43 protein-coding genes, 2 tRNA genes and 3 pseudogenes are annotated in these 45,761 nt (G+C 67.4%); 24 read left to right on the top strand and 24 right to left on the bottom strand.

The annotated features are described in order from the left end of the window. Positions 1-327: 327 nt before the first annotated feature. The 4 genes from GJ629_RS01670 to GJ629_RS01655 all read left to right on the top strand — a co-directional run bounded on the left by GJ629_RS01670 (position 328) and on the right by GJ629_RS01655 (position 2,785). Positions 328-945, top strand: coding sequence for a DUF4397 domain-containing protein (locus GJ629_RS01670; protein WP_157511453.1), 618 nt, complete (start codon positions 328-330; stop codon positions 943-945). A 216-nt stretch (positions 946-1,161) separates the two neighbouring features. Continuing rightward, positions 1,162-1,731 (top strand): AAA family ATPase, encoded by a 570-nt coding sequence (locus tag GJ629_RS01665; RefSeq protein WP_157511452.1) that lies wholly within the window; start codon positions 1,162-1,164, stop codon positions 1,729-1,731. Then, positions 1,728-2,162 carry an RNA-binding domain-containing protein gene (locus GJ629_RS01660; protein ID WP_157511451.1) on the top strand — a complete coding sequence of 145 codons (435 nt, stop codon included), beginning with the start codon at positions 1,728-1,730 and terminating at the stop codon, positions 2,160-2,162. Before GJ629_RS01665 ends, GJ629_RS01660 begins: the two co-directional genes overlap by 4 nt. Further along, a complete protein-coding gene (locus GJ629_RS01655) occupies positions 2,159-2,785 on the top strand; it encodes an HAD family hydrolase (protein ID WP_157511450.1) in 627 nt (208 codons plus the stop codon). The genes GJ629_RS01660 and GJ629_RS01655 overlap by 4 nt, the downstream gene beginning before the upstream one ends. A gap of 84 nt (positions 2,786-2,869) precedes the next feature. Here GJ629_RS01655 and GJ629_RS01650 read toward each other — a convergent pair whose 3' ends face one another. From GJ629_RS01650 to GJ629_RS01630, 5 genes are all read right to left on the bottom strand, one after another. Continuing rightward, complete coding sequence (locus GJ629_RS01650) at positions 2,870-3,466, bottom strand: YigZ family protein (RefSeq protein ID WP_370515750.1); 597 nt, start codon at positions 3,464-3,466, stop codon at positions 2,870-2,872. Further along, positions 3,463-3,840, bottom strand: a complete 378-nt coding sequence (locus GJ629_RS01645; protein ID WP_370515749.1) for a 2Fe-2S iron-sulfur cluster-binding protein — start codon at positions 3,838-3,840, stop codon at positions 3,463-3,465. Before GJ629_RS01645 ends, GJ629_RS01650 begins: the two co-directional genes overlap by 4 nt. A 37-nt stretch (positions 3,841-3,877) precedes the next feature. Next, entirely contained in the window at positions 3,878-5,878 is a 2,001-nt protein-coding gene (locus GJ629_RS01640) for an extracellular solute-binding protein (protein WP_370515748.1), read from the bottom strand. Positions 5,879-6,610: 732 nt separating this feature from the next. Then, positions 6,611-7,114, bottom strand: coding sequence for an amino acid-binding protein (locus tag GJ629_RS01635; protein WP_157511456.1), 504 nt, complete (start codon positions 7,112-7,114; stop codon positions 6,611-6,613). A gap of 857 nt (positions 7,115-7,971) precedes the next feature. Next, positions 7,972-8,832: a sulfurtransferase gene (locus GJ629_RS01630; RefSeq protein WP_157511448.1), complete on the bottom strand. Its 861-nt coding sequence runs from the start codon at positions 8,830-8,832 to the stop codon at positions 7,972-7,974. Between the two features lie 239 nt (positions 8,833-9,071). Here GJ629_RS01630 and GJ629_RS01625 point away from each other — a divergent pair, with 239 nt between their 5' ends. Beyond that, positions 9,072-9,872, top strand: a complete 801-nt coding sequence (locus GJ629_RS01625) for a sulfurtransferase (protein WP_157511447.1) — start codon at positions 9,072-9,074, stop codon at positions 9,870-9,872. Here the strand turns inward: GJ629_RS01625 and GJ629_RS01620 are convergent. Genes GJ629_RS01620 through GJ629_RS01610 form a run of 3 tightly spaced genes read right to left on the bottom strand, consistent with a single transcriptional unit; the run spans position 9,860 to position 13,700 of the window. After that, complete coding sequence (locus tag GJ629_RS01620; protein WP_157511446.1) at positions 9,860-10,849, bottom strand: AI-2E family transporter; 990 nt, start codon at positions 10,847-10,849, stop codon at positions 9,860-9,862. The two genes, GJ629_RS01625 and GJ629_RS01620, sit on opposite strands and share 13 nt — an antisense overlap. 10 nt (positions 10,850-10,859) lie before the next feature. Next, positions 10,860-12,971: a PAS domain-containing sensor histidine kinase gene (locus GJ629_RS01615; RefSeq protein WP_157511445.1), complete on the bottom strand. Its 2,112-nt coding sequence runs from the start codon at positions 12,969-12,971 to the stop codon at positions 10,860-10,862. A 48-nt stretch (positions 12,972-13,019) separates the two neighbouring features. Beyond that, positions 13,020-13,700, bottom strand: coding sequence for a class I SAM-dependent methyltransferase (locus GJ629_RS01610; RefSeq protein ID WP_157511444.1), 681 nt, complete (start codon positions 13,698-13,700; stop codon positions 13,020-13,022). A gap of 154 nt (positions 13,701-13,854) precedes the next feature. On the opposite strand from GJ629_RS01610, the gene GJ629_RS01605 reads away from it, so the two are divergent. Further along, positions 13,855-14,277 carry a DUF2391 family protein gene (locus tag GJ629_RS01605; RefSeq protein WP_157511443.1) on the top strand — a complete coding sequence of 141 codons (423 nt, stop codon included), beginning with the start codon at positions 13,855-13,857 and terminating at the stop codon, positions 14,275-14,277. A 48-nt stretch (positions 14,278-14,325) separates the two neighbouring features. Beyond that, positions 14,326-14,457, top strand: coding sequence for a hypothetical protein (locus tag GJ629_RS17425; protein ID WP_255475191.1), 132 nt, complete (start codon positions 14,326-14,328; stop codon positions 14,455-14,457). On the opposite strand, the gene GJ629_RS01600 is transcribed toward GJ629_RS17425, so the two are convergent. Then, the gene (locus tag GJ629_RS01600; RefSeq protein ID WP_157511442.1) at positions 14,454-15,113 is read right to left on the bottom strand and encodes a metallophosphoesterase; all 660 of its coding nucleotides are present in this window, start codon (positions 15,111-15,113) and stop codon (positions 14,454-14,456) included. The genes GJ629_RS17425 and GJ629_RS01600 overlap by 4 nt on opposite strands. A gap of 118 nt (positions 15,114-15,231) precedes the next feature. Here GJ629_RS01600 and GJ629_RS01595 point away from each other — a divergent pair, with 118 nt between their 5' ends. From GJ629_RS01595 to cruF, 7 genes and pseudogenes are all read left to right on the top strand, one after another. Next, positions 15,232-15,624: a TrmB family transcriptional regulator gene (locus tag GJ629_RS01595; protein ID WP_157511441.1), complete on the top strand. Its 393-nt coding sequence runs from the start codon at positions 15,232-15,234 to the stop codon at positions 15,622-15,624. Beyond that, the gene (locus GJ629_RS01590) at positions 15,522-15,989 is read left to right on the top strand and encodes a TrmB family transcriptional regulator sugar-binding domain-containing protein (protein WP_157511440.1); all 468 of its coding nucleotides are present in this window, start codon (positions 15,522-15,524) and stop codon (positions 15,987-15,989) included. Before GJ629_RS01595 ends, GJ629_RS01590 begins: the two co-directional genes overlap by 103 nt. A gap of 55 nt (positions 15,990-16,044) precedes the next feature. Beyond that, positions 16,045-16,899: a ZIP family metal transporter gene (locus GJ629_RS01585; RefSeq protein ID WP_157511439.1), complete on the top strand. Its 855-nt coding sequence runs from the start codon at positions 16,045-16,047 to the stop codon at positions 16,897-16,899. A 41-nt stretch (positions 16,900-16,940) separates the two neighbouring features. Continuing rightward, complete coding sequence (locus GJ629_RS01580; protein WP_157511438.1) at positions 16,941-17,363, top strand: hypothetical protein; 423 nt, start codon at positions 16,941-16,943, stop codon at positions 17,361-17,363. A 48-nt stretch (positions 17,364-17,411) separates the two neighbouring features. Then, positions 17,412-18,919 (top strand): annotated as a pseudogene (locus GJ629_RS01575) (phytoene desaturase family protein). A 4-nt stretch (positions 18,920-18,923) separates the two neighbouring features. Next, positions 18,924-19,801, top strand: a pseudogene (locus tag GJ629_RS01570) (prenyltransferase). Next, a complete protein-coding gene (gene cruF, locus GJ629_RS01565) occupies positions 19,794-20,651 on the top strand; it encodes a bisanhydrobacterioruberin hydratase (RefSeq protein WP_157511437.1) in 858 nt (285 codons plus the stop codon). The pseudogene GJ629_RS01570 and the gene cruF overlap by 8 nt, the downstream one beginning before the upstream one ends. Position 20,652: 1 nt before the next feature. On the opposite strand, the gene GJ629_RS01560 is transcribed toward cruF, so the two are convergent. Together GJ629_RS01560 and GJ629_RS01555 are read right to left on the bottom strand one after the other, a co-directional pair. Continuing rightward, on the bottom strand, positions 20,653-22,548 hold the full coding sequence (locus GJ629_RS01560; RefSeq protein ID WP_157511455.1) for an ABC transporter ATP-binding protein: 1,896 nt from the start codon (positions 22,546-22,548) through the stop codon (positions 20,653-20,655). 110 nt (positions 22,549-22,658) lie between these two features. After that, positions 22,659-23,174, bottom strand: a complete 516-nt coding sequence (locus GJ629_RS01555; RefSeq protein ID WP_157511436.1) for a DUF192 domain-containing protein — start codon at positions 23,172-23,174, stop codon at positions 22,659-22,661. Positions 23,175-23,258: 84 nt separating this feature from the next. On the opposite strand from GJ629_RS01555, the gene GJ629_RS01550 reads away from it, so the two are divergent. Beyond that, positions 23,259-23,332 (top strand) — tRNA-Val (locus GJ629_RS01550). Between the two features lie 533 nt (positions 23,333-23,865). Here GJ629_RS01550 and GJ629_RS01545 read toward each other — a convergent pair. From GJ629_RS01545 to GJ629_RS01510, 8 genes are all read right to left on the bottom strand, one after another. After that, a complete protein-coding gene (locus tag GJ629_RS01545; RefSeq protein WP_157511435.1) occupies positions 23,866-24,276 on the bottom strand; it encodes a hypothetical protein in 411 nt (136 codons plus the stop codon). Continuing rightward, the gene (locus GJ629_RS01540; protein ID WP_157511434.1) at positions 24,216-25,991 is read right to left on the bottom strand and encodes a glycosyltransferase family 39 protein; all 1,776 of its coding nucleotides are present in this window, start codon (positions 25,989-25,991) and stop codon (positions 24,216-24,218) included. Before GJ629_RS01540 ends, GJ629_RS01545 begins: the two co-directional genes overlap by 61 nt. A gap of 12 nt (positions 25,992-26,003) precedes the next feature. Beyond that, positions 26,004-27,068, bottom strand: a complete 1,065-nt coding sequence (locus tag GJ629_RS01535; RefSeq protein WP_157511433.1) for a glycosyltransferase family 2 protein — start codon at positions 27,066-27,068, stop codon at positions 26,004-26,006. A gap of 77 nt (positions 27,069-27,145) precedes the next feature. Continuing rightward, positions 27,146-28,180 (bottom strand): lysylphosphatidylglycerol synthase transmembrane domain-containing protein, encoded by a 1,035-nt coding sequence (locus tag GJ629_RS01530; protein ID WP_157511432.1) that lies wholly within the window; start codon positions 28,178-28,180, stop codon positions 27,146-27,148. Continuing rightward, positions 28,177-29,025, bottom strand: coding sequence for a polysaccharide deacetylase family protein (locus GJ629_RS01525; protein WP_157511431.1), 849 nt, complete (start codon positions 29,023-29,025; stop codon positions 28,177-28,179). The genes GJ629_RS01530 and GJ629_RS01525 overlap by 4 nt, the downstream gene beginning before the upstream one ends. 50 nt (positions 29,026-29,075) lie before the next feature. Beyond that, positions 29,076-30,182, bottom strand: a complete 1,107-nt coding sequence (locus GJ629_RS01520; protein ID WP_157511430.1) for a sulfatase-like hydrolase/transferase — start codon at positions 30,180-30,182, stop codon at positions 29,076-29,078. Between the two features lie 27 nt (positions 30,183-30,209). Continuing rightward, positions 30,210-30,470: a hypothetical protein gene (locus GJ629_RS01515; RefSeq protein ID WP_157511429.1), complete on the bottom strand. Its 261-nt coding sequence runs from the start codon at positions 30,468-30,470 to the stop codon at positions 30,210-30,212. Next, positions 30,467-31,408 carry a glycosyltransferase family 39 protein gene (locus tag GJ629_RS01510; protein WP_157511428.1) on the bottom strand — a complete coding sequence of 314 codons (942 nt, stop codon included), beginning with the start codon at positions 31,406-31,408 and terminating at the stop codon, positions 30,467-30,469. The genes GJ629_RS01515 and GJ629_RS01510 overlap by 4 nt, the downstream gene beginning before the upstream one ends. A 92-nt stretch (positions 31,409-31,500) precedes the next feature. Here GJ629_RS01510 and GJ629_RS01505 point away from each other — a divergent pair, with 92 nt between their 5' ends. Beyond that, positions 31,501-33,042: an alkaline phosphatase family protein gene (locus tag GJ629_RS01505; protein ID WP_157511427.1), complete on the top strand. Its 1,542-nt coding sequence runs from the start codon at positions 31,501-31,503 to the stop codon at positions 33,040-33,042. A gap of 3 nt (positions 33,043-33,045) precedes the next feature. Continuing rightward, positions 33,046-34,098, top strand: coding sequence for an LEA type 2 family protein (locus GJ629_RS01500; protein WP_157511426.1), 1,053 nt, complete (start codon positions 33,046-33,048; stop codon positions 34,096-34,098). 310 nt (positions 34,099-34,408) lie between these two features. Here GJ629_RS01500 and GJ629_RS01495 read toward each other — a convergent pair whose 3' ends face one another. Beyond that, positions 34,409-35,113, bottom strand: coding sequence for a 5-formyltetrahydrofolate cyclo-ligase (locus GJ629_RS01495; RefSeq protein ID WP_157511425.1), 705 nt, complete (start codon positions 35,111-35,113; stop codon positions 34,409-34,411). 88 nt (positions 35,114-35,201) lie between these two features. On the opposite strand from GJ629_RS01495, the gene GJ629_RS01490 reads away from it, so the two are divergent. The 4 genes from GJ629_RS01490 to GJ629_RS01470 all read left to right on the top strand — a co-directional run bounded on the left by GJ629_RS01490 (position 35,202) and on the right by GJ629_RS01470 (position 37,986). Next, a tRNA-Ile gene (locus tag GJ629_RS01490) sits at positions 35,202-35,307 on the top strand. A gap of 374 nt (positions 35,308-35,681) precedes the next feature. Beyond that, positions 35,682-36,758, top strand: a complete 1,077-nt coding sequence (locus tag GJ629_RS15950; RefSeq protein WP_231754425.1) for a hypothetical protein — start codon at positions 35,682-35,684, stop codon at positions 36,756-36,758. Between the two features lie 100 nt (positions 36,759-36,858). Then, positions 36,859-37,443 (top strand): helix-turn-helix domain-containing protein, encoded by a 585-nt coding sequence (locus GJ629_RS01475; RefSeq protein ID WP_197428372.1) that lies wholly within the window; start codon positions 36,859-36,861, stop codon positions 37,441-37,443. A gap of 12 nt (positions 37,444-37,455) precedes the next feature. Beyond that, positions 37,456-37,986, top strand: coding sequence for a hypothetical protein (locus GJ629_RS01470; protein WP_157511423.1), 531 nt, complete (start codon positions 37,456-37,458; stop codon positions 37,984-37,986). Positions 37,987-38,230: 244 nt separating this feature from the next. Here GJ629_RS01470 and GJ629_RS01465 read toward each other — a convergent pair whose 3' ends face one another. Together GJ629_RS01465 and GJ629_RS01460 are read right to left on the bottom strand one after the other, a co-directional pair. Then, positions 38,231-39,190, bottom strand: coding sequence for an FAD-dependent oxidoreductase (locus GJ629_RS01465; protein ID WP_157511422.1), 960 nt, complete (start codon positions 39,188-39,190; stop codon positions 38,231-38,233). Between the two features lie 39 nt (positions 39,191-39,229). Continuing rightward, positions 39,230-40,693 carry an MATE family efflux transporter gene (locus GJ629_RS01460; protein WP_157511421.1) on the bottom strand — a complete coding sequence of 488 codons (1,464 nt, stop codon included), beginning with the start codon at positions 40,691-40,693 and terminating at the stop codon, positions 39,230-39,232. 100 nt (positions 40,694-40,793) lie between these two features. Here GJ629_RS01460 and GJ629_RS01455 point away from each other — a divergent pair, with 100 nt between their 5' ends. Then, positions 40,794-42,662 (top strand): PAS domain-containing sensor histidine kinase, encoded by a 1,869-nt coding sequence (locus tag GJ629_RS01455; RefSeq protein WP_157511420.1) that lies wholly within the window; start codon positions 40,794-40,796, stop codon positions 42,660-42,662. On the opposite strand, the gene GJ629_RS01450 is transcribed toward GJ629_RS01455, so the two are convergent. Next, positions 42,655-42,993 carry a hypothetical protein gene (locus GJ629_RS01450; protein WP_370515747.1) on the bottom strand — a complete coding sequence of 113 codons (339 nt, stop codon included), beginning with the start codon at positions 42,991-42,993 and terminating at the stop codon, positions 42,655-42,657. The two genes, GJ629_RS01455 and GJ629_RS01450, sit on opposite strands and share 8 nt — an antisense overlap. A 60-nt stretch (positions 42,994-43,053) precedes the next feature. On the opposite strand from GJ629_RS01450, the pseudogene GJ629_RS17790 reads away from it, so the two are divergent. After that, a pseudogene (locus GJ629_RS17790) lies at positions 43,054-44,243 on the top strand (methyltransferase). Here GJ629_RS17790 and GJ629_RS01440 read toward each other — a convergent pair. Further along, the gene (locus tag GJ629_RS01440) at positions 44,240-44,623 is read right to left on the bottom strand and encodes a hypothetical protein (protein ID WP_157511418.1); all 384 of its coding nucleotides are present in this window, start codon (positions 44,621-44,623) and stop codon (positions 44,240-44,242) included. The pseudogene GJ629_RS17790 and the gene GJ629_RS01440 overlap by 4 nt on opposite strands. Before the next feature lie 87 nt (positions 44,624-44,710). On the opposite strand from GJ629_RS01440, the gene GJ629_RS01435 reads away from it, so the two are divergent. Then, a partial coding sequence (locus GJ629_RS01435) for a YihY/virulence factor BrkB family protein (RefSeq protein ID WP_370515746.1) occupies positions 44,711-45,761 on the top strand: 1,051 nt, incomplete at its 3' end.

Raw genomic sequence — 45,761 nt, 5'->3', positions numbered from 1 at the left:
AGACCCACGAAACGCGATCGTGTGGCGAGCGAGTCCGGCCGGCGCGAGAGACCACGGGCCAAAGGTTGTCGCTCGTGTCCGGAGGGAGCGCCGATCCAGTCGCCTTCTCTACGGGCCCCCGTCCGGCGACGATCCGTGGACGCCTGCCGTCCCGCCGATCATCGGGGGCGTGACCGGCGTCCCTGTCTCGGCCGGGTACGGCCGTGTTACTCGTGATAGGCGCATCGTATCACCATAGCGTGAACAGTAACGAAGCTCGACCGAACAGGACGGACGAATAGCTCCCGTATAACGAACCGCATCCCCGGACAAGCGGAGAGTGCAGCTATGGCAAACCAATCACCGGTACGAATCGGACACTGTGTTCCGGACGCCCCCGACGTGGACGTTCACGTCGACGGCGAGATAGCGTTCGAGCGAATCGCGTTCACGGAGGTCACCGACTACGCGGGCCTGTCATCGGGCAGTCACGAGGTGACCATCACCGCACACGGCGAGAGCGATCCAGTCATCGAGACGACACTCGACCTCGACGACGACACCTCCTACACGGTACTGGCGACCGGGATGCTCGACGAGGACGACATCGCGGCGACCGTGATGATGGACGACCCGGGCACGGTCGCGGACCGGAAGTGTCACGCGCGGTTCATCCACGCCTCGCCGGACGCACCGGCGATAGACATCCGCGTCGCGGGCGGTGGGCCGACACTCTTCGAGAACGTCAGCTTCAGAGAGGCCTCGGAGTACACGCCCGTCGACGCCGACACGTACGACATCGAGGTCTGCCCGGCCGGTTCCGACGACATCGCCCTCTCGCTGCCCACCACCACCCTCGACGGCGGGAGTGCGATCACAGCTATCGCCGTCGGCCTGCTCGGCGACGACTCGCTGAGTGCCGTGATCACCGAGGACGCTACGATGGCGCTCGCGGCCGACGACTGATCGAACGCCCCCAAGTAAGGAGGCCAGCTGTCGGCCCCTTTTTCGGAGTCCCCATCCGACAGCCACGGCGAGGCGCGACTGCGGGTGGTCATGTCCGACGCGCCACCGTGCGGTCGAAGGGAGTCTCCGTCGTCCGTTCGGTGACGTGGTGTGTCCGGCAGGAGTTCTGTCCCGCGGTCGCAACCCTTACTTCCCGTTATGGCCAATTCCGCGCCAATGAGAGTCATCGGAACCGTCGGGCTACCGGGCAGCGGCAAAAGCGAGGTGGCCGAGGTGGCGCGGGACCTCGACGTGCCAGTGGTCACGATGGGGGACGTGATCCGGGCGGAGTGTCGTGACCGCGGCCTCGACCCCGCGACCGAGCACGGGACGGTCGCGAAGGCGCTGCGCGAGGAGAACGGTCCGGCCGCCATCGCCGAGCGCTCGCTCCCGCTGATCAGGGAGGCCCTAGAGGAGTCGGACACCGTCCTCGTCGACGGCCTCCGCTCGGACGTCGAAGTCGAGGCGTTCCGGGAGGCCTTCGGCGAGGACTTCCAGTTGCTCCGTATCGAGGCCCCATTCGAGGCCCGCGCCGAGCGACTGGACCTCCGGGGCCGGGACGCCGGCGCCGAGGACGGCGGCGAGTCCCTCGAAGACCGCGACGAGCGGGAACTGGGCTTCGGGATGGGCGAAGCGATGGATATGGCCGACCTGACCGTCGAGAACACCGACAGTCTGGCGGCGTTCCACGAGACGGCTCGGACGCTGTTGGCCGACGGCTTCGACGCGGTGGAGGGACAGCGATGAGCGCCGTCTACAGCGTCGACGTCGAAATAGCGGCCCCCGTCCACGACACCGAGGTCACCGACCGCGTGGCCGACGCCGTCACGAACCTCTTCCCCGGCGCCGACATCGGCCACCACCCCGGCGAGTTGACGGCGACGGTCCACGACCTCAGTCACTTCTCGGAGTTGCTCCACCGACAGGAGATTCTCGACACCGCCCGTGGGGCCTTCTTCGAGAACCGCGAGGGCGACAGCTTCAGCTTCGAGTTGAAGAAACAGCCGGCCTTCGAGGGCGTCGTGAACTTCGCCGTCGGCGACCCGGACGAACTCGGCGAGATAGCGGTGACCGTGACCGTCCGGGAACCGGACGTGGAGTCGTACATCGACCACGTCGCGCCGCCGACGCGGGAGGGGCAACCAATCGACCCCGACGCCGGGGACGGCGACCGATGACGACCGCTATCTGTTTCGACCTGGACGGGACGCTGCTGCGGTTCGACCGCTCGTACCGAGCGGTCAGGCAGGCCGTCTTCGAGGAGTCCCTCGGCGAGGCGACGCCGGCGATGCTTGAGGCCTCCGGGACGGCCTTCTTCGACGCCATCGCGGCCTGCGAACCGGAGCCGTACCACGCCGGAGTCAAAGCGGCGATCGAGGCCGCCGAGGGCGATATCGACGCCGATGTCGACGACGTCGTCGAGACGCTGTTGGTGGCCGAAAAGCGAGCGACGAAGGTCCCGCCCGGGACCCGCGAGAGTCTAGCGGCGCTGGCCGCCGAGAACCCACTCGCCGTCGTCACCAACGGGACCAGCGAGTTCCAGCGCGAGAAACTCGCTCACCACGACTTGACGGACTACTTCGAGACGGTCGTGACTGCCTACGACGTGGGTGCGAGCAAGCCCGACGCCGCCATCTTCGAGGCCGTCCGAGAGCAAATCGACGCCGAGGAGTACGTGATGGTCGGCGACGACTACGAGGCGGACGTCGAGGGCGCCCGAGGTGCGGGGTTCGTCCCGGTCCACGTCGAGGACACCGAAGACGCGCCGGACTTCTGGGCGACGCTGCAGGCGTTCGTCTGACTCATAGTGTTTCTTGTAGGTCATTTCGGTATCGACCGGCCGCATTCGGGCGGTCACACCGGTACACAGCTACAAGAAACACTATCACTCGATGTCGACGCGGCCGCTGGTCGCGCTTCTGAGTCGCTCGCGGAGGGCCTCGGCCTCGGCGACGGGGACCCGGACGTCGAAGGCGACAGTCTCGCCGTAGTCGGCCTCGAACGCGACGCCCTCGCTCTCGATGACGGACCGGACGGTGCCGCTGTCGTCGTACTCGGTCGTGATCGAGAGCCGTTCGTGGGGTCGTTCGGTGACGACGCCGGCGTCGTCGACGCCCTCCTTGACCGCGCGGGAGTACGCCCGGGCGAGGCCGCCGACACCGAGGTTCGTCCCGCCGTAGTAGCGGGTGACGACGGCGACGACGTTCTCGACATCGCGTTGCTGGAGGACGTTCAGCGCCGGTTTTCCGGCGCTACCGGAGGGTTCGCCGTCGTCGCTTTCGTACTCCCGGAGCGGGTCGGTCCGCACGCGATAGGCCGGGACGTTGTGGGTCGCGTCGGCGTACTCCGCACGGACCGAGTCGACGAACGACTCGGCGCTCTCCCGGTCGGTCGCGGGCGCGACGTGGCCTATAAACTCCGAGCCACGCACCTCGAAACGGGCCTGCCCGCGGCCGGCGACGGTCCGGTAGGTGTCGGTCACTGTCGGCAGTTCGGCGGCGAGGGACATACTGCTTGCGCCGGGCTACTCCCGGCGCCCCACACGCGCTTTTCGGGGAGGAGGCAGACCGTCGCCGGGTCGGTCACTCGTAGCTGACAGGACAGTCGCGGGTAGCCAAAGCGGTCGGCCAACTCGTCGTGCCAGTGGTCGGGGTCGGGGTCGTCTGTCCCGAACCGGACGCCACAGGTCGCACAGAGGCCGCGCCCGCCGCAGTTGAGCCGCCGGGCGTAGCGGCCGTGCGGGGAGAGACCGGCGTCGAGGAGGGCGTCTCTGAGGACGGTCCCGGGTTCGACGTCGAGGCGTCGCTCCGGGCCGTCCTCGCCGAGCAACACCCGGAGCGGGACTGTCTCGGACACAGGCACAGTAGGCGGCCAACGCTCAAATACGGCCCGGCTAGTAGTCGGTCAGGAGCCGTTCGACCTGCTGGTCGAGGTCAGTCAGCGCCGCGTCGACGCCGTTGTCCCGGGCGTCGAGGTAGCTCTCGGCGACGAGCGTCCGGACGGTGTCGAACGGCCCGATACGGGCACCGGTGGTTGCGACGGTGTCGTCGCTGTCGAGTAACTGCTGGATGGCCGACTCCAGATGGGGGTGCTCGCGGAACCAGCCCTCGGCCCGCAGGGAGTCGACGGCGTCGTGACGGATGGGGAAGTAGCCTGTTTCGCGGTGCCAGCGGGCCTGCTGGGCCGGTTGGGCCAGCCACGCGAGGAAGTCGCCGGCGACCTGTCGCTGCTTTCGGGGGACGTCCTCGGGCACCCACAGCGACGCCCCGCCGACGACGACGCCGTGCCGTTCGTCGGCGACGGGCAGCGGTCCCGTCCCGAGGTCGAACCCGGCCGCTTCGGCGCCGTCACGGATGTCCGTCAGCGAGGAGGTCGATCCGATCAACATCGCGGCCTCGCCGTCGAAGAAGGCCGACTTCGCGGCGCCACGAGCCTCGATTCCGGGGTTGTAATAGAGACCGTCGTTCTCCAAGTCAGCCCACCACTCGAACAGTCGGTGGCCGGTGTCGCTGTCGAAGTACGCCTCGGTGGCGTCGCCGTCGCGGCCGTTGCGGCGGTCGACCAGCGGTTGGCCGTCCTCGGCGAACCACTGTTCGACGTACCACGAGTAGTTGGCGAAGGTGATGCCGGCGTCGGCGACGCCCGCCTCGACGATCCGTTCGGCGGCCTCCCGGACGGCGTCGAACGTCTCGGGCGGGCGGTCCGGGTCCAGCCCCGCGCGTTCGAAGGCCGTCCGGTTGTAACAGAACACCGGGATCGAGACGTTGAACGGCAGCGAGTACAACTGCCCGTCCGAGCGGTAGTACGACCGGATCGGCGCGAGGATGTCGTCGGCGTCGAAATCGTTCGGGAGAACGTCCTCGACGGGGCGGAAGCCGCCGCTGTCCATCGCTCGCTTGGTCCCGATCTCGAAGATCTGTGCGACCGTCGGCGGCCGGCCGTTCTCGACGGCGTCGAGCGTCGCGTTGAGCGTCCCGCGGTAGCTACCCTTCGACGTCGGCCGGATGGAGACGTCCCGGTCGTACTGGGACTCGAACTCCCGGGCCAGCGTCTCCAGCAACAGTCCCTTCTCGCCGCTCATCGCGTGCCAGAACTCGACGGTCGTCGCCGCGTCCGCGGTGTGTGTCGAAGTGTCGTACGTCGACAGCGACGACGAGAGCGTCTCGGTCCGTTCGGCCAGCGTCGTCGTCGCCGTCTGGACCTCGGTCAGGACGCTGGTCTGGTCGCGGGCCTGTGAGACGACGCCCTCGGCCGTCTCGGCGGTCGCCTCGCTGATGTCGCCGGCCTCCTCGGCCATCACCGCGACCTGCTGGGTCGACTCGGCCTGTGAGTCGGTCGCGCGGCTGATCTCGGTCACCTGCTCGGAGACGGACTCGACGTCGCTCGCTATCTCCTCTAGGGCCGACAGCGCCTCGTCGATGGTGTCGCGGCCGTCGGCGACCTGCTCGCGGGTCCGGTGTATCTCCTCGGTCGTCCCGTCGGCCTCCGTGCGGACCTGTTCGATGGCCCGCTCTATCTCCTCTAAGGCCGACTGGGTCTGTCCGGAGAGGTCCTTGACCTCGTCGGCGACGACGGCGAACCCGTCGCCGTCGCTGTCGGCGTGGGCGGCCTCGATCGAAGCGTTCAGCGCGAGGATGTTCGTCTGGCGGGCGATGTCGTCGATAGTCCCGACGATGGACGCTATCTCGGCGACCGACTCCGTCAGCGACTGGACGCTCTCGACGGTCGCCTCCATCCGCTCCTCGATGGCGTGGAGTTCATCGAGCGCCGACGTCGCCGCGTCGCTTCCGGAGTGGGCCTTCTCGGCGGCGGCCTCGGCCGCGCGGGCCACCTCGTCGGCCGAGGCCGCGACCTCCTCGACGGTCGCCGAGAGGTCCTCGGCCTCGTCGGACACCGCCTCGATGCGGTCGTGTTGGCGGTCGGCGTCAGCGAGATCTCCCGGATCGACTCGGTGACCGCGCGGCTCTGGGTCCTGACCGTCTCGGTGGTGTCCGAGACCTGTTCAGTGGCCCCCTCGACCTGCCCGCTGAACTCCCGGAGGCGCTCTATCGACCGCGACCACTCCGCCAGCAGGTCGTTGCAGGCCGCCTCGAGGTCGGCGACCGACTCGCCGCCGTCGGCGTCGACCCTGACCGTCAGGTCGCCGTCGACAGCCCGTTCCAGCGTCGCCGCCGCCGTCTCGACTGCGGCTTCGAGGCTGTCGGCCCGAGCACGCGCGCTGTCCCGTTGGTCGCGAACCGACTGGAGTTCCTCGCGCGTCTCCCGTAACTCGGCCCGCAGGTGCTCGACCGTCTCCGGGTCCGTCTCGGAGCGCCGAGCGTCGCTGTCGGGCCGGTCCGACTGCGTCCGCCGTTCCGTCCCGCCGTCTGTCTCGACGGGCCGCCCTAGCCCGAGGAGCCGACGGAGGAGGTCGGTCGTTCCCATTGTAAACAAATCTCCTTACTGTTGGGAACGGTTTCCGAGCATATATTCATAATTGTTTATTAGATATGCGGACGGCCCAAATAGTATTGTTTATGCTCGGTCTGTATCAGCCGGCCCAACCTATCGGGAGCGGGCACGTTTACTCGTACATAGGGCCTGACGGGCGCGGTAACTAATCAGTATTTGTTTACTACCGGTATCGTCACTCGATCTGTATCTTCTGGACGAACGGCATCGCCCGGAGGTCGTTGATCAGTTCGCCGGGGAGGGCTTCGGCGGTGATGACGTACAGTTTCGGTTCGTCGGAGAACTCCGGGTCGTCGCTGATGACCTGCCGGATAGACAGGCCAGCGTCGGCGATGGCGGCCGTCACGTCGGCGACGAGGCCCGACGCCTCGGCGTCGCTGACCGTCAGTGTCACCACGGTCAGGTCCAGCACCGGCGCGAGGTCCATCAGGCTCGGGATGGCGGAGATGTTCTGGAAGATGGGCCGCAACTCGTCGTCCTCGAGGATGGCGTCGGTGGTGGCGTCGACGACCCGCCGGTCGACGTCCAGTTCCCGCGCGATGCCGGTGTTCGGGATCTCGATGCCGCCAGAGACGACCCGCCCGTCGTCGTTGACCGAGAACCCGCGTTCGAGCAACAGCCTGATCACCCGCTGTTGGCTCGGACTGTCGGCGAACTTCCGCATAATCTCGTCGAACATGCCGGGAGCATCGTGGCCGGCCCGCTTGCGTCTTGGGGTCGGCCCCGGCCGTCGCGTGCGCATCGGTAGCACACGCCCACAAACAATTATTATAGTTGGCACACAATGTTTTGGTATGGCGACACGCCAACAATCCCAGACGGGGTATCACACGTGTACATGCGGTGAGGAGTTCGACACGACGGAGGAACTCCTCGAGCACGCACGAGACGCCCACGGGATCGGCGTATACTGACACCGGCGGTCGCTGTTTCTTCGGTCCGTTGCGCTCGTGAGTGGTCACTGTCGCGTGTCGGACAGTCGGGGACAAGCCCGTAGAGACATCCGACGGCGTGCGCCGTCGCGCCTCCGTGCGCGACCGCACTGCGCGAGGGATGAGCGAACGACTCCGGAGTGAGCGAATCGGTTGGGGAGGGTGTGGTGTGGTCGGCGGTGCGTCGGGGCGGACTGAAAGGGGCCGGCCGTTCGGACCTGCCTGCTCGTCGCAGCGACCCCTATCCGAGCGATGGGCGGTTCGAACGGCGTGAGAACCGACGCGGAGAGCGAGGATATGTCGCTGCGCGAGTCCGAACGGCGGGGCGTTTCGGTGTTCGCGTTTCGTCGTCGCTGCCATATCCACTCACGAGTCCTCGAAAGCCCCAGCGCGGTCGAGTGCTCCGACTCGCTGCGCCCTTCGCTCACGACGTTCGCTCCGGTGCTCGTCCCTCGCACGGCGCCAACTCACACAGTGTCGCCACTCGGTAAGTGGTAGCACGCGAAAAGAACCGATCGTGTGTCCTAGTTGCCCTTCTCCGCGGGTCGGCTTGCTCTAGGCTCCCGAGGGTCGCCGTTTCGACTCTCGGGCTCCTGCGCTACGCTTAGTCGCCCGAGCCCTTTTCGATGGGCGCGCCGACGAGGTTGCCCCACTCCGTCCAAGAGCCGTCGTAGTTGACGGTGTCGTCGTAGCCCGCGAGTTCGTGCAGGGCGAACCAAGCGACGGAGGAGCGCTCGCCGATGCGGCAGTAGGCGACGGTCGTCTCGTCGCCGTCGATGCCCTCCTCGGCGTACAGCTCCTCGATCTCCTCGCGGGTCTTGAAGGTGCCGTCGTCGTTGGTGACGGCCGCCCACGAGATGTTGGACGCGCCGGGGATGTGGCCGCCGCGCTGGGCGGTCTCCTGGAGGCCCGGCGGTGCGAGGACCTCGCCGGAGTACTCCTCGGGCGAGCGGACGTCGACCAGCGGCAGGCCCTTCTCGATGGCGTTCTCGACGTCGTCGCGGTAGGCGCGGATGGACTCGCGCGGGCCGGAGGCGGTGTACTCGACCGGCGAAAAGTCGGGCACCTCGTCGGTGACGGTGTAGTCGTTCTCGATCCAGTACTCGCGGCCGCCGTCGAGCAGCTTCACGTCGTCGTGACCGTAGTACTTGAACTGCCAGTAGGTGTAGGCCGCGAACCAGTTGGCGTTGTCACCGTAGAGGACGACCGTCGAGTCCTCGGAGATGCCGTGACTGCCCAGCAACTCCTCGAACTCCGCCTTGTCGAGGATGTCCCGCTCTGTCTGGTCTTGTAGCTGTGTCTCCCAGTTGAAGCCGATGGCACCGGGGGCGTGGCTCTCGTCGTACGCCTCGGTGTCGACGTCGACCTCGACCAGCCGATGGGCCGGGTCGTCGCTCTGGAACTCGTCGAGGTGCTCCTCGACGTAGTCCGCCGACACGAGAACGTCGTTTGCGTAGTCGCTCATTGCATCCATCCGTACTTCCCCCGTTCATATAATGGCTCCAGTCAGGGCATCATACGCCACTGTTCTCCAGCCGAAGCAATTGTTGCCGGTACTGTCGGCGCCCCCGCTCGGAAAGCCGGACGGCGAGGGGCGGTCGGCCACCGGACGGACACGACCGGGGCGGGTACTGGCAAGTATTGTCAGTAGCTGTGAGACGCGAAATCACACGGTTCAAGCGAACGCGCCGGGAACGAGGCTGTATGACGGACATCGTGACGCGGTCGTGGCTGGCCGACCGGTTGGGCGAGGTGGCGCTGGTCGACACGCGGGAGGACTGGGAGTACAGCGGCATCGGGCACCTACCGACGGCCGTCTCGGTTCCCTTCGACACCTTCCGGGCGAGCGAGCACGCCGTCGAGTCCGGCGAGGGCGAGGGGATGCTCCCCGACCGGGAGACGTGGGCGGGACTGTTGAGCGAGGCCGGTATCGCGCCGGAGGACCACGTCGTCGCCTACGACGACACCCACGGCGTCTTCGCCGCGCGGTTTCTGGTGACCGCGGAGTTGCTGGGTCACGACCCCGAGAGACTCCACCTGCTTGACGGGGACTTCAGCGCGTGGCAGCGCGAGCGAGCGGTCGAGAGCGACGCGCCCGAGCGAGAGCCGACCGACTACACCGTCGACCCGCCCGCCGAGACGCCGCTGGTCGACATCGAGGGCGTCGCCGCGGCCATCGACACGGACGCGACCATCGTCGACACCCGCGAGGACTGGGAGTTCGAGGAGGGCCACATCCCCGGCGCGGTCAGGTTCGACTGGCGGGAAGCGGTCGACGACGAGAACCGCGGGCTCCGCCCGCGGGACGAACTGGGCGCGGTACTCGCCGAACGCGGCATCACGCCAGACCGGCGGGTCGTCCTCTACTGTAACACCGCCCGGCGGATCAGCCACACCTACGTCGTCCTGCGGCATCTGGGATACGAGGACGTGGGCTTCTACGAGGGGAGCCTCACCGAGTGGGAGGCCGCGGGGCGGCCGCTTTCGACCGGTCAGTCCGAGTAGTCCGCCCGGCGCTCGCTACCGAGCAACTGCCCGGCCTCGGCGAGCATCGCCACCAGCACCGGCCCGGCGATGACGCCGACGATACCGATGCTCAGAATACCGCCGGTGAACCCGATGAAGTAGAGGCTGCCGGACATCTCGGCGGTGAGAGAGGCCAACTGGGTCCGGATCACCGCGTCCGGGAGGAACCCGACGAAAAACAGGCCGACGGCGGCGACCAGCAGTGCGGTCACGGTGTTGCCGAGCGTCACCTCGAACGCCGCGAGCGCGAGGATAACGATGCTCGGCCCGACGATAGGGATGAACTGCAGGATGCCGCTGATGACTGACAGCGAGAACGCGGCGTCGTAGCCGAAGATGGTGAAGAAGACGTACGCGAGGAGGAAGGTGCCAAAGGCCGTCGCCGCCTGCAGGACGTAGATGGCGTACAGCGCCGATTTCACCCGCCGGTGCATCGACATAACGACGTCGTGGTACTCGCGGGGCACCGGCCGCAACAGCGCGGCGCTTATCTCGTCGGGCCGGATCAACAGCGCGTACACCAGCAGGACGAACAGGAAGAGCTTGAACGCCAACGCCGGCGCGGCCCGGGCGATATCGAGCGCGAGCGACCCCAGCGCCGAGGTGACGCGGTCGGTGTACGTCGCCAGTTCTATCGGGTACCGGACGCCGCCGAGTTCGACGACTACCTCGGCGGGTACCGTCCGGACGAAATCGACCAAGTCCTGCCGTCGGATGTAGAGGACGACGACGAGGGGCAACACCACCAGCGCGGCACCGACGAACGCGAGGCCGGTCGCTATCGTCGCCGCGATGCGGGCGGACAGCCCGTGGTCGACGAGGCGCGTGCGGACCGGGTTGAGGACGTACGCGACGGTGATGGCGAAGAATATGGTCCCGAACACCGCGCGCAACAGGACGAGCGACAGCACGAGCAGTCCGGCCAACAGTCCCGCGAGCACCGTCACCCGTTTCATAGCGTGTCGTTCAGCGGACACCCTCAAAATCGTTTCCACCGTCGGCCCGCGGGACTCGAACCGTCACCACGGTCCCGGTCGGATCGTTGTCGGCGACGGAGACGGTGCCGTCAGAGAGGTTGACCAGCCACTGGACCAGCCACAGGCCGACGCCGGTGCTGTGTGACAGCGGCGTGATGTTGGCCTCGCCACGGAGGACGTCCCGTTCGATGGTCGCCATCCCCGGCCCGCGGTCGCGTATCGAGACCACGACGTGGTCGTCGGCGACGGACACCTCGGCCGCCACGGTGTCGGTGTCGGTGTGTCTGAAGGCGTTGTCCAGCAGTTCGATCAGCGCCCGTTCGAACCGGTCACACACCAGCGCCCGAGCGCAGTCCGGGGCGGACATTTCGACGGTCGCTGACTGGAAGCGAGTCCGCGTCGACTCGACGGCCGAACGCAAAAGGGCCGTCACGTCCCGGGCGCGCCGACCCGTCGACTCCCGGAGGACGGTCGTGACTGTCTGTTCCTTGTTGACGAGAGCCATCAACTCGTCGATACGGTCGAGGATGGTCGTCGCGGCCGCGGCCGGGTCCGCAGCGGTCCCGGCCGCTATCATCTCGGCCTGCCCCTGGACGACGGTCATCGCGTTCCGCAGGTTGTGCCGGAGGATACGGCCCAACACTGCCAGTTGCTGTTCGCGCTGTTGCTGGTCGGTCACGTCCCGCCAGAGGGCGACCGTCCCGGCGAGTTCTCCTGCTGTGTCGTAGTAGGGGAACCGGAGGGTCGTGAACGACCGCGTCCCGCCGCCGTCGAAAGTCGGCCTGATCGTCGCCTCGACGGGCTGTTCGGTCCGCAGGACGCGTTTCTTGATCCGGTCTATCTCCGCGGCCGTCGTCGCGTCGAGAACCGCCCGCTCGTCGACCCCGACCAGTTCGGCCGGCGAGCGGTCCGTGTACGACGCAAGCGCCTCGTTGGCGAGGACATACTGACCCGTACAGTCCTGCAGCATAATCGGGTCCCGGAGCCGTTCGACTATCTCGCGGTAGGTCCGGAGGTCGCGCTCGCGGGTCCTGCGCTCGGTCACGTCCCGCGTGAAGCCGGTGATGACCTGCTCGCCGTCGACCGTCTCGGGCAGCAGTCGGGCGTTCATCGACAGCCAGATCCGCTCGCCGTCGGCGTCGATAGCCTGATAGACGAAGTCCTCGACGAGGCCGACCGACTCCAACCGGTCGAGGAACGTCTCGCGGGAGCCCGGGTCGGTGTACAGCTCCGTCGCCAGGTCGTCGTAGCTCGACAACAGCGTATCCACGTCCTCGTAGCCCAGTATCGACGCCATCTTCGGGTTGACCGACAGCACCGACCCGCCGGTCGTCGTCCGGAACACGCCGACCGGTGCGACCTCGAACAGTCGTTCGTAGGTCCGGAGGTCGGCCTCGCGCTGTGAGCGCTCGGTCACGTCGTCGTATATCCAGAGGTGACCGGGGCCCGCCGGCAGCGAGACGGGGAAGTAACTGCGCTCGAAGACCCGGCCGTCCTCGCGGACGAGACGCTCGCAGGCGACCGGCTCGCCGCCGTCGATAGCCGACTCGATCCCGTCGAGGAAGCCCTCGGGGTCGACGAACTGGTCGGCGCTCTCGGCGGCGAGTTCGGCGCAGTCGGCCCCCACGACATCCGCCGGCGTCCCGTCGGCGTCGAACATCGAGAGCAGGGGGTCGTTGACCGCCAGCACCTCCCGACCCGTCGTCTCCGCGAGGACACCGACCGGGAGGCCGTCGACCAGAGCGCGGAGCAGCGCCGTCGTCTCCGTGCTGTCGGCGGACGATTCGGGCCGACACTGGCAGTGATAGCGCGTCCCGTCGGCGGCCTGTTCGGCCGCGCCGTCGTGGACGACCGGCACCGCCTCGTCGTCGGCCCGGCGGACGAACAGCGTCCGGGCGGCCAACTCGTCCCCGGCGAGTTGGGTCTGCAACCGGGCACTCGACCCCTCAGTCAGGACCGCCCCGAACGGGTCGCCCAGCACCGACTCGCGGTCGTAGCCCGTGAACGCGACCCACGCGTCGTTGACGAACCGGAGGTGCCCGTCCGCATCGAGCACGTGGGCCGGGACAGTCGTCGGTGTACCGGCGGGGTCCTCACGCATCTGGCTAGAAGGGTACACGCCCACGAGACAAGAATGTGTGGGCCGGTGTCACGGCGAGACGCCGACGGTCAGCAGGGTCCCGTACTCCCGGTAGTGTTCGACCATCGACTCGCGGTCGTCCCAGTCCTCGGTCGGGAACGATTCGGCTGGCGGTATCGCCGTCTCCTCGTCGGGGATAGCCTCCTGTTCGGCGACGTGCAGGCCGGCCTCGCGGAAGCGCGTTCGGTACTCCTCGCGGGACCACCGCGTCATCGGCAACTCGACGTAGTCGGTCCACTCGGCGGTGTGGGGGTTGTCGGCGTAGAAGTCGACGGCGCAGTAGAAGGTGCCGCCGGGGCGGAGGACCCGCCGGAGTTCCGACAGCGCGGCCATCGGGTCGCCCGCGTAGTAGAACGCCTCCATAGAGAAGACGTGGTCGATGTTGTCGGCCGGGAACGGCAGGGCCTCGAAGTCCCCGACGACGAACCCGACCCGCGGGTCGTCGGTGTACTCGCGGGCGTTGTGAGCCATCTCGGGCGACCCGTCGAGGCCGTAGGCCCGGCCCGCGCCGCCGGCCGCGACCATCGCCCGCGCGGCGTAGCCGCTGCCACACCCCAGATCAAGCACCGTGTCGCCGTCCTCGATGGGCATCCGACCCAGCGCGTGTTTGGCGGTGTGCCAGTGGCGCTGTTCCATCCCCTTGTCGCGGCCGTCGGCCGCCCACTCGTCGAAGGCGTCGCTCGCGCGCATACCGCCAGCGACGCCCGCGAGCGTGAAAACGGGTTCGGCTCACCACGCCACTGTTTCACAGGGGTCGTCGGCTTCCACTGTTTCGGGTGGGGCCCCCTGTTTCGTCTGGAGGATGTCGGAAGAGATAGATACCTCCACTCGGACGTGTGAGTCGATGGGTCGTCGAGAGCGGTACAACGTGGCCGACTCCGCCCAGCAGGTCGTCGGCGGGTTCCTGCTGGCCGGGCCGTTCGTCGTCACCGAGGAGGTGTGGGTGCTGGCGACCAATATGACGTGGCTCCACGGCCTGTTCGTCGTCGGTATCGTCTTCGCCATCGGCTACGGGGCGCTGTACGAGGCCGACGACGACCGCGACCCCGACCGGGAGGCCGAGGTGGCCGGCGTCCCGGTCCGGTTCGTCTCGCTGATGGTCGTCTCGTTCGGGTCTGTCGCCGTCCTCGCGTTCGCGTTCACCGCGCCCGACCAGTTCCTCGCGGACATTCCGACCGCCGACCGGCCCGGCGCGACCGTCCGGGCGATCAGCGTCGGCGCCATCTTCGCCGTCGTCGGGGCCGCGACCGCAGACAGCGTGTTCTGAGGCAGTAGGCGGCGTATAACCAATCCGGTGTCGGGCTTCGGGAAGCGTATGAGTTCACTGTTCCTCGACAGCAACGGACTCGAATCGCACCTCCGAGAGGCACTGGAAAACGCCGAGAACGACGAGGCGAGATACCACATCAGGGAGTCGCTCCAGAAACTGTACGCCGCCAACTACTAGCGGCCCTGCGTGAGGCGGAACCCGATCTGCTGGGGGAGGCCGGCCTCAACCACCTCGTGGATGACGCGGTCGGTGTCGTACTCGACGCGGTGTTCCGTGACGGTTCGCTCCTCGAGGTCGACCACCGAGTAGGCCGCGCGGTGGTCCCGGTCGCGGGGTTGGCCCACGCTACCGGGGTTGACGATCATCCCCTCGGCGAAGACGGCGTGGTCCTGAACGTGGGTGTGACCGAGCACGAGGAGGTCCTCGCCGTCGAGCATCGACGGGTCGTACTCCTCGGGTTTCGTGTAGCGGTCGGGGTCGTCGGGGTGGCCGTGGACCATCTTGATCCGGCCGTCCTCGATAGTTCGCTCGGCCGGCAGCGCCGAGAGCCACGACAGTTGGTCGTCGTTGAGGGTGGCCTGTGCGTGTTCGACGCCGGCGACGGCCATGTCGTTGAACCCCGGATAGTGGTCGGTAACGACCGCCCGGTCGTGGTTGCCCTCGATGCTCGTGATACCGTGTTCGCGGACGCGGTCGACGCAGTCGCCGGGCCAAGGGTTGTACCCGACGATGTCGCCGGCACAGATCACTCGGTCGACGTCGGGCATGTCCGCCAGCACCGCGTCGAAGGCGACGATGTTCCCGTGGATGTCCGAGACGACCCCTATCTTCATACACCCACCCTCACACAGCAGTCACTTAGAGGTGTGTTCTTCGTCCGGAGGGTTTTTGCCGATGCTGTAAGTACTCTAGTACCAACATGACGAACCGCGACGCCCGGAGGAGTGTGTGATGGACGACGAGGATGCCATCGAGGGTCTCACGCGACTCGGACTGACGACCTACGAGGCCCGGGTGTTTCTGGCGCTGCAGAAACTCGACACCGGGACCGCGAGTGAGGTGGCCGAAGTCAGCGAGGTGCCCCGCTCGCAGGTGTACGGGACAGCCGACGACTTAGAGCAGCGCGGGCTGATCGAGATACAGGAGACGCGGCCGGCGGTGTACCGGCCGGTCGACCCCGACACCGCCGAACAGCGGTTGCTCGAACAACTGGAGTCGACCGGCGGCGGGCGTTTGGCTACCTGCAGGACGTCCGCGGGCAGTTCGCCGACGGCGACGACGAGAGCGAGGCACTGTGGACGGTCCGCGGGACCGACAGCATCCGGAGTCGGACCGTCGAGTTAATTCGGGAGGCCGACTCGCGGGTCGTCTACGGGGCCGAAGACCCCGAGCAACTGGGGCCGGCGATCAGGTCGGCGCTGTCGGACGCGGCCGCCGACGGCCGGCGGGTCGTCGTCGTCAGCAAATCCGCGGCAGTGCTCGACGCGGTCGAGGACGACGCCATCGAGACGGTCCGACAGCCGGCGGACCACCTCACCGACATCAGTACCGCCCGCCTGCTGATCGCCGACGACGATACTATCCTGCTCAGCGTGGCGGCGCCCGACTCCGACCGCCACCAGGAGATAGCGTTCTGGAGCGACGGTACCGCGTTCGCTCGCGCGCTCGCCCGGATATCCTTCGAGATGTTCGGCACGGAAGCGTTCTGAGTGGCGGAGCGCGTGGACCGACAGGCTGATAATAACCTACGAGTAGATGTTAACAATGTCGACTAACACCGAAAGCGGCGTTGTTAATCCGGGGCCGGCCTCCGTCGTGGGGATGGGGTCGGTCGCCGGGTTGCTCGCGCTCTCGTTGCTCGCCGTGGAGTTGGGCCGGACAAAGATAGTCGTCATCGCGTGGGTCGCGTTCGTCGCGATGGCGGGCGGGGCGCTGGTCGGCGCTCGGACGGAGTCCCGCCACGCGACGCGGCTGGTCTGGGGGTACGGCCTCGCCAGCGGCGCGATGATCACCAGCGCGGCCGTCTTCCTCGTCCCGCAGGCCATCAATCAGGCCGCGACGCTGGGCGGGTTCGGTATCGCGCTGGGCGTCCTCGTCGGCTACAACGGCCACACTATCGGTCACCGGCTCTCGCATCTGGACCTCCCGATGAACACCACGGCGACGGCACTGGCGGCCCACGCGCTCTCGGCTGGCGTCGTCATCGGCGTCATCTACGGGGCGATGCCGGCGTTGGGACTGTTGCTCGGCCTCGCTATCGTCTCCCACAAGGGGCCCGCGGGCTACGCCGCCGCCCGACGCTCGCGACTGGCCGGGGACGCTATCGCTCCCATCCTGCTCCCGGCCGCCGGCGTCGGCCTGACGGGCATCCCGATGGCGCTGGTCGCTGTCCCGCTGTCGGCGTCGGTCAACGCCGTCGTCTTCGGCTTCGCGGCCGGCGTCTTCCTCCACGTCGCGATGGACTTTCTCCCCTCCTGTGAGGTCGGCGGCGAGATAGACGACGTCGCCGGCGTCTCCGAGGACTCCCACAGTCTGCTCGACCGCCTGCGGGTCCACGCCCTCGCCAGCACCTCCATCGGCGGCGTCGTCGTCTTCCTCGCGTGGCTGGCTATCGCGTGAGGACAGGGCTTTTCATCCGGCCGCCGCTACCCGCGAACAGTATGTCGGCCCTCCCCGGACGGAGCCAGTTGCGCAACCGCTCGCTCTCGGCCGCCCTCGTCGGCCTGACGCTGTTCGTCCTCGACGGGTCGCCAGTGGTCGCCGGCGTGACGGCGACCCTCTTTCTGGCCCTCACACTCGGTATCGACACCGTCGGAAACCTGTTCGGCGACTACGCCGACAACCTCACACTGGGTCTGCTCACACTAGCGTTCACCGGCTACATCGCCGTCACCGCGTGGTGGCTCCCGATAGTTGTCGGAGGAGCCCTCGTCGGAGGTTGGTTGACGTTCGACGGACTCCAACACCTCCGGCACAGCGAGACGCGTGACGAGGTGACGAGTCCGTACAGCCACGACGGCTGGCTGGTCACCGGCTTCGTCCGAGCGATGGGTGCCCGACTGTTCGAGCCGTTCCGTTTGTGAAAGAATTTGGCACGCGTTTTATATCGGTGAGACCCGCAGGGTGAGGTGATGACTGATCTATCCGGAACAGACGTGGCCGTCGTCGGCGGGGGCGTCGGCGGGCTCTCCACAGCGTGTTATCTGGCCGACGCCGGCGCGACGTGACCGTGCTGGAGAAAAACGAACAGCTCGGCGGCCGGGCCAGCCGGATGGAGCGCGACGGGTTCGTCTTCGACATGGGCCCGTCGTGGTACCTGATGCCCGACGTCTTCGAGCGCTTTTTCGGCCACTTCGGCCGGGAGCCCAGCGACTTCTACGACCTCGAACACCTCGACCCGCACTACCGCATCTTCTTCAAGGACGACGACCGGGCCGACGTGACGCCCGACCGGGCGCACAACCGGGCGCTGTTCGAGTCCTACGAGGACGGCGCGGGCCAGGCCTTCGAGTCGTATCTGGACACCAGCGAGACCCACTACGAGACGGCGATGAACAAGTTCGTCTACGAGGACCGCTCGCGCCTGCGGGACTGGGTGGACCTCGACGTGATGACCGCGGCCCCTATCGGCCTCCAGTTGATCGGGTCGATGCAGGGCCACGTCGAGGAGTACTTCGACCACCCGAAGCTCCAGCAGATCATGCAGTACACGCTGGTCTTTCTCGGCGGGTCCCCGAAGAACACGCCGGCGCTGTACAACATGATGAGCCACGTCGACTTCAACCTCGGCGTGTTCTACCCCGTCCCGAAGGACGGCGACGGCGCGGGCGGTATCGGCCTCGTGATCGACGCCTTCGTCGAACTGGGCGAGCAGCTGGGCGTCACCTACGAGACAGACGCGCCCGTCACCGAGATAGCAAAGCGGAAACACGGCTTCCTCGTCGAGACCGAAGACGGCACCCAGTACAACCCCGAGAAGACGGTAGTCAACGCCGACTACCGCCACGCCGAACAGGAACTGCTCCCCGAACACGAACGCCAGTACGACGCCGACTACTGGGACGACCGGACCTACGCGCCCTCGGCGTTCCTGCTGTATCTGGGCGTCGAGGGCGACGTCGAGGAGTTGGCCCACCACACGCTGGTCCTCCCGACGGACTGGCAGCCCCACTTCGACCAGATATTCGAGGAGCCGGCGTGGCCGGACGAACCCGCCTACTACCTCTGTGTCCCCTCGAAGACCGACGACGACGTGGCCCCCGAGGGCCACAGCAACCTCTTCGCGCTGGTGCCGCTGGCGCCCGGTCTGGAAGACTCCGAACGGGTCCGCCAACGCTACCGCGACCGCATCCTCGACGACATCGCCGAGAACACCGGGACAGACCTGCGGGACCGCATCGTCGTCGAGGAGCGGTTCTCGGTGTCGGATTTCGTCGACCGGTACAACGCCGCCGGCGGGACGGCGCTGGGGCTTGCCCACACGCTCAGACAGACCGCACTCTTGCGGCCGAACAACCGCTCGTCGGCGGTCGAGGACCTCTACTTCACCGGGTCCTTTACCACGCCGGGCATCGGTGTCCCGATGTGTCTCATCAGCGGCCAACACACCGCAGAAGCGCTGATCGACGACCACGACTGAGGCTATGACCGACGTGAGCATCCCGTCGCTGGACCGCCTGCTCCCGCCCGAGGAGACGACGCTGGGCTACCTGTTGCGGCTCTCGCGGCCCCGGTTCTGGCTGTACCTCGCCGGCCCGGTCGTCGTCGGCGTCGCCTACGCCGCGGACACGCCGGCGGAGTTGTTCAGCCCCGTCGCACTGGTGTTGTTCGCGTACTTCCTGCTACCGGCGAACATCTACCTCTACGGCATCAACGACGTCTTCGACGCCGACATCGACGAGGCAAACCCCAAGAAAGGCGACAAGGAGGTCCGCTTCGAGGGCGGCGCGGAGGTCATCTTCGTCGTGTTCCTCGCCGGTGCGCTGGGCGTGCTGTTGGTGCCGTTCGTCGGCGGCGCGGCGGTGCCGCTGGGGATATACTTCTTCCTCGCGACGGGTACAGCGCGCCGCCGCTGCGGTTCAAAACGAAACCGGTCCTCGACTCGCTCTCTAACGGCCTGTACGCGATGCCGGGCGTCGTCGCCTACACCGCCGTCGCGGGAGCGTACCCGCCGGCGGCGGCCGTCGCGGGCGGGTGGCTGTGGACGATGGCGATGCACACCTTCTCGGCCATCCCCGATATCGAACCCGACCGGGAGGCGGGCATCCGGACGACGGCGACGCTTTTGGGCCAAGGTCGGACGTACGCCTACTGCGCCGTCGTCTGGGCCGCGGCCGCGGCGGCGTTCGCGCTCGTTCACCCCTTCCTCGGCGCGGTGCTGGGGGTCTACCCCCTCTTGGTGGCCGGCATCGTCGCCGCCGACGTGGCCGTCGACCGGGCCTACTGGTGGTTCCCGGCGATCAACACCGTCGTCGGGGCCGTGCTGACGATGGCGGCGCTGTGGGTGATGCTGTATGCCTGATTTGGACCGTAAGACGGTCGAACAGCGGCTCGATCAACTCGTCACCGACAACCGGTTCACCATCGCGGTCACCTTCCCCGCCGTCGGCGCGGTGACGCTGTACGCCTCGGCGCGCGGGTGGCTCCCACCGCTTTTGTCGTTCAACCCGTGGTTCATCCTCGCCGGCGTGGTCGTGATGCGACTGCCGCTCGCGGCCGGGCTCGCGCCGCTTTTGGACCGAAAGGGAGCCGTCCTGCTCGGCGCTATCACGGCCTACGCCTACGGCATCGAACTGCTGGGCGTGACGACCGGGTGGCCCTACGGCGCCTTCGAGTACGGCATCGACCTCGGGCCGATGCTGTTGGGGAAGGTCCCGATCGGTCTCCCGGTCTTTTTCTTCCCGCTGGTCCTGAACAGCTACCTGCTCTGCCTGCTGTTGCTCGGTGACCGGGCCCGCTCGACGGGGGTACGGCTCGCCGCCGTCATCGGGACGGTCATCGCGATGGACCTCGTGTTGGACCCGGCGGCCGTCGCCATCGGTTTCTGGGCGTACGACGGCGGCGGGGCCTTCTACGGCGTCCCGTGGAGCAACTACGCCGGGTGGGTCCTCTCGGCGACCGTCTCGGTGGTCGCGTTCGACCTCGCGTTCGACACCGAGTCGCTGCTCGCCCGCCTGCGGTCGTGTGGGTTTATGCTGGACGATCTGGTGAGTTTCGTCATCCTCTGGGGTGTCATCAACGCCGCGTTCGGGAACTGGATACCGGTCGCCCTCGCCGTCCTGTTCGGGGTTGGTCTGCTGTACACCGACCGCTTCGACTTCTCGGTGTTGCGGACCGCGCCCGGGGCGGACTGGCTTGCGGCGCGGGAGTAGGTCAGTCGTCGCCGGCCTCGGCGTCGACCTGCGAGCGCCGGCGGGCGGCGCGTTCGATGAACTCGCGTGGGAGTTCGTCTATCTCGCCGGCCTGGACCGCCCAGAGGTTGGCGTAGAGGCCGTCCTCGGCCAGCAACTCCTCGTGGGTGCCGCGCTCGACGACCCGGCCGTCCTCGACGACGACGATCTGGTCGGCGTCCTTGATCGTCGAGAGGCGGTGGGCGATGGCGAAGGTCGTCCGGTCTGCGGTGAGTTTGTCGAGGCTCTTCTGGATGAGCATCTCCGTCTCGGTGTCGACGTCTGAGGTCGCCTCGTCCAACACCAGTATCGAGGGGTCTTTGAGGATGGCCCGGGCGATGGCGATGCGCTGACGCTGGCCGCCGGAGAGCTTCACGCCGCGCTCGCCGACTTTCGTGTCGTAGCCCTCGGGGAGATTCTGGATGAACTGGTGGGCCTCGGCCATCTTCGCGGCCTCGACGACGGCGTCGTGGTCGGCGTCGAACGTCCCGTAGGTGATGTTCTCCTCGACGGTGCCGTAGAAGAGGAACGTCTCCTGGCTGACGTAGCCTATCTGCTGGCGGAGGCTCGGGATGGTCACGTCCCGGACGTCCGAGTCGTCGATGGTGATAGCGCCCCCGTCGACGTCGTACATCCGGAGCAAAAGCTTCAGGAGCGTCGACTTGCCCGCGCCGGTGGGACCGACCAGCGCGACGGTGTCGCCGCCCTCGACGTCGAAGGAGACATCCTCGACAATGCGCTCGCCGGTGTCCGTCTCGGCGTCGTAGTCGTAGCCGAAGGTCACGTCGTCGAAGGCCACCTCGCCGTCAGTGACTGCGAGCGGTTCGGCGTCGGGGTCCTCGGCGATGCGGGAGGGCGTGTCCATCAGGCCGAAGATGCGCTCGGCGGAGGCGTAGGCCCGCTGGTACATGTTGATGATCTGGCCGAACTGTGCCATCGGCCAGATGAACCGCTGGGTCAGGAGGATGAAGACGACGAACTCGCCGGTGCGGAGGCCGCCGGTGAAGAAAAACGGGGCCGCGCCGGTCGTCTGGTAGGTCAGAAGCCAGAAGCCACCGATCATAAAGGTGAGCACGAAGCCGATACCGGAGATGATCCGGAGGCCGGGGAAGAACTTGATCCGCGTCTCGATGGCGCCCCAGTTGGCGTCGAAGTAGTCCTGTGAGACGTCCTCGACGCGGTCTGACTCGTAGGACTCGGTGTTGGCGGACTTGATGACCGTGATGCCGCCGAGGTTGTTCTCCAGCCGCGAGTTCAACTGGCCGACCGAGGAGCGCACGTCGGCGTACTTGGGCTGGATGGTGTCGATGAACCGCTTCGTGAAGAAAGCGATCAGCGGCACGGGGACGAGCGCGATCAGCGCCAGTTGCCAGTTCATCCACAGCAGGATGGCGGCGATGGCGACGACCATCACGCCCAGCCGGAACGCGGAGTTCATCCCGTCGTTGAGGAACCGCTCCAAGCGGTTGACGTCGTTGCTGAGGACGGACATCATCTCGCCGGTCTGCTTGTCGGCGTAAAAATCCATATTCAGCCGCTGCATCTTGTCGTAGGTGTCCGTCCGGACGTCGTGTTGGATGTGCTGTGCGAAGTTGTTCCAGCCCCAGTTTCGGGCCCAGTGGAAGACGGCCGCAAGCAGGAAAGCGCCGGCGATGATTCCGCCGGTGAACACCATCTGCATCGGGCGGTCGGAAGGGAGCCACGACTGGGGGACCAGAGCGAACGCGAAGGCGGTCTCCTGGCGGATGACCGCGTCGATGGCGACACCGAGCAGTAACGGCGGGACCAGATCCAGCACGCGGGCGAAGACACTGGCTATCAGCCCGACCACGAAGTAGCCGGTGTTGTCCCGGCCGTACTCGGCGAACAGGCGCGCCATCGGGCGCTCGACGCGTTCGCGCTGTTCCTCGAACACGTCGTCGTCGTCGAGAGCGGAGGCGTCCACACACGGAACAGGGCGCGCGGAACAAAAAGGCCGTCGGGGCCACGCTAACTGGTCACAGAGTCGGGAATCCCGACGCGGTCGCCGACGCCGACGCCCGTCGCGTTCGCGTACCCGCGGGGGACTTCGAGGACGTATCGACCCTCGCCGGGATACTCCCGCAGGTCGTCGCTGGAACTGTCGCCCGGGACCGGCGCGTGGTGGACAGTCGTAATGGTCCCGTTCTCGGCGACGAAGAGGATGTCCAGCGGGAAGGACATGTTCCGCATCACGTAGCCGTACTCGCCGGGGGAGTCGTGGACGAACAGCATCCCCTCGCCGGTATCGAGGGAGCCAGTCTCGCTGAGGCCGACGTACAGTTCGCGGTCGCTCTCGGCGACGCGGACGTCGACGGCCGCGAGTTCGGTGCCGTTGTCGTCGGCGAGGGTGACGGTCGTCTCCTCGTAGTCGAGCGGATGGAAAACGCCCGCGAGAGGGCCTGTAGGGCTAGTGAGCCAGAGGGCTGCGACGGCGGCGATAAGAGCCAGCGAGACGACAGTGAGAGCCCGCTCGCGGTCGACCATACCGGGAGGAGGGGGTCGGCGGTGGTAAACCGTTCGGCTGAGACAGAAAGGGTTATTCACGACGATGGCGAGGGTTCTGGTGTCGGGTCCGTGGTCTAGTTGGTTATGACGCGGCCTTTACAAGGCCGAAATCGGCGGTTCAACTCCGCCCGGGCCCATATTCTCGACGAGCGGACGCGAGGAGAGTACTGGGACCGAAGAGTTCGAAGCAGGGAAGACGAGCGGGGCGAGTCTTCACGCGGTTCAACTCCGCTCGGGCCCACTTCTGTCGCCGACTGCGACGAACGAAGTGAGGAGCCAGCGGCGACTGTGTGGACCAAAGAGTTCGAACCCGAGGAGTCGCAGCGCGAACGGAGTGAGCGACCGTCTCCGCTCGGTTCAACTCCGCTCGGGCCCATCGCTTCTACGATGGTGTCGTGAGCGACGCGAGTGACACCTCGGAACGCCGTGCGTTCCGGTGAACGGACGTGAGGAGTGAAGCGTACAGCCGGGCGGGGAGAACCCGAGGAGTCGCAGCGCGAACGGAGTGAGCGACCGTCTCCGCTCGGTTCAACTCCGCCCGGGCCCACTTCTGTCGCCGACTGCGACGGTGTCGTGAGCACCGCGAACGACACCTCGGAACGCGAAGCGTTCCGGTGAACGGACGTGACGAGCGAAGCGTACAGCCGGACCGCGGAAACAGCGCCCAGTCTCACTCGGACGATTCGTTCCCGACGGAGCACTCCCCGGTGCGTTCGAGGACCGTCACGTGGTTGTAGACGCCGAAGTCCTGTGGGTCGCCGTACTGGATGGTCCGGGGGAAGATGCCGGCGCGGACGGCGTTCCACGTCTGGTCGATTGGCTCGCCGCCGTTGCGGATGTAGAACGGCTTCGGGCCGAAGGACTCGGCCACCTCGTAGGGGTAGGGAGCGTTCTCGGTGAGGTACTCGCCGTCGTCGCTGAGCAGGTCGTGGACGTAGGCGGCGTCGCCGTAGCCGGTCCAGCGCGAGGAGAGGTCGCTGTGGTTGTCCGGCGCGAGCCAGATGTACGCCCGCTGGTAGTTCAGGGCGATGTAGTCGGGACAGCGCCGTTCGACGTTCTGGAGCCACCGCGAACGGGACATATCCTCCATCCCGGTGGTGCGGTAGCTCGGCCGGTAGATGGTCGCGTCGTGGGGGACGCCGGCCTCCTGAGAGTCCCACGAGTAGGTCTCGACGGTGCCGTTGGGGCCGAGGTTCGACTGGAGGTAGGCGGCCGACTGGTCGCGGGGTTGGGTGGCGTAGCGAAGGTGCCGACGCCGGCGTAGACGGCCGTCGAAACGAGCAGGACGGCCATCACGGCGCGGCCGACCGGCGGGCGGGCGGCCCGGAGGCGCTGGAGGGCGACGGCGGTGAGCAACACGACCAGCGGGAACAAAAGCAGGATGTGGTGGGTGCGGACGTACGTCCACGCCGAGACGATGGCGGCCATCACGAGGACGCCCGACAGCAGGAGGGTGACGCCCTCGCTCTCGAAGGAGCGCTCGCGGAGTCGCGGGATAGTGGCGAGGACGCCGCCGACGGTGGCGACAGCCATCGGCCAGCCGAGGCCGTTGAGGTAGCTCCGGGCGATCCACCACGACGTGGGACGGACGAGCCAGCCGTGTTGGCTCCCCTTCGTACCGACGCCGCGGGTGAGCCGCTGGACGATTATCTCCGGACCGACGGCGAAGGTGTGGGGGAACCCGAGGACGACGAAGACGAACCCGGTCGTCGCGCCGAAAACGAGCAGGCGGGGGCGGGCGAGCGCGACCGCACGTCGAAGTCGGGGCCCCATCGCCGGTATCGAGAGCGGGAGCCAGTCGGGGACGCCCGAGTGCAGGCGGTCGTCGGCCCGGCGCCGGAGCAGGAGGGCGAAGGCGAGGATCAACAGCGCGGTCCCGACCCAGACGTCGAAGACGGGCGAGAGGGGGCCGAGGACGCCGACGCCGATGTCCGAGAGCAGGAGGAGTTTGGGGACGCCGACGGCGAGCCCCGAGAGCGCGAGGAGTTCGGGGACGCCGGGGAGCCGACCGGAGACGGAGAGGTCGGGGTCGCGGTACTCCCGGCGCATCCGGACGAGGTAGGCGACGCCGAGCAACACCGCGCCGAGGCCGGCGCTGATCTTGAACGCGATGGCGAGGCCGCCGATCACGCAGGCCTGCAGGTAGGTCCACAGCGATCCGGTCTGGACGTACCGGAGCGCCAGATACACCACGACGAGAAAGCAGAACATCGCGGGGATGTCCTCGCCGGCCTCGTGGGCGAGGACGATGACGGCCCACGTGACCGAGAGCATCACGGCGGCGAGGCGGCCGGTCGCGCGGTCGCGGATCAGCGTTCCGATGCGGTAGACAACGTACACCGAGGCGACGGCGAGGGCGGCGTTGACCAGCCGCGCCGCGAGGACGCTGCTGAACCAGACCCACCCGGGCACGGCCTGCCAGTGGGCGAAGTGGTCAGGAGCGAAGCGCATCCCGCGGGCGCCGCTGAAGACGCCGATCCCACTGGTCACCGCCGCGAAGGCGATGATCGGTGCGGTGACGAGCCCGTAGAGGTACAGCGTCGCGCCGTAGGGCCGCCAGAAGTCGATGCCGTCGCGGATACCGGTGGTCGTGGGATCCTCGATCCAGAAGGCGACTATCTCCATCGAGTCGACGACCCGCCAGCGCTCGTCGCGGGTCGCGAAGTTCGGGAGGCGGTGCCAGATCCAGAAGGTCATCAGCACGGTCGCCGCCAGCAGGATGTACAGGAGGTACGGGTCCTCCCGCAGGTCCTCGAAGATCTGTCGGCGAGCGCGGGCGAGTGGTTCGCGGATCACGGTTTGGAGGGGTTATCTGAGCCAGGTGACGAATATCGTCCGGGCGAGACCGATGGCGTAGCCCAACTGGGGCTTTTTCGTCTCGCCGGTCTCGCGCTGTTCGATGGTGACGGGAACCTCGGTGATGCGGAGCCCCTTCTTGCGGGCCTCGATCAGGAGTTCGGGGGCCGAAAAGCGCTCCTCGGTGAGGGTCAACTGCCGGAGCGAGGACCCACGGATGGCGCGGTAGCCGTTCGTGCAGTCGGTGATGTCCATCTTGGCGACGAGGTTGATGAGCGCGGTGAACACGCGGATGCCGGACTGGCGGGTGAGGCCGTTGCCCGAGCGGTCGGTGCCGATGTAGCGGGAGCCGACGACGTAGTCGGCCTCGTCGTCGGCGATGGGAGCGATCATATCGCCCAGTTGCTCGGCGGGGTGTTGGCCGTCGGCGTCCATCGTGACGACGATGTCCGCGCCGTGTTCGCTGGCGATGTCGAAGCCGGTCTGGAGCGCGCCGCCTTGACCCTGATTGATCGGGTGTTCGACGACGATAGCGCGGGTCTCGGCGGCCGCGCGGGCGGTGCCGTCGGTCGACCCGTCGGAGACGACGACCGGCGTCACGTGGTAGCTGTCGATGGTCTCCGGGAGTTCGGCGACGACGTCGGCGACCTGCATCGCCTCGTTGTACGCGGGGATGATGACGAACAGCGACGGGTCATCGATGTCCTCGCCCTCGGGAGCCTGCTCGACGGTGAGGCTCCGGGTCAGTTCGGCGATGGTGAGTTGGTTGTCGCGGGTCTTGGCGAACAGCAACAACACGAGGGCCGTCAGGGTGACGTTGGCGACCAGCGCGACGGCCAGCGGGCGCTGGTCGATAGAGAGGAGGTCACCGACGGCCGCGAACACGTCCGGAGCGACGGCGAGGACGGTGATGCCGGCGGCGAGGACGAGGGCGACACCGAGTTCCGTCCGGGAGAACGTCGTCCGGTATCGTTCGAGTCCCCACAACAGCGTGAGCGCGGCGACGCCGACGAGAATCGCCGTCAACTGCGGGCTGTTGAGTCCCCCCGTCTGAAGTACGGTCGCTGCTGCCGTCATCGATTCGTGCCGAACGTATCACGTCACAAAAGATAAACCCCGCGATACACTGCGTCTCGCGCGACCGGGAGCCGCCCTCACCCCTCGGATTCACGGGAGAGCAGCGCCGGGAGGTCGAGGCTCGCGAACGGCACCCACCCGAACAGCGCCGGGAGGTAGACGCCGAACGCTCGGTCGAGCAACACGACGACGCCAGCCACCTCCGGGGCGACGCCGAGGGCGGTGAGGACGAGCGTCGCCGAGGCCTCCGCGACGCCGACGCCCCCGGGCGTGACTGGCAGTATCGTCACGCTGTAGGCCGTCACGAGCGCGACCGGCAACAAAAGCGCCGGGGAGAATCCGCCGCCGAGGGCGTCGAGCAACAGCCACACCCTGATTCCCGGCGCGAGCGCCAGCGTCCCGACCCAGCCGAGGGCGTACGGGAGCACGACGGCGGGACGGGAGGAGAGGTCCCGGAACGTCGCCGCCGACTCCGCGGTGAACGTCGGGAGCTTCCCGACCAGTCCGGCCAGTCGGTCGCCGATTCGGGGGACTCGGGAGAAGAGGCCTTCGAGCGTGCCGAACAGCCGACCAGCCGCTTCGAGGCGGCGACCGGCGAGCAACACGAGGACGCCGGCGGCGAGGTAGGCGGCCGTCGAGAGGGCGACGACGACGGCGATGCCGCCCGGGAGCGCCGTGGCGAACAGGACGAGGCCGGCGAGCGAGACGACGCCGTACAGCGCCGCGTACAGCCCGGTGTTCAGGCCGGCCACTGTCACGGCGTCGGTCCAGTCGACGCCCGTGTAGTGGCGGACGACCAGCGGCGCGACCGAGTGCCCCGAGGCCTTCGACGGGAGGACGTGGTTGACGAACTTGATGACCAGATCGACCGTCGCGCTCGTCCGGAAGGCCACGCGGTCGAGGCCGTACAACAGCGCGTGCCACATCGAGAACCGAGTGACAAACTCCAGCGTGGTCACGGCGAGGACGGCCGCGACGACGAGCGGATCGACGGTGAGCAACTGCCGGCCCGCCCGTTCGAGGTCTATCTGGGCGAGGACGTACGCCAGCGCCCCGAGCGCGAACGCGGCCTGTGCCCCGAGGACGACGGCGCGTTTCAGTCGGTCGTTCACGGCGGCGGCCCTCCGTCGTACAGCGTCCGGTCCGCGACGACTGTCCGGGCGGTGACGAACTCGAAGTCCTGCTCGAGGATTGCCCGCAGCGCCCGCCGCATGTACGCACCCGACCGGACGTACACCCGCTTTGGAACGCCCTCGACGGCGGGCAGGTCGGCCAGTTCCCACGGGTGGATGTACAGCACCGGCGGGATGCCACGGCGGGCGAGCAGACGCATCCCGAGGATGGTGTAGGAGACGCCGAAAAACCGGATCCACGTGCCCGTCAGCGGCAGACCCAGACCGGGCATCACGGCGACCGGGAGTTCGGCGAGGGTCGGCGGCGCGTCGGGGTCGACGGCCGTCGCGGCCGCCGGCCGCTTGAGGTCGTACTCCCCGCCGTACCACCCCGGAATCGACCGACACGGGACGATGCTGGAGTCGTAGGCGTAGCCCGTCGCCGCGAGCGTCCCGAAGTGGTCGTCGGCGATGTCGAACGACGGCGCGCGAAAGCCGTCGACTGACTGGCCGGTCGCGGCTTCGAGTCGCTCCCGGGAGGTCGCCAGTTCCTCGCGCCGGCGGTCGGCCGACAGCTCCGAGAGGTGGTGGTGTGAGTGGGTGTGAGAACCTATCTCGTGGCCGGCGTCGGCGACGGCGTCGACGGCGTCGGGCGTCGAGTCGAGTATCTCCGAGACGGTGAAGAAGGTGGCGTCGGCGTCGGCGGAGTCGAGAGCGTCGAGGATGTCGTCGACGGCCTCGCGGCCGACAGTCGGGCGGTCGGTGGTCCCCGCGGCGCTCCGGTAGGCGGGCGTGTGCTGGAAGTACTCCAGATCGACCGAGAGCACCGCCGGGACCGATGGCATACCTCGGGGTACCGCGTCGGCCTACTTGTGTCGTGTGTTTGTCGGCCGACCTACTTCAGATAGCCGAGGTCCCGCATCGTCTCTTTGAGGTCCTCGGGGACCTCCTCCTCGTCGGCGGCGTCGGTCGAGGTGTCGCTCCCTTCGAAGGTGACGTCGGCGTCGTGGCTGATCAGTTTGTTCTCGAAGTCCTGCCACGCGACGGTGGCCTGCTCGTGCCACGGCGCGACGGTGACGGCCGTGTCGGTGGTCTCCTCCAAGAGATTGTTGCCGAGCCACCGGTCCTCGACGGTGCCGCCGCCGTGGGCGGCCATCGTCGGCGTGAGGTCCAGCAGACTCAGCGGCCCCTCCTCGACGTCGATGCCGTCGAAGATGACGGGCACGTCGATGAGGCAGTCGTCGACGCGGCGGAGTTGGGGCTGGTGGAAGTAGTAGCCCTCGTCGCCGAAGCCCTCGCCGTGGTCGGCGGTGAACACCAGCGCCGGGTCGCTGTCGACCTGTTCGCGGAGGTATCGGACGTTCTCGTCGGCCCGGGCCAGCGAGTCCCGGTACTTCGTCTCTATCTCCTCGCGCTCGGCGTCGGTGAGCTTGGTCGGTTTGAAGAAGGCCTTCTGGTCGAGTTCCTTCGAGATGGCGTCGTCGCCGGCGCCGTAGGGGCGGTGGGTCTCCATAAGGTGGATCCAGAGGAATCGCGGGGACTCGGCCTCGTTGAACCACTCGATGGCCTGCTCGACGACTTCGCGGTCGGTCGGGCGGTCCTCGCTCTTTGCGTGTGGCGGGTAGAACTTGTAGTAGACACGGCGCAGGAGGTCGAACTTCGCGAGGTACTGCCGGAGGCTGGAGCCGCGGTTGCCGGGTTCGATGAAGCTGTCGTAGCGGTCGAAGCCGTCGGCGAACCCGAAGGCTGCGTCGGTGTTGGGGTTGGGCGAGAGCCCCAGCGTGGTGTAGCCGGCCTCGGACAGCGACTGGGCGAGAGTGGGCTGTTCGACGTGGCCGGTCAGCACCGAACTGAACGTCGAGGCGTGGATGCTGGCGAGGCTCGGCCGCGTGTAGTGGGCCGCCGTCACGCCCTCGAGGACGTCGAACGACGAGAGGTACTCCATAGCGTCGATATAGTCGTACCGCACGGAGTCGGCGGTGACGAAGATGATGTCGTCCATTGAGTGGTCCATCACCGACTCGGATTATCAGGCTTGTGAATCGTCACTCACCGGGTCCGAGCGGAACCGATCCAGCGGGTTCCCGAGCGGGAGGGGGTCGAGTCGCGCGACGTAGTACCCGGTAAACAGCGCGTAGACGACGGCCGCCGGGCCGAGGAAGTTGCGCCACCCCGCGACCCACGTCCCCATCGCGGTGACGACCATCATCACGAGGGGCGTCCCCCAGAGGATCAGCAGGTCGCGGTCGTGTCTCGCGGCGGTGTAGATGCCCAGCGCGGCACCGATCAAAAAGCGGCGTCAGCGTGAGCCCGGTCTGGATCATGTGCCCGGTCGACCACGTCGGGAACACCGGTGAGAAGAACCACACGGCCCGGAGGAAGACGATGACGAGGACGTGCGGGAGGTTGACGACGAAAAAACTCCAGTATCGAGTCGGCGGCGGCGGGCGTGTACTCGTAGACGACCCGCTCGGGCGTGACGATGATGCCGTCGCGCCAGTGGACGAGGATAGAGCCGGAGCCGCGGGACCACCCGAAGTACAGCCGGTAGGCGATGCCCGAGACGATGACGCCGGCGATGGCGAGGTTGACCTTCGAGGAGAAAAAGAGTCCGAGGCGGCGGGCGCTGTCCTCCGGGAAGAAGTCCCAGACGAGGTAGCCGAAGACGATCGGCAGGCCGTTGGGGCGGACGATGGCGACGAGGCCCAGCGACGCGAGCGCGAGGAGCCGATTCCGAGTCGTCGGCGTCGTGTGGTAGTGGACGAGCCGCCACATCGCGACGGCGAAGACGAACGCCATCATAAATTCCGATTGGGGGCGGACGAACCACCGGAACACCTGCCACTGGAGAACGAACAGGCCGCCGGCGACCAGTCCGGCCGTGTTCCCCAGCAGGTACCGGCCCGTCTCGTAGACGACGACGCAGGTCAGCGCCGACAGCAGGAGTTGGACGCCGATCCAACCGTCTATCCAGCCGCCCGAGAGGTTGAGCCAGCCACAGTACGGCAGCCAGTACCCCGAGTAGACGATAGCGCGGGTCCCGAACAGCGTCCCCAGAGAGAACTCGGTACACCAGTTGATGTACCGCGGAGCGTCACCGCCGAATATCGTTCCCACCTGCAGCCACCACAGCCCCCGGGCCAGCACGGCCGCCAGGAAGATGGCGACGTGTTCCGGCCGGAGATACCCGCCGGTGACCCCCTCGAACCGGCGACGATATGTACTCATACTGTGATGTCCCGGACGGCCGGATTATGAGCGTTCTGTTCTCCCCCGAACCGATATAAAAGCACATATGCGACAGTGACGGACGGATAGATATGACCAAGACGTTCGTACTCGGCCTCGACGGGGCTAGCTGGCGGCTGCTTGACCCGTGGATCGAGGCCGGCGACCTCCCGAACATCGCGGCCCTCCGCGAGTCGGGCACCTACGCACCGAGTCGGAGCTGTCTCCCGCCGGTCACCTTCCCCAACTGGAAGTGCTACGCCTCCGGGAAGGACCCCGGCGGCTTCGGCGTCTTCTGGTTCGAGAAGGTCGACCTCGAAGCGGGCGAGATCAGCGTCTGCAACGGCAGCGACTTCGACACGCCCGAACTGTGGGACTACCTCAACGACGACGGCCAGACCGCCGGCGTTATCAACATGCCCTCGACGTACCCCCCGCGGGACATCGAGGACCTGATGGTCTCGGGCGGCCCCGACGCCGTCGAGGGTGAGTACCGCTCGCTGGAGCAGGGGTACACCGCCCCCGCCGAGTTGGAAGCGGAACTGGAGTCGCGCTTTTCTTACCGAGTCCATCCCGACCCGTTGCTGTCGAGCAACGACGAGACCGGCGCGGAAGTCGAGGCCATCCTCGACGTCTTCGAGGCGCGCTTCGAGGCCGCCGTCGCCCTGATGGACGAGCGTGATCTGGATTTCGTCCACCTCACCCTCTTTTATTTGAACGTCCTCCATCACTTCTTCTGGGACGCCGAACCGACCAAGCGCGGGTGGGAACTGGTCGACGAGTGGGTCGGTCGCCTCGCCGACCGGGAGGACCTCAACCTCGTGTTGATGTCCGACCACGGCAGCGCCGCCACCCAGACGGAGTTCTACGTCAACGAGTGGCTGGCCGAAAACGGCTACCAGACCCGGACGACGACGGCCGAGGACTACTTCCAGACGGTCGGGCTGACCCGGGAGAACGCCCTCGCCGTCGCCAAGCGCCTCGGGATGGTCGACCTGCTTGCGACGGTCGTCCCCGAGCGGATCCAGCAGATGGTGCCCCAAGAGGCCGGCGTCAAGCGGGGCCGAAAACTGGAGGCCATCGACCTGCCGAAGACGAAGGCCGTCGCCTCCTCGCAGGGACCGATCTACCTCAACCACGACTTCGACGTCGAGGCGGTCCGCGAGCAGTTGATGGCCGACCTCCGCGAGGTCGAGGACGAACACGGCCCCATCTTCACCGAGGTCTACCGCGGCGAGGACATCTACAACGGCCCCTACGTCGAGGAGGCGCCGGAAGTCGTCGTCGAGCAACGCCCCGGCGTCCACGTCAACGACGGGATGGGCGGCGGCGAGATAACGACCGAACCCGCCCGCTGGGCCGCCGAGAACACCAACACCGGCATCTTCGTCGCGAGCGGTCCGGACTTCCAGCAGCGGGGGGAGATAGACCGAATCTCCATCCTCGACATCGCGCCGACGGTGCTGGCGAGCCTCGGGTGTGACGTCCCGACAGACATGCGCGGGGAGGTACTGGACGTCTTCGTCGAGGACCCGGACGTGGGCGAACGGGACCCTCTCGTCGACGCCGCGCGGACCGACGACGCCGGCGAGGAAGTGTCCGAGCGCCTGAAGCAACTGGGTTACATGGAGTAGACGATGGGCGTCCGCAGGAAGGCCGCGATAGGGGCCGTCGGTCTGCTTGTCGTCGTCGGCCTCGTCGCCGCCGCGTTCGCCACCGGCGTCCTCGGGGCACCCTCGGCGGGACTAATCGACCACGGCGACTGGGGGACCGTCACCGAGAACGAGACCGAAGTCGTCACCACCGTCTGGGTCGACAACCCCAACCCGTTCGGGATCACCCTCCGTAACTCCGTCGGGGTCGAGTACGGCCTCTATCTCAACGGCGTCGGACTCGCCGAGGGCGAAAAGCGCGGCGTCGACATCCCCGCGGGCAACACAACCGTCGATATCTCGACGTACGTCCGGAACGACGCCATCGCGCCGTGGTGGGTCGCCTTCGTCGAGGACAACGAGACGGTCCACCTCCGGGCGGAGTCGACGGCCGACATCGACGACGGGACCGTCGTCGCGGACCTCCCGACCCAGAACCGGACGATGCTGGCCAACTCGACGCCCGTCATCGACGCGCTCTCGCAGTCGGCCGCCGAGGCCGAGGGCAACTACACCCGGACGGTCGACACGGGCCTGCGCGAGGAGACGCTGGGCTACGAGGTCCGCCGCGGGTGGGCCAGTTGGGGCCGGGTCACCGACGAGACGACCACCGTGAACTTCCACTACCGGATCCACAACCCAGGCAGCGTCGCGCCGGTGCCGGCCGTTCCCGAGGGCCTCGGGATGGAAATCGGGATGAACGACGTCACGCTGTTCGAGGCCGAGGGCGACCGCTTCGAGACGACCGATACGGAGCGGAGCGCGGTCATCGCCCCCAACGAGACCCAGTCGGTGACGTTCACGGTACGGATGAACAACTCGAACGTCGACGACTGGTTCCGGAGCCACGTCCGCAACGACGAGCGGACCACCGTCGAGACCCGCGTCCAACTCGTCTTCGAGACGGGCGGCGAGACGTTCCGCCTGCCGCGACTGGACGGCCCGGGGTACACCTGCGAGTTCCAGACGGCCATCATGGTCGACGACCAAGAGACCGCGACCGACTGCGCCCAACCGGACAGCGTCACCCCGGAGTAAGTGGCTACCCGGGTCAGTGTAGGGAGGGCGACTGTCCTGAGTGTTCGTCGGCCTGTATCGAGATGTAGAGCCCCCCGAGGAACGTAATAGTACTGAGGGCGACCAAGAGCAGGTGTTCGTTTCTACCCGACACCAACGGGAGAGAGACTGCGACTGTCACGAGGTACGCGGCAAGGAGTAGTAGAGAGCGTCTATTCTTTCGCTTCATCTATCCCAAATATCCGGTACGGTCGCGGTGCATATAATGACTCTGGTGTACACGAACGGAGACGGCTACGTCGACAACTGTGTCCCGCCCTGAAGCGAGCCCTCACTCCGGGGCCAGTCGGTCCAGAATCGGAATCTCCGCGCGGCGGTCGGCGTCTATCGCGTCCCAGTCGATACCCGACGGTTTCGCGCCCGCGCTCGTCTCGATTGTCCGGTCGGGCGTGACGACCAGATCCATCGGGACATCGTGGTCGTCGGTCGCGATTCGCTCGTCCAGCACCTGCCGTTCGTGGACAGTCGTCGCCGTCTGTGTGCCGTCGTCCACGAGGTCGAATCCGCCCAAGACCGCGAACTCCAGATCGCTGTATCCCTCGCCTTTCCCGATGCGACCCCCCGATTCGTCGACGGCGACGCTCCCACTGACGACGAGGTCTATCTCGGGCATCGACTCGGGACCGACCGGGACGCCCACCTCCGATGACCCGCCGACGGTCGTCGCGTGGTCGATATCGTCGATTTCGGCGGGGTCGAGCCGGAGGAAACACTTCTCCTCGCGCAGGCGCGGGACAGCCATATAGAGGGTCTTGCCGGCCCGGAGCGCCGCCCGGCGGACGGGGAGTTGCGGGGCGTCGGGGTTGGCTTTGAGGGTGTCGGCGCTCGCCCACGCGTCGGTGTCGGTCAGGCGGTCGGCGGCCGCCGCGGCGTCCTCGAAGTTCGGGATGCGGCCGTGGGGCGGGAACGGGAAGCGCGCGACGCCGCTGTCCTCTAAGTCGTCCCAGATGCGTTCGCGGATGGGCTGTTTGGTCATATCGGGAGATGGAACGGGACCGACGAGAGAGTAGCGGTCGGGCGAAGACGGTACAGTTTAGTCTATCGGTGGAAAAGGGAGAGGCGAAGGGCCCTTAGCTTAGTCTGGTTAAAGCGATCGGCTCATAATACCGGTCCGTTCGTCGGACGGTATGGGATACCGATTGAGCGCTGGTTCAAATCCGGCAGGGCCCATACGAACCGCGACGCAACTGCGTCGCGTGTGAGTCAGATACCTGCCGGTTTGAACCCCAGCGGACGAACGTAGTGAGTCCGCAGACGGTTCAAATCCGGCAGGGCCCATGATTCTGCGACGAACAGCCGACTACTCGTTCGCGATCCGGTCGGACAAAGCGACACCCTGAGCCCAGCGGCGATGGCTTCAGATCCAGTTCTTCCCGCTATGCGATACTGCCTTCCTCGAATCTGTGGTATGCGATTCACGCCGTGACTGAACGGCCTATTGGGGACTGGTAGCACGACTGGAGGTCCCCATACCTTTTCGTCATTCTTCGTGGAAGCCAACGTACGGGATCATAGACGACGGTTCGATCCCGTGGTGAGAACTCGTGAAGGTGTATCCGAAGATACCACGATACGATCATCCGAGCGTTCCGGAATCATTCTTCGAGGGCGAAGACCTCACGCTCGTCGAGAAGTTCGACGGAAGTAGCTTTCGGTTCACACTGTACGACGAGCGATTTTCGGAACGCTATCCGGAGCGAGTCGAATCCGCGGCGGCCGGCGACGACAGCCTCGTCTTCGGAACTCGCAGAGCCATCAGAGGCAGTCACCGAGACGACCTCGAAGACATCGACGGTGCCCTCCACCGCGCGGTTCGCTGTCTACGCGAGAGCGTCGATACCGCGGCACTTCGAAGCCTGCATACGGAATACGACTCACCACTGGTCGTCTACGCCGAAAATCTCGTCTACTCGACGCTGGACTACGGCTACACCGAGCGTGACCTGCCAGCACTCGTCGGATTCGACATCCTACCGTACACCGAGATCGAGACAATGACGCCTCCCGGAAACCCCTACGACGAGACGTTCGAGGGCTTTCTCCCGACGGAGGCGGCCTGGGACTGTTTCGAACGGATCCGGATCGAGACCGCCCCGACCGAGCTCTCGTTCGTCTCTGCGACGGTTCTCGAAACACCCAGTGGTGGGTTCGACCCGGCAGCCTACACGTTCCCGTCTTCGTCGCTGGCGCCTGACGTCACGGTGGAAGGAGTGGTCGCGAGGAGCGACGCTCACGCTCATCGAGTCAAGCTCGTCCGTGAGGGGTTCGAGGAGTTGAACCGCGACCAGTTCGGTCGTCAGCCCGAAGACGCCGAATCGGGGGCGGAGTACGTGGTCGCGTGCTTCTGCACGCCAGCGCGAATCCGCAAACAGATCCGGACGATGGTCCTCGAAGACGGTCGTGAATTCGGCCTCCATCTGAACGACGACCTGTATCCTCGCGTTGTCGAGGACATATGGGCCGAGAACTGGTCGGAACTAATGCGTCTCGACGTCTCGCTCACGCCCGCCGACGTGTATCCGCTGGTCGCCGAGCGCTGTATCACCGAACTCCGCAAGATGAAGACAAACGCCGAACTGAACGAGACCGACCCAACGACTGTGTGGGAGCACCTCTCCTGACAGATGGCATTACGGCGGACAAGCGGGTCCGATCTGGATTCCCGGTCATCGAAACGAACATTCCAAAGCGTTATTATCCAATACGCGAATTATGAATTGTATGTCGAAAGCCGCCGGAGATCCCGAGCGCGCCGTCAACGGCCTCCTGTCAGTCGCCCAGCTCCTGGAGGAGCCACGACTGGCGCGACTCTACACGTTCGTCCTCCGCGGAGGGGAAGTCACCATCGACGATATCGTTGATGCGCTGGAGATGCCGCGGACGACCGCGTACTCGGATACGGGCACGCTCGTCGAACTGGGGGTGCTGACGCGGGACGAAGCGCAGAAGACGCACACGTACTCGGCAGTTCCGATCACGCTTACCGCGAACCTAGATGGGAACGAATACACAGTCACGCCCACCCTCGTCGAAGCGTTCGGACGCTCTCCCCGGGATCAGGATCTCGACCTCTTGCTCGAAAAGCACGGTCTAGGGAAACTCGCGGCCGCGCTGACGTATGCGATCCCCTACGCCGAGGGTGAGATGTCGGAGCGGGTGGCTGCCCGGGAACTCGATCTCCAGCACGCCTTCGCGATCGCTGTCTTGCAGGCCCTCCGGGAGGTCGTACTCGACACGAAGTCGGTCGATCCGTACTTCGAGGACGTTCGGAGTGCCCGTGAACTGCCGCTCGAGACAGAGGACTGATCGGGCGCAACGATGAGTGAGTCATTCGATCCGACGCGAGAGGACGCCGTCTGGGTTGCAGATACGGGGCTGTTCGTCGCCTGTGGTCGCCAACAGAACAACAAGTACACCGCGCTGGAGCAGTTCGCCCGGCGCAACGATCTCTCGTTCGTGATTCCACAGCGCGTCTACGAGGAACTCGGAGGCGCTCCCGACCGGAGTACGCCGGGGCAAACCCCGATCAACAGTGCGATCGACGCAGGCTGGGCGACCGTCGCCGACGAACCGGATTACGCGAATAGCATCGTGTCGAGAGTGATGGACGATGTCCGGACGTTCATCGCACAGTCGTCGAATCGGCGGGAGGATCAGATCGAGAGGGCCGACACCGCTCTCGGGGCCGTTGCAGCGGAACGTCTCGATGCGGGTGACGCTGACTTCGCGTATATCGTGACGACCGATATTGACGCTGGTGAGGGAGTAATCTCCGCGCTTTCGAGAAGCGGGTTCGATGATCGAATCGAGCTGAAAGACGGGTTCGAGTTGATCGAGGAAATTACCTGAATCTATTCTCGACAGATGATCCGTCTCAGCGTCTGAAACGCTACTGAATAGCTAGCTCATAGCGATGCATACTGCGGATGCTTCCCGGCAGGGCCCATAATTCTGCGACGAACAGACGTGAGGAGCGAATTATGCTGCCAGAGGATTTGAACCAGACGGCGGCGAGCAACGCGAGCCGACGGCGAGGTTCACAATCCGGCAGGGCCCACTTCTTCACTGCGAGGTGGGTGCCGAGAGCCACGCCTTAGCGGTCGCTCTCGACAGTCTGCTCCGAATCGAGGTACGCGCGGATTTTCTCCTCGGGGATGGCGTCGAGGACTGCATCGTGGCCGAGTACGTCGAGCAGGCGTTCGCGGCCGTGGTCGGCGCGGGCCGCGGCCTCGCTGTCTGAGACGCGGGTGTCGAACGCACGGTCGACGGCCCGGTCGCGGAGTTCGGCGCGGCGGTCCGCCGGGAGGTCCTCGGGGAGTTCGTTCTCGGCGTACTCGCGCCATCGGTCGCGGTCGGCCCACTCGCCGGAGAACTCCCCAGTAGAGCGCAGCCAGTCGAACTCGGGAGCCACGTCGCCGGCGAACCCCTCCTCGCGGCGGCGGTCCTCGATCAGCGACCGGGCGACGTGGGCACCGTTGCCGGCGGCGACGACGGCCTGAGCGCTCCGGGCCCCTGCCGGCGAGGCGACGTAGAGGCCCTCGAGTGGCGTCCGGCCGTCGGCGTCGGCGTAGTCGGGGTCGAACCGCTCGATTGTCTCTCCGTGGTGGTCGTCGGTGGTGAACATCGACGGCTCTTCGAGGTCTCGGAGGTACGAACCGTCGTACCACGCGGCGGCGACGACGGCCGGCGTCTCGACGGTGGTCCCCTCGTCAGTGGCGACGCGGAAGGCACCGTCGTCGGTTCGGGCGACGGACTCGACCCGTTCCTCGCGGCGGGTCCCCCCGGCCTCGTCGACGTGAGCGGCCAACAGCGACCGGAAGTCCGCGACGGGGATACCGGCGGGGAAGCCGGGGTAGTTCTCGAGGTAGGCACACCGGGGGAGCGCGGCGGTACCGCGGTCGAACACGATCGTTTCGAGGCCGTAACGGGCCGTGAACACCGCCGCCGACGCGCCCGCGGGGCCGCCGCCGACGACCACCACGTCGGGGTCCTGAAGCGCCGAGTCGGGTGCTGTCGACGGCCCGTCGCCGTCCGGCGTCGTCTCGTTAGACATATTCTTAGGTCAGCCTAAATATTGAAACAGTTTGCGGAGTCAATCTCCGGAGGACCCGACGCCGGCGTCGCGGGCGACGGACCGCCAGCGGCCCGACCGGAAGCGGCCGGTGTTGACGGCGGCCTTGACGTAGAAGTCCCCGAGCAACGCGAGGTAGATGGCCGGGAGGCCGAGCCCCAACCCGAGCGGTATCGAGAGACCGGCGACGGTGGCGGCGTAGCCGGCCGGCAGCGCCAGCGCCGCGATGGGGAGGCGAACGAGGTAGGTAGCGACAAGGGTGCCGTAGAGGGGCCAGCGCGTGTCGCCAGCGCCGCGGAGACTCCCACGCATCGTCCGGGAGACGGAGAACCCGGCGATAGCGAGGCCGAACACCCGGATGAACGTCACCGTCAACGAGACGTGGTCGGTGCCGAACAGCGCGGCGATAGGGCGGGCGAACACGACGAGGACGACACCGATCAGAAGCTGTGTGACCAGGGCGATACGCAGCGTCTGCCAGCCGTAGTCGGCCGCGCCGTCGGGGTCGCCGGCGCCCAACCGCTGGCCGACGAGTGTGCTGGCGGCCGTCGAGTACCCCCACGCGGGCATCAGCGCGAGCAGCATCACCCGCCGGCCGATGGCGTAGGCGGCGACGGCCGGCGTCCCCAGCACGCCGAGGACAAAGAGGAACGGGAAGCGGCCGAACGTCTGGAGCAGGCGCATCCCCGCCAGCGGCGACGCGACGCGGACGATTTCGGTCGACAGCCCGCGGTCGAACAGCGGCCGCGAGAGCCGCAACTGGACGGCGTAGTTCCCCGAGACCAGCAGGGCGAAGAAGACGCCAGCGGCGAGGACGTTGGCGGCGGCGGTCCCCAGCGCCGCGCCGACGATACCGAGGCGGGGGAACGGTCCGAGGCCGAAGATGAGCACGGCGTTGAGGACGACGTTCGTCGGGAGAGTGAGCAACCGGACGTACATCGGGGTCTTGGTGTCGGCGCTGCCGGCCAGCGCCCGCGCGGCGATCATGCTGAAAAACCGGAAGGCGAGCGACAGCATCACGACCCGCAGGTAGGCCCCGCCGAGTTCGATGGCCCGCGGGTCGTCGGTCAGGACGGCGACCATCTGGTCGGCAAACACCCACGAGGCAGCCGTCAGCGGGACCGAAAGGACCAGCGAGAGCCACAGCGACTGGGTGACGGCGAGGTCGGCCCGTCGGTCCTCGCCCGCCCCCTTCAGCCGGGAGACGACGCTGATGGTCCCGCTGGTGACCGCAAGCGAGAGCCCGAAGCCGACGAAGTAGTACTGAAACCCGAGTTCGAGGCCGGCGATTGCGGCGTCGCCCAAAGCGATACCCACCATCAGGAAGTCGGCCATCCGGAGGAGCACCCGGAGGCCGCCGGTGACCATCACCGGCGCGGCGAGCGTCTGGGCCTCGGTCGCCCGCTGGCGGTCGACAAGCCCGAGACGAGCGAGCGCGGCCGGGAACCGGTCCATCGCGGCCCGGACCGATGCGCGGAACCCCATCGGTCTGACAACGGACTCGGGAGTGACGTGCCTTTCGTCTCCGCTGAGAACCGCACGGGAGGCTTATTGTCCCCGGTGACCTGTAGCGGGGTGAAGAGATATGAGCGAGGCCCAATCCGTCCCGGGGACGGTAGCCGTCGTCGACCCCGACGGGCGACTGGGAGACGTCGTCGACGCACTCACCCGCGGCGGGATAGCGGACGTGCGGACGCTAGACAGCGTCGCCGCGATAGCGGACTGTCCGTCGGTCGCCTGCGTCCTCGTCCCCGACGCCCCAGCGAGCGACGAGGGTGGGCCGGACGGCGAGAGACTGCTGGCCGACGCACTGGAACGGACGGACGCGCCGGTCGGCGTCTACGCGGCCGGGGCGGACCGTGACCGGGTCGTCGAACTGCTTGCGGCCGGCGCGGGGACGGTCATCTGTGTCCCGCCCGAGCGAGACGGACTACTCGCCAATCGGGTGCGGCATCTCGCGGGCGTGCTGGAGGACGAACCGGCCGAACAGCGGTACGCGTCGCTGCTGGATCACTACCCCGGCTCCATCTACGTCAAGGACCGCGACGGCCGATTTCTGGACGCGACGGCGTACTCCTACGACGGGTACCGGGACCTGGAGATGGATCGGCGTATGGCCGTCGGGCTGACCGACTTCGAGTTGTTCGACGCCGAGGCGGCGTCGTCGTTCTTCGAGGAGGAGCAGGCGCTGATGGCCCGGGGCGAGCGCATCGAGAACCGCATCGACCGCGTCCACATCGACGGCGAGGAGCGGTTCACCTCGACGACGAAGGTGCCCCGGTACGACGCGGACGGGAATCCGGTCGGCGTCGTCGGCGACGTGCGGGACGTGACGCCCATCAAGCGGCGCGAGCGGATGATGGCGACGCTGCACGACGCCAGCCGACGGTTGGTCAGGGCCACCGACCGGGAGACGGTCGGGGAGACGGCCGTCGAGATAGCGACCGAGTTCGACGTGTTGCCACAGGCGCGGATCGACCTGTTCGACCGCGAGAGCGGCGAGTTGCGGGAGGTCGCCGCGAGCGACGACGAGTGGCCGGAGTGGCAGAGGGACGTCGGCGCGTCCGTCGCCGAGGCGGGGACCTCACACTACCGGACGGCGACCGGCGAGGTGGTCGCGGTGGCGACCGACCGCCACGACCACGACGCGCTGTCGCTCCCGGAGGGCGTCGACAGCGTCAGCGGCCTCCGGATACCGCTGGGCGACCACGGCGTGTTCACCCTCGACGCCGGCGAGGAGTCGCTGTCCCCGTTCACCGTCGAACTGGCGCACGTCCTCGCGTCGAACGTCGAGGCGGCGCTGGACCGGGCCGAACAGCAGGCCCGCTTGGAGGCACAGGCCGACCGGCTGGAGGAGTTCGCGCTGCTTGGCTCACACGAACTCCGCAACCGCCTGCAGGTCGCGCTGGGGACCGCCGAGCGCGCCCGCGCACAGGACGACATCGAGGCCGTCGACGACGTCGTCGAGACGCTGGGCCGGATGAACCGACTGGTCACGCAGTTGCTGACCCTCGCCCGGACGGGGACGGTGAGCAACGCGACGAGCAACGTCGCGCTGTCGGGACTCGCGGAGGAGGCGTGGGCGACTGTCGACGGCGGCGCGGCGACGCTGACCGTCGCGGACGACGGCATCGTCAGCGCCGACCGGGACGGCCTGCTGGAGGTGTTCGAGACGCTGTTCCGGACCGCGGTCGACGGCGGCGCAAGCGAGACGGTCACCGTCGGAACGACCGACGACGGCTTCTACGTCGCCGACGACGGCGAGGCCATCCCGGAAGACCAGTACGCGACGCTGTTGGAACCGACCCACTCCGACGTCGAGGTCAGCGAGGGCGACAGCGTCTACCTCGTGGCAGTCATCGCCGACGCCCACGGCTGGACGGTCGACGTCGACGGCGACGGCGGAGGGACCCGGTTCGTCTTCGGGAACGTCGATCTCAAGCGCGTCAGATGAACTCCCGGACCTCGGCGTAGAACATATCGTGGTCGTCGACGGCGTCGATGGCGACGGCGACGGCCACCGCGAGCGCGTGCCAGCACAACTGGTCGGGGTCCTCGGCGTCGAGGTTGTACTCGGCGTCCTTGCAGGTACAGCCCTCGTCCTCGACGATGTACTCCTCCTCGTGGCCGACGACGACCGTGAAGTCGTTGTACTGTTTGACCCGTCCCTCGGCGACGGCCTCGACGGCCCGGACCCCCCGGGAGCCGTGGACGTCGGTCAGCGTCTCGACTACCTCGGGGGTGAGTTCGTCGGCGTCTTCGAGGGCCGCCCGCCACTCTGTCACGGCCGCCGGTAGGGACGGCCCCGACAAAACGCTTCGGTGGCGAGTCGGAGTACTGTTCAGATGAGCTGTCGCCGGCAGGGCTGTTTGGAACAGTATGAAAGCCCCGAGTCGGAACACAACGGCTTTGGGGCCCAGCAAGCGAGAACAGGTATGCGCGTGACGGAGGGCGGCGTCGAACTCGACGTGCCCGAACAACCCGAGGACGGCGTCGGCGAGGGGGTCTTTTTCAACCCCGTACAGGAGCTGAACCGCGACCTGACCGTCGCCGCGTTGCGGGTGGCCCGCGAACGGGACGACGCGGAGAGCTACCTCGACGCGACGGCCGCAAGCGGCGTCCGTGGCGTCCGGGCCGCCGCCGACGGCTTCGACGCGACGCTCTGTGACGTCGACCCCGACGCGGTGGCCCTCTGCCGGGAGAATCTGGCGCGCAACGACGTCGACGGCGAGGTGTACCACCGGGACGCCAGCGCCCTGATGTCCGAGCGACGCTTCGACGTCGTCGACCTGGACCCGTTCGGGACGCCGACGCCGTTCGCCGACGCGGCGGTCCGCAGCGCCCGGCACCTCCTCTGTGTCACCGCGACCGACACCGCGCCGCTGTGTGGCGCCCACTTCGAGAGCGGCGTCCGCCACTACGGCGCTGTCCCGCGAAACACCGAGTACCACGCCGAGATGGGCGTCCGCGTCCTGCTGAGTTCGCTGGTCCGGGCCGGCGCGCGCCACGACCGCGGGCTCCGACCCGTGTTGACACACGCCACGAAACACTACGTCCGGACGTACCTGCTCGTCGAGGGCGGCGCGAGCGTCGCGACGAGATGCTGGACTCGCTCGGGTATCTGTATCACTGTCAGGAGTGTCTCTACCGCGAGCACGATGCCGGCCTCGTGGCGAACCCGCCCGCGGAGTGTCCGAACTGCGGCCAGCACCTCCAGCCGGCGGGACCGGTGTGGCTCGGCCCGACCGCCGACGGCGCGTTCCTCGAGGCGGTCGCGGGGAAACTGGACGGGACGATGGGGACCGCGGAGAAAGCACGCGAACTGCTTGCCACCCTCGACGCCGAACTGGCGACGCCGACCCACTACGACCAGCATCGACTCACCAAGCGCTGGGGGACGAGCGCGATAGCGATGGACGACTTTCTGGAGCAGTTGCGGGACGCCGGTCACGAGGCCTCTCGGACCCACTACGGCGGGACGACGTTCAAGACGCCGGCGGACGTAACCGAGATAGCGGCGGCGGTCGAAGACTAGGCGGCGACGGCGCGTTCGAGCAGCGCGACGACGAAGAGATACAGCGGTCGGAGCAGGTAGTTGGCCATCCCGACCAGTCCGATCACCGCGCCGACGGTCTGGAGTTCCGCGGGGGTGAGCGGCCCGACGACGACGGCGACGACGGCCGCGAAGGCGGGGCCGACCCACAGCGTCGGGGCGTGGACCGCGACCGGTTCCAGGGCGGTGCGCTCGCGGACGGGGTCACGGGCGAGATACAGCGCGGCGGCGACGCCGGCCGCGGCGACGCCGAGGAAGAGAGAGGGGCCGAACCCGGCGAACGCGGAAATGATCAGCACCGCGGCGGCGGCGAGTGTGACCGACGTGAACTGACGGGAGAGCCGGTCGAGCCGTTCGTCCATAGGCAGTGGTGTGCCGGGGTCCCGCAAGGCGGTTTCGGTTCCGGTACGCCCCGGTTGTTTATGTCCCGTCTGGACCCAGAGGCGAGCGTGAGCCACCAACGGTCCTCGCGGGCGGTCGCGCGGGCGCTCGTCTCGGCAGTACAGGACTCGCCGCTGACGATGCTGGCCGCCGGTATCGCCTACTACGCGTTCGTGTCGCTGTTGCCGCTGTTGCTGTTGAGCCTCGCCGTCGCCACGGCCGTCGGCGGCGAGTCGTTCGCGCTCGCCGTCGTCGAGGGACTGGGCGGCGTGCTCTCGCCCAGCGGGCAGGACGTCGTCCGGGGAGCGCTCGTCGGGCCGGCGGGCCGCGGCGGCGCGACGGTCGCCGGCCTCGTGGTGTTGCTCTGGAGCGGGCTGAAGCTGTTCCGTGGGCTGGACATCGCGTTCTCGATGGTGTACGGCACCGGGAGCGAGAAGACCTTCCTCGGACAGTTACGCAACGCCGTGATCGCGCTGGGGGCCGTCGGCCTCGCCATCGCCGCGGTCGTCGCCGTCGGTGTCGCCGCCGACGTGGCGGGGCTCAGATTCGTCGGATTGCTCGGCCCTGGGGCGCTCGTCGTCGTCCTCACGGGCGCGTTCTGGCCGCTGTACTACATCTTCCCGGACGTGGCGATGACGCCGCGGGCGGCGCTTCCGGGGGCGGCGTTCGCGGCCGTCGGCTGGACGGTGCTGGGGACAGCGTTCCGGATGTACGCCGCCACTGCCGGGGTCTCCGTCTACGGCGTCGTCGGGGCCGTCCTCCTGTTGGTGACGTGGTTCTACGTCGGTGGCATCCTCCTGTTGCTCGGCGCGGTCCTCAACGGCGTCCTGAGCGACGACCTCGGGAGCGACACAGACCGGCAACTACAACAGGGACCGCCCCAAGTTCCCGGACAACGACTTATGACCGAGGGCGCGGATGGCCGGGACGGCGATCCGACCGAGGACGACCGCTCCGGAGAGGCGAGCGAATCGGGCGGGGCGTCGCCGCCGACCGACACGGAGCAGTCGGGCGGGGCATCGTCTCCGGCCGGCAACGATCAGCCGGACGGGGCATCGTCTCCGGCCGACACGAAGCAGTCGGGCGGGGCATCGTCTCCGGCCGACACGAAGCAGTCGG

It is taken from the genome of Halapricum sp. CBA1109, from assembly GCF_009741825.1.
Taxonomy (GTDB): domain Archaea; phylum Halobacteriota; class Halobacteria; order Halobacteriales; family Haloarculaceae; genus Halapricum.
Note: the sequence above shows the minus strand (reverse complement) of the source record. Positions and strands in the feature narration are given on the sequence as shown.

Excerpts from the sequence above, each read along its gene's own strand:
- GJ629_RS01440 (WP_157511418.1), bottom strand. The coding sequence starts at position 44,623 with ATGGACGAACGGCTCGACCGGCTCTCCCGTCAGTTCACGTCGGTCACA.
- GJ629_RS01460 (WP_157511421.1), bottom strand. The coding sequence starts at position 40,693 with ATGGGGTTCCGCGCATCGGTCCGGGCCGCGATGGACCGGTTCCCGGCC.
- GJ629_RS01535 (WP_157511433.1), bottom strand. The coding sequence starts at position 27,068 with ATGACGGCAGCAGCGACCGTACTTCAGACGGGGGGACTCAACAGCCCG.
- GJ629_RS01520 (WP_157511430.1), bottom strand. The coding sequence starts at position 30,182 with ATGGACGACATCATCTTCGTCACCGCCGACTCCGTGCGGTACGACTAT.
- GJ629_RS01665 (WP_157511452.1), top strand. The coding sequence starts at position 1,162 with ATGAGAGTCATCGGAACCGTCGGGCTACCGGGCAGCGGCAAAAGCGAG.
- GJ629_RS01625 (WP_157511447.1), top strand. The coding sequence starts at position 9,072 with ATGACGGACATCGTGACGCGGTCGTGGCTGGCCGACCGGTTGGGCGAG.
- GJ629_RS01465 (WP_157511422.1), bottom strand. The coding sequence starts at position 39,190 with ATGTCTAACGAGACGACGCCGGACGGCGACGGGCCGTCGACAGCACCC.
- GJ629_RS01455 (WP_157511420.1), top strand. The coding sequence starts at position 40,794 with ATGAGCGAGGCCCAATCCGTCCCGGGGACGGTAGCCGTCGTCGACCCC.
- GJ629_RS01545 (WP_157511435.1), bottom strand. The coding sequence starts at position 24,276 with ATGTCCCGTTCGCGGTGGCTCCAGAACGTCGAACGGCGCTGTCCCGAC.
- GJ629_RS01525 (WP_157511431.1), bottom strand. The coding sequence starts at position 29,025 with ATGCCATCGGTCCCGGCGGTGCTCTCGGTCGATCTGGAGTACTTCCAG.
- GJ629_RS01510 (WP_157511428.1), bottom strand. The coding sequence starts at position 31,408 with ATGAGTACATATCGTCGCCGGTTCGAGGGGGTCACCGGCGGGTATCTC.
- GJ629_RS01615 (WP_157511445.1), bottom strand. The coding sequence starts at position 12,971 with ATGCGTGAGGACCCCGCCGGTACACCGACGACTGTCCCGGCCCACGTG.
- GJ629_RS01620 (WP_157511446.1), bottom strand. The coding sequence starts at position 10,849 with ATGAAACGGGTGACGGTGCTCGCGGGACTGTTGGCCGGACTGCTCGTG.
- GJ629_RS17425 (WP_255475191.1), top strand. The coding sequence starts at position 14,326 with ATGAGTTCACTGTTCCTCGACAGCAACGGACTCGAATCGCACCTCCGA.
- GJ629_RS01630 (WP_157511448.1), bottom strand. The coding sequence starts at position 8,832 with ATGAGCGACTACGCAAACGACGTTCTCGTGTCGGCGGACTACGTCGAG.
- GJ629_RS01505 (WP_157511427.1), top strand. The coding sequence starts at position 31,501 with ATGACCAAGACGTTCGTACTCGGCCTCGACGGGGCTAGCTGGCGGCTG.
- GJ629_RS01470 (WP_157511423.1), top strand. The coding sequence starts at position 37,456 with ATGAGTGAGTCATTCGATCCGACGCGAGAGGACGCCGTCTGGGTTGCA.
- GJ629_RS01560 (WP_157511455.1), bottom strand. The coding sequence starts at position 22,548 with ATGGCGCGCCTGTTCGCCGAGTACGGCCGGGACAACACCGGCTACTTC.
- GJ629_RS01635 (WP_157511456.1), bottom strand. The coding sequence starts at position 7,114 with ATGTTCGACGAGATTATGCGGAAGTTCGCCGACAGTCCGAGCCAACAG.
- GJ629_RS01670 (WP_157511453.1), top strand. The coding sequence starts at position 328 with ATGGCAAACCAATCACCGGTACGAATCGGACACTGTGTTCCGGACGCC.
- GJ629_RS01655 (WP_157511450.1), top strand. The coding sequence starts at position 2,159 with ATGACGACCGCTATCTGTTTCGACCTGGACGGGACGCTGCTGCGGTTC.
- cruF (WP_157511437.1), top strand. The coding sequence starts at position 19,794 with ATGCCTGATTTGGACCGTAAGACGGTCGAACAGCGGCTCGATCAACTC.
- GJ629_RS01500 (WP_157511426.1), top strand. The coding sequence starts at position 33,046 with ATGGGCGTCCGCAGGAAGGCCGCGATAGGGGCCGTCGGTCTGCTTGTC.
- GJ629_RS01495 (WP_157511425.1), bottom strand. The coding sequence starts at position 35,113 with ATGACCAAACAGCCCATCCGCGAACGCATCTGGGACGACTTAGAGGAC.
- GJ629_RS01660 (WP_157511451.1), top strand. The coding sequence starts at position 1,728 with ATGAGCGCCGTCTACAGCGTCGACGTCGAAATAGCGGCCCCCGTCCAC.
- GJ629_RS01580 (WP_157511438.1), top strand. The coding sequence starts at position 16,941 with ATGTCGGCCCTCCCCGGACGGAGCCAGTTGCGCAACCGCTCGCTCTCG.
- GJ629_RS01585 (WP_157511439.1), top strand. The coding sequence starts at position 16,045 with ATGTCGACTAACACCGAAAGCGGCGTTGTTAATCCGGGGCCGGCCTCC.
- GJ629_RS01605 (WP_157511443.1), top strand. The coding sequence starts at position 13,855 with ATGGGTCGTCGAGAGCGGTACAACGTGGCCGACTCCGCCCAGCAGGTC.
- GJ629_RS01600 (WP_157511442.1), bottom strand. The coding sequence starts at position 15,113 with ATGAAGATAGGGGTCGTCTCGGACATCCACGGGAACATCGTCGCCTTC.
- GJ629_RS01475 (WP_197428372.1), top strand. The coding sequence starts at position 36,859 with ATGTCGAAAGCCGCCGGAGATCCCGAGCGCGCCGTCAACGGCCTCCTG.
- GJ629_RS01610 (WP_157511444.1), bottom strand. The coding sequence starts at position 13,700 with ATGCGCGCGAGCGACGCCTTCGACGAGTGGGCGGCCGACGGCCGCGAC.
- GJ629_RS01595 (WP_157511441.1), top strand. The coding sequence starts at position 15,232 with ATGGACGACGAGGATGCCATCGAGGGTCTCACGCGACTCGGACTGACG.
- GJ629_RS01555 (WP_157511436.1), bottom strand. The coding sequence starts at position 23,174 with ATGGTCGACCGCGAGCGGGCTCTCACTGTCGTCTCGCTGGCTCTTATC.